The sequence below is a fragment of the Neptuniibacter marinus genome (assembly GCF_001597725.1).
Taxonomy (GTDB): Bacteria; Pseudomonadota; Gammaproteobacteria; order Pseudomonadales; family Balneatricaceae; genus Neptuniibacter; species Neptuniibacter marinus.
The window spans coordinates 1-57,671 of record NZ_LUTR01000020.1; the positions used below are offsets into that span (position 1 = coordinate 1).

50 protein-coding genes and 2 tRNA genes (1 of these 52 running past the window's edge) are annotated in these 57,671 nt (G+C 44.1%); 22 read left to right on the plus strand and 30 right to left on the minus strand.

The genetic code is table 11. The features are described 5' to 3' along the window. Positions 1-459: 459 nt before the first annotated feature. Positions 460-1,758: a tyrosine--tRNA ligase gene (gene tyrS / locus A3774_RS12560; RefSeq protein WP_067868044.1), complete on the minus strand. Its 1,299-nt coding sequence runs from the start codon at positions 1,756-1,758 to the stop codon at positions 460-462. Positions 1,759-1,965: 207 nt separating this feature from the next. Here tyrS and A3774_RS12565 point away from each other — a divergent pair, with 207 nt between their 5' ends. Beyond that, entirely contained in the window at positions 1,966-3,333 is a 1,368-nt protein-coding gene (locus A3774_RS12565) for an OapA family protein (RefSeq protein ID WP_067868048.1), read from the plus strand. A 5-nt stretch (positions 3,334-3,338) separates the two neighbouring features. Continuing rightward, the gene (locus A3774_RS12570) at positions 3,339-4,445 is read left to right on the plus strand and encodes an anhydro-N-acetylmuramic acid kinase (RefSeq protein ID WP_067868051.1); all 1,107 of its coding nucleotides are present in this window, start codon (positions 3,339-3,341) and stop codon (positions 4,443-4,445) included. A 9-nt stretch (positions 4,446-4,454) separates the two neighbouring features. On the opposite strand, the gene A3774_RS12575 is transcribed toward A3774_RS12570, so the two are convergent. The 6 genes from A3774_RS12575 to A3774_RS12600 form a co-directional block, all read right to left on the minus strand. After that, the gene (locus A3774_RS12575; protein ID WP_067868054.1) at positions 4,455-4,907 is read right to left on the minus strand and encodes a DsrE family protein; all 453 of its coding nucleotides are present in this window, start codon (positions 4,905-4,907) and stop codon (positions 4,455-4,457) included. Positions 4,908-5,001: 94 nt separating this feature from the next. Continuing rightward, positions 5,002-5,358, minus strand: coding sequence for an iron-sulfur cluster insertion protein ErpA (erpA, locus tag A3774_RS12580; RefSeq protein ID WP_067868057.1), 357 nt, complete (start codon positions 5,356-5,358; stop codon positions 5,002-5,004). Positions 5,359-5,520: 162 nt separating this feature from the next. After that, positions 5,521-6,555 carry an N-acetyl-gamma-glutamyl-phosphate reductase gene (argC, locus tag A3774_RS12585; RefSeq protein ID WP_067868060.1) on the minus strand — a complete coding sequence of 345 codons (1,035 nt, stop codon included), beginning with the start codon at positions 6,553-6,555 and terminating at the stop codon, positions 5,521-5,523. Positions 6,556-6,875: 320 nt separating this feature from the next. Further along, positions 6,876-7,304, minus strand: a complete 429-nt coding sequence (locus A3774_RS12590) for an Rrf2 family transcriptional regulator (protein ID WP_067868064.1) — start codon at positions 7,302-7,304, stop codon at positions 6,876-6,878. 155 nt (positions 7,305-7,459) lie between these two features. Next, the gene (gene hmpA, locus A3774_RS12595) at positions 7,460-8,665 is read right to left on the minus strand and encodes an NO-inducible flavohemoprotein (RefSeq protein ID WP_082792436.1); all 1,206 of its coding nucleotides are present in this window, start codon (positions 8,663-8,665) and stop codon (positions 7,460-7,462) included. A gap of 76 nt (positions 8,666-8,741) precedes the next feature. Beyond that, on the minus strand, positions 8,742-9,125 hold the full coding sequence (locus A3774_RS12600; protein ID WP_067868067.1) for a hypothetical protein: 384 nt from the start codon (positions 9,123-9,125) through the stop codon (positions 8,742-8,744). A 572-nt stretch (positions 9,126-9,697) separates the two neighbouring features. On the opposite strand from A3774_RS12600, the gene A3774_RS12610 reads away from it, so the two are divergent. From A3774_RS12610 to A3774_RS12625, 4 genes are read left to right on the plus strand one after another with little or no spacing between them, the layout of a single operon-like run. Continuing rightward, positions 9,698-11,422 carry a chloride channel protein gene (locus tag A3774_RS12610; protein WP_067868073.1) on the plus strand — a complete coding sequence of 575 codons (1,725 nt, stop codon included), beginning with the start codon at positions 9,698-9,700 and terminating at the stop codon, positions 11,420-11,422. 20 nt (positions 11,423-11,442) lie between these two features. Then, positions 11,443-12,072: a thiamine phosphate synthase gene (thiE, locus tag A3774_RS12615; protein ID WP_067868076.1), complete on the plus strand. Its 630-nt coding sequence runs from the start codon at positions 11,443-11,445 to the stop codon at positions 12,070-12,072. Positions 12,073-12,092: 20 nt separating this feature from the next. Next, positions 12,093-13,373 (plus strand): glutamate-1-semialdehyde 2,1-aminomutase, encoded by a 1,281-nt coding sequence (gene hemL, locus A3774_RS12620; RefSeq protein ID WP_067868079.1) that lies wholly within the window; start codon positions 12,093-12,095, stop codon positions 13,371-13,373. Beyond that, positions 13,373-13,972, plus strand: coding sequence for a hypothetical protein (locus A3774_RS12625; RefSeq protein WP_067868082.1), 600 nt, complete (start codon positions 13,373-13,375; stop codon positions 13,970-13,972). Before hemL ends, A3774_RS12625 begins: the two co-directional genes overlap by 1 nt. A gap of 80 nt (positions 13,973-14,052) precedes the next feature. Here the strand turns inward: A3774_RS12625 and A3774_RS12630 are convergent, their stop codons facing one another. Beyond that, the gene (locus A3774_RS12630) at positions 14,053-14,661 is read right to left on the minus strand and encodes a tetratricopeptide repeat protein (RefSeq protein WP_067868085.1); all 609 of its coding nucleotides are present in this window, start codon (positions 14,659-14,661) and stop codon (positions 14,053-14,055) included. Next, on the minus strand, positions 14,649-16,892 hold the full coding sequence (mrcB, locus tag A3774_RS12635; protein ID WP_331709320.1) for a penicillin-binding protein 1B: 2,244 nt from the start codon (positions 16,890-16,892) through the stop codon (positions 14,649-14,651). The genes A3774_RS12630 and mrcB overlap by 13 nt, the downstream gene beginning before the upstream one ends. Before the next feature lie 163 nt (positions 16,893-17,055). Here mrcB and A3774_RS12640 point away from each other — a divergent pair, with 163 nt between their 5' ends. Beyond that, complete coding sequence (locus A3774_RS12640; protein ID WP_067868091.1) at positions 17,056-18,591, plus strand: bifunctional aminoglycoside phosphotransferase/ATP-binding protein; 1,536 nt, start codon at positions 17,056-17,058, stop codon at positions 18,589-18,591. Then, the gene (locus A3774_RS12645) at positions 18,591-18,908 is read left to right on the plus strand and encodes a Rieske (2Fe-2S) protein (protein WP_067868094.1); all 318 of its coding nucleotides are present in this window, start codon (positions 18,591-18,593) and stop codon (positions 18,906-18,908) included. The genes A3774_RS12640 and A3774_RS12645 overlap by 1 nt, the downstream gene beginning before the upstream one ends. Before the next feature lie 8 nt (positions 18,909-18,916). Here A3774_RS12645 and sfsA read toward each other — a convergent pair whose 3' ends face one another. Both sfsA and A3774_RS12655 read right to left on the minus strand, forming a co-directional pair. Continuing rightward, positions 18,917-19,618 (minus strand): DNA/RNA nuclease SfsA, encoded by a 702-nt coding sequence (sfsA, locus tag A3774_RS12650; RefSeq protein WP_067868097.1) that lies wholly within the window; start codon positions 19,616-19,618, stop codon positions 18,917-18,919. Further along, positions 19,615-20,781 carry a pyridoxal phosphate-dependent aminotransferase gene (locus A3774_RS12655; protein WP_067868191.1) on the minus strand — a complete coding sequence of 389 codons (1,167 nt, stop codon included), beginning with the start codon at positions 20,779-20,781 and terminating at the stop codon, positions 19,615-19,617. Before A3774_RS12655 ends, sfsA begins: the two co-directional genes overlap by 4 nt. Positions 20,782-21,059: 278 nt before the next feature. On the opposite strand from A3774_RS12655, the gene dksA reads away from it, so the two are divergent. From dksA to A3774_RS12700, 10 genes are all read left to right on the plus strand, one after another. Then, positions 21,060-21,488: an RNA polymerase-binding protein DksA gene (gene dksA / locus A3774_RS12660; RefSeq protein ID WP_067868099.1), complete on the plus strand. Its 429-nt coding sequence runs from the start codon at positions 21,060-21,062 to the stop codon at positions 21,486-21,488. A gap of 45 nt (positions 21,489-21,533) precedes the next feature. Further along, complete coding sequence (gene gluQRS, locus A3774_RS12665) at positions 21,534-22,418, plus strand: tRNA glutamyl-Q(34) synthetase GluQRS (RefSeq protein ID WP_067868101.1); 885 nt, start codon at positions 21,534-21,536, stop codon at positions 22,416-22,418. 3 nt (positions 22,419-22,421) lie between these two features. Next, positions 22,422-22,592, plus strand: coding sequence for a hypothetical protein (locus tag A3774_RS16665; protein ID WP_156473713.1), 171 nt, complete (start codon positions 22,422-22,424; stop codon positions 22,590-22,592). Further along, positions 22,585-25,518 (plus strand): ATP-binding protein, encoded by a 2,934-nt coding sequence (locus A3774_RS12670; RefSeq protein ID WP_067868103.1) that lies wholly within the window; start codon positions 22,585-22,587, stop codon positions 25,516-25,518. The genes A3774_RS16665 and A3774_RS12670 overlap by 8 nt, the downstream gene beginning before the upstream one ends. Before the next feature lie 22 nt (positions 25,519-25,540). Continuing rightward, the gene (locus tag A3774_RS12675) at positions 25,541-26,926 is read left to right on the plus strand and encodes a sigma-54-dependent transcriptional regulator (protein WP_067868107.1); all 1,386 of its coding nucleotides are present in this window, start codon (positions 25,541-25,543) and stop codon (positions 26,924-26,926) included. Positions 26,927-27,550: 624 nt separating this feature from the next. Beyond that, a complete protein-coding gene (gene pcnB / locus A3774_RS12680) occupies positions 27,551-28,972 on the plus strand; it encodes a polynucleotide adenylyltransferase PcnB (RefSeq protein ID WP_067868110.1) in 1,422 nt (473 codons plus the stop codon). Then, on the plus strand, positions 28,962-29,447 hold the full coding sequence (gene folK, locus A3774_RS12685) for a 2-amino-4-hydroxy-6-hydroxymethyldihydropteridine diphosphokinase (RefSeq protein WP_067868115.1): 486 nt from the start codon (positions 28,962-28,964) through the stop codon (positions 29,445-29,447). The genes pcnB and folK overlap by 11 nt, the downstream gene beginning before the upstream one ends. A 40-nt stretch (positions 29,448-29,487) precedes the next feature. Then, positions 29,488-30,282, plus strand: a complete 795-nt coding sequence (gene panB, locus A3774_RS12690) for a 3-methyl-2-oxobutanoate hydroxymethyltransferase (protein WP_067868117.1) — start codon at positions 29,488-29,490, stop codon at positions 30,280-30,282. Positions 30,283-30,284: 2 nt separating this feature from the next. After that, positions 30,285-31,133, plus strand: coding sequence for a pantoate--beta-alanine ligase (panC, locus tag A3774_RS12695; RefSeq protein ID WP_067868120.1), 849 nt, complete (start codon positions 30,285-30,287; stop codon positions 31,131-31,133). A 390-nt stretch (positions 31,134-31,523) separates the two neighbouring features. Continuing rightward, a complete protein-coding gene (locus A3774_RS12700) occupies positions 31,524-32,705 on the plus strand; it encodes an acetyl-CoA C-acetyltransferase (RefSeq protein ID WP_067868123.1) in 1,182 nt (393 codons plus the stop codon). Between the two features lie 94 nt (positions 32,706-32,799). Here the strand turns inward: A3774_RS12700 and A3774_RS12705 are convergent, their stop codons facing one another. Next, complete coding sequence (locus A3774_RS12705) at positions 32,800-33,636, minus strand: 6-carboxytetrahydropterin synthase (RefSeq protein WP_067868126.1); 837 nt, start codon at positions 33,634-33,636, stop codon at positions 32,800-32,802. A 143-nt stretch (positions 33,637-33,779) separates the two neighbouring features. Between A3774_RS12705 and rsuA the strand changes: the two genes are divergently transcribed. Together rsuA and A3774_RS12715 are read left to right on the plus strand one after the other, a co-directional pair. Then, positions 33,780-34,475, plus strand: coding sequence for a 16S rRNA pseudouridine(516) synthase RsuA (rsuA, locus tag A3774_RS12710; protein WP_067868130.1), 696 nt, complete (start codon positions 33,780-33,782; stop codon positions 34,473-34,475). Further along, complete coding sequence (locus tag A3774_RS12715) at positions 34,472-35,512, plus strand: methyltransferase (RefSeq protein ID WP_067868133.1); 1,041 nt, start codon at positions 34,472-34,474, stop codon at positions 35,510-35,512. The genes rsuA and A3774_RS12715 overlap by 4 nt, the downstream gene beginning before the upstream one ends. A 37-nt stretch (positions 35,513-35,549) precedes the next feature. Here A3774_RS12715 and A3774_RS12720 read toward each other — a convergent pair whose 3' ends face one another. Further along, complete coding sequence (locus A3774_RS12720) at positions 35,550-36,428, minus strand: DMT family transporter (RefSeq protein ID WP_067868136.1); 879 nt, start codon at positions 36,426-36,428, stop codon at positions 35,550-35,552. A 143-nt stretch (positions 36,429-36,571) separates the two neighbouring features. Between A3774_RS12720 and A3774_RS12725 the strand changes: the two genes are divergently transcribed. Beyond that, on the plus strand, positions 36,572-37,972 hold the full coding sequence (locus tag A3774_RS12725; RefSeq protein ID WP_067868139.1) for an aminotransferase-like domain-containing protein: 1,401 nt from the start codon (positions 36,572-36,574) through the stop codon (positions 37,970-37,972). Between the two features lie 259 nt (positions 37,973-38,231). Here the strand turns inward: A3774_RS12725 and pnp are convergent, their stop codons facing one another. The 15 genes from pnp to rlmE form a co-directional block, all read right to left on the minus strand. Continuing rightward, on the minus strand, positions 38,232-40,337 hold the full coding sequence (pnp, locus tag A3774_RS12730) for a polyribonucleotide nucleotidyltransferase (protein ID WP_067868142.1): 2,106 nt from the start codon (positions 40,335-40,337) through the stop codon (positions 38,232-38,234). A gap of 195 nt (positions 40,338-40,532) precedes the next feature. Next, positions 40,533-40,802 (minus strand): 30S ribosomal protein S15, encoded by a 270-nt coding sequence (rpsO, locus tag A3774_RS12735; RefSeq protein WP_067868145.1) that lies wholly within the window; start codon positions 40,800-40,802, stop codon positions 40,533-40,535. Between the two features lie 140 nt (positions 40,803-40,942). Further along, positions 40,943-41,926, minus strand: a complete 984-nt coding sequence (gene truB, locus A3774_RS12740) for a tRNA pseudouridine(55) synthase TruB (protein ID WP_067868148.1) — start codon at positions 41,924-41,926, stop codon at positions 40,943-40,945. A 3-nt stretch (positions 41,927-41,929) separates the two neighbouring features. Then, a complete protein-coding gene (rbfA, locus tag A3774_RS12745; RefSeq protein WP_067868151.1) occupies positions 41,930-42,331 on the minus strand; it encodes a 30S ribosome-binding factor RbfA in 402 nt (133 codons plus the stop codon). 17 nt (positions 42,332-42,348) lie between these two features. After that, positions 42,349-44,913: a translation initiation factor IF-2 gene (infB, locus tag A3774_RS12750; RefSeq protein ID WP_067868154.1), complete on the minus strand. Its 2,565-nt coding sequence runs from the start codon at positions 44,911-44,913 to the stop codon at positions 42,349-42,351. Positions 44,914-44,940: 27 nt separating this feature from the next. Next, positions 44,941-46,431 (minus strand): transcription termination factor NusA, encoded by a 1,491-nt coding sequence (gene nusA, locus A3774_RS12755; RefSeq protein WP_067868157.1) that lies wholly within the window; start codon positions 46,429-46,431, stop codon positions 44,941-44,943. Between the two features lie 33 nt (positions 46,432-46,464). Then, positions 46,465-46,920: a ribosome maturation factor RimP gene (rimP, locus tag A3774_RS12760; protein ID WP_067868160.1), complete on the minus strand. Its 456-nt coding sequence runs from the start codon at positions 46,918-46,920 to the stop codon at positions 46,465-46,467. Positions 46,921-47,109: 189 nt separating this feature from the next. Next, a tRNA-Met gene (locus A3774_RS12765) sits at positions 47,110-47,186 on the minus strand. Between the two features lie 50 nt (positions 47,187-47,236). Next, a tRNA-Leu gene (locus A3774_RS12770) sits at positions 47,237-47,323 on the minus strand. Between the two features lie 19 nt (positions 47,324-47,342). Then, complete coding sequence (gene secG / locus A3774_RS12775; RefSeq protein WP_067868163.1) at positions 47,343-47,723, minus strand: preprotein translocase subunit SecG; 381 nt, start codon at positions 47,721-47,723, stop codon at positions 47,343-47,345. Positions 47,724-47,738: 15 nt separating this feature from the next. Then, the gene (gene tpiA / locus A3774_RS12780) at positions 47,739-48,488 is read right to left on the minus strand and encodes a triose-phosphate isomerase (protein WP_067868165.1); all 750 of its coding nucleotides are present in this window, start codon (positions 48,486-48,488) and stop codon (positions 47,739-47,741) included. A gap of 45 nt (positions 48,489-48,533) precedes the next feature. Continuing rightward, positions 48,534-49,880: a phosphoglucosamine mutase gene (gene glmM, locus A3774_RS12785; protein WP_067868168.1), complete on the minus strand. Its 1,347-nt coding sequence runs from the start codon at positions 49,878-49,880 to the stop codon at positions 48,534-48,536. A gap of 10 nt (positions 49,881-49,890) precedes the next feature. Next, on the minus strand, positions 49,891-50,748 hold the full coding sequence (folP, locus tag A3774_RS12790; RefSeq protein ID WP_067868194.1) for a dihydropteroate synthase: 858 nt from the start codon (positions 50,746-50,748) through the stop codon (positions 49,891-49,893). 89 nt (positions 50,749-50,837) lie between these two features. Continuing rightward, positions 50,838-52,793: an ATP-dependent zinc metalloprotease FtsH gene (ftsH, locus tag A3774_RS12795; protein ID WP_067868196.1), complete on the minus strand. Its 1,956-nt coding sequence runs from the start codon at positions 52,791-52,793 to the stop codon at positions 50,838-50,840. Between the two features lie 103 nt (positions 52,794-52,896). Continuing rightward, the gene (gene rlmE / locus A3774_RS12800) at positions 52,897-53,517 is read right to left on the minus strand and encodes a 23S rRNA (uridine(2552)-2'-O)-methyltransferase RlmE (RefSeq protein ID WP_067868171.1); all 621 of its coding nucleotides are present in this window, start codon (positions 53,515-53,517) and stop codon (positions 52,897-52,899) included. A gap of 125 nt (positions 53,518-53,642) precedes the next feature. On the opposite strand from rlmE, the gene A3774_RS12805 reads away from it, so the two are divergent. After that, a complete protein-coding gene (locus A3774_RS12805) occupies positions 53,643-53,945 on the plus strand; it encodes a YhbY family RNA-binding protein (protein ID WP_067868174.1) in 303 nt (100 codons plus the stop codon). A 56-nt stretch (positions 53,946-54,001) separates the two neighbouring features. Here the strand turns inward: A3774_RS12805 and greA are convergent, their stop codons facing one another. Then, positions 54,002-54,478, minus strand: coding sequence for a transcription elongation factor GreA (gene greA / locus A3774_RS12810; RefSeq protein WP_067868178.1), 477 nt, complete (start codon positions 54,476-54,478; stop codon positions 54,002-54,004). Position 54,479: 1 nt separating this feature from the next. Then, a protein-coding gene (gene carB, locus A3774_RS12815; RefSeq protein ID WP_067868180.1) for a carbamoyl-phosphate synthase large subunit crosses the window boundary here: on the minus strand, positions 54,480-57,671 show its 3' portion. Its footprint extends 18 nt past the window's final position; the window shows 3,192 of its 3,210 coding nt (coding positions 19-3,210); its start codon lies beyond the right edge, outside the window; the stop codon is at positions 54,480-54,482.

The following is a 57,671-nucleotide window of genomic DNA, read 5'->3' on the forward strand; positions in this document are numbered from 1 at the left end:
AAGAGCGTTGCTTGGAACCAACCTAACGCTGCGAAGCGTTTCGTCTCAAGCGAGGCGCATATTCTACTTTGCGCCGCCTTAAAGTCAACCGTTATTTTGTGTTTTTCTGAATTAATTCTCAATCAATTCCAACACAACAATCAACTCTAAAACTTTCAAATCAAAACCAACAAAACCAAAGGTTTTCAAGGAGTTAATTCAACCTTTACTTAGGTCATTCAGCGCTGTTTTGCAGGCCTCCCTTAGCAAGGACGGCGAATTATAGACTCTTCCCAAACAACGTCAACAGGCAAAACTAAAAAACTGTAAAATAAAGGCAAAAAAGTGGGATTAAGCAGAAATCGGGGCGAAATTGATTATTTAGCGATCAAAATAGAGCGCTACTCATCCCCAGACACAAAAAAGCCGCTCTATATTGAGCGGCTTTTCCTTATAATCTTAACAATCAGGGCTTAACGCTTACACCAATTCGAATAGATGATGCTTTTTCTTACCTAACTTCACCAAAAAGTATTTACCAAAAAGCGCCTTTTCAGCAGCAAACATACCTGCAGCATTCATATTATCTTCCATGCCATGAGCTATTCCATTAACAACAACCGCATTTCGCTGCAAAGCATCTTTTACCTGCTTACCTGAAGGCGCCATTCCCGCATCGGCCAAAATAGCCGTTACTGGCTGATCGGAAACTGCTGCCACATCCAAGGCAGATGAAGGAAGACCGTCTTGAGCCAACTGGGCATAATCCTGCTCACTTAAAGTAGATGTATCGCCTGAAAACAGAGCTTCAGTTATACGTTTAGCTGCGACAAGCCCCTCTTCGCTATGAACTAGACGTGTTACTTCTTCAGCTAAGACTCTCTGCCCATCTGGGCGACCCTCGCGCGCTTCGTCCTCTTTTTCTATCTGTTCAATTTGACCGACAGACAAAAAAGTAAAATAGCGGAGGAAACGGTATACATCAGCGTCTGCCGTTTGCAACCAAAATTGGTAAAACGCATAAGGTGATGTTTTAGAAGAATCCAACCAGATCGTACCAGACTCTGTCTTACCAAACTTCGTGCCATCTGATTTGGTAATTAAAGGTAATGTTAAACCAAAAACTTGATTACCGTTCATGCGACGTGTCAATTCAGTACCGCCGGTGATATTACCCCACTGATCCGACCCACCAATCTGCAAGCTACAACCACGGGACTGGTTAAGCTGCTGGAAATCATAGGACTGAAGAATCATATAAGTAAACTCGGTAAACGAGATACCCTCACCTTCACGATCAATACGCTGCTTAACTGATTCTTTTGCAATCATCTGATTGACAGAAAAATGCTTACCTATATCACGCAGAAAGGTAAGGATATCGATGTTTTGCGTCCAATCTAAGTTGTTAACAACCTCAGCACTATTACTACCTGAATCAAAATCGATAAACGCACTCACTTGCGCTCTGATCTTTTCAACCCAGTTCGCCACGGTTGAATCATCATTTAACTTCCGCTCTTGTGCCTTAAAGCTTGGATCACCAATAAGGCCTGTCGCCCCACCCACAAGCGCTAACGGTTTATGTCCATACTCTTGAAAACGCTTGAGCGTTAATAGAGGTACCAAACTACCTATATGCAAGCTATCAGCAGTCGGATCAAAACCACAATAAAGCGTCACACTACCCTCAGATAGATGTTTTTCCAGCTCATCTTCGCTGGTCATCTGCGCAACCAAACCGCGCGCCTTTAGATCTTGTAATAGTGTTTCACTCATTGTTTTTGCTTAACCTTAAAGGTGGATATTAGAAAATAAGGAGGCTATTTTAACGGCAGCGAGCAAGCAAACAAATAGCTATAGACAATTATTTTTACTGGTTTAATTCAGCTAGGCTTAAGTTTTGACCGAAAAAGCCGACATTCTGTAATGAGAATGGCATAATACAGCGTTTATCTAATCAGACACCAACTAAAGGGGACTAGGGTGCCATATCGTTTGAAACAGTTACAAAAACAACTTCCTACGGTTCACCTAGTTGCGGTTAGTGCCTGTGTTTTTATTCTAGGCCTGACATTAATGTTACTTCCTTCGGAAAATGTTGAAGCTACGCGTGGCAGTATTCCGGCAACACCACAAAGCATTGAAACAGTAGCACCTAGTGCAACTCAACTTGCTAATACAAATAACGCCCCAAACGATGCAGAAACAATCGAATCGCCAGTGATGCCCCTCCCCATTGAGGAAAACTGGGTTGATTACACGATTGGCAGTGGTGACAATCTTACTTCGATGTTCAAAAAGGCAGGCTTAACTGCTCGTGACGTATATAACGTCGCCTCTGCAGCAAAAGGCTCTAAATCATTCACTCGCTTATTCCCTGGTCAAACCTTATCTTTTGTTATAAAGGAAGGTGAACTACATAAACTTCGCCACCGGGAATCAGAGCTTAAGCACACACTTGTCACGAAAACACCTACAGGGTTCAATATTGATATTATTGAACGTAAACCCGATATTGAGCACAAATATACTGCCGGTACTATTCAGGACTCTTTATTTCTAGCAGGCGAGGAAGCAGGGCTTTCCGGCAAAAAGATTATGGAGCTTGCCAGCATCTTCGGCTGGGATGTAGATTTTGTACTTGATATCCGAAAAGGTGATAGCTTTAGCTTAATTTACGAAGAGAAGTTTTTAGACGGAAAGAAAATAGGCGAAGGCCCCATTATTGCCGCTCAATTTATAAACAGAGGCAGCAAGTTCACTGCGCTACGCTATACCAATTCAGAAGGCGACAGTAGTTATTTTACGCCAGAAGGCTACAGCATGCGCAAAGCATTTCTTAGAGCCCCCGTCGGCTTTGCTCGCATTAGCTCTAAATTCAGCTTAAACAGAAAACACCCTGTACTTAATCGCATAAGAGCCCACAAAGGTGTTGATTATGCTGCACGCACAGGAACACCTATAAAAGCTGCAGGCGATGGAAAAATAATATTCCGAGGGAAAAAAGGCGGTTTCGGTAATGTTGTTATCGTTCAACATGGCAGCAATATAACCACACTTTATGCACATATGAGTAAATTTAAGGGTGGACAAAAAACAGGAACTCGCATCAAACAAGGACAGGTTATCGGTTTCGTTGGCAAAACTGGATTAGCAAGTGGCCCCCACCTTCACTACGAATTCCGCGTTAATGGTGTCCATAAGAACCCATTAACCGTTAAGCTACCGCAAGCACTCCCAATAGCCGAGAACGAACGCACGACCTTTAAATCAACAGCTAGCGCCTTGCTTGCCCAGCTTGAAACTTATCAGGCAACAACATTGGCAGCCCTTGATATGCAAAAACAGTAACGGTTATGGGTACTCCTGATATCTACATTGGCCTTATGTCAGGAACGAGCCTAGACGGCATTGATGTTGCTGCGGTTAGCTTCAACCCTAAATTGAAACTCATTGCCACTCACTCAGAAGCAATCCCTGAGCGACTTAAACAAAAGATCTTGCAGCTAACCCAACCCGGCGATAATGAAATCGATCTTATGGGCCTAGTTGATATTGAACTGGGCCAGCTATTCGCCAAAGCGACCAACTCACTTATCCACAACCAAGGCTTAGATAAAAAGCAGATCCACGCAATAGGTAGTCACGGTCAAACTATCAGACACCGTCCTGAATTTAGCTACACACTACAGATAGGTGATGCAAATATCATCGCTGAAAATACAGGCATAACCACCGTCAGTGATTTCAGGCGCAGAGATTTAGCCGCTGGCGGCCAAGGTGCTCCCTTAGTTCCAGCTTTTCATGACCAGATTTTCCGAACAACTAATCGCGACCGAATCCTGCTTAACATTGGCGGAATGGCAAATTTAACTTATCTACCAGCAATAGCCACAGAAGATGTACTCGGCTTTGATACAGGCCCTGGCAATGTACTAATGGATGCTTGGATCACACAAGCTAAGGACTGCCCTTACGATAAGGATGGCGCATGGGCGCAGACTGGAAACTGTGATGAAAAATTGCTCAACGACCTGTTACAGCTACCTTATTTTCACGAAAAGCCACCCAAAAGCACAGGACGAGAGCAGTTTCATCTAAGCTGGCTAAGTCGCAAATTGAAACCTTACTCAACAGCAGCCGCAGATGTACAAGCCACTCTCTTAGATCTGACGGCAAGAACAGTAACGGATTCGATCAACAAGTATATTCCCAGCAAAACATTTGAATTATTAGTCTGTGGCGGCGGAAGCAGAAACAAAACCCTTATGAATCGCTTACAAGAATTACTCCCCCACAACAAAGTCTGCACGACGGATGATGCAGGAATCGATGCTGATTGGATGGAAGCGGCAGCTTTTGCTTGGCTTGCCAAGCAATGTATAGAAAGCAGTCCAGGAAATAAGCCCAGCGTAACCGGCGCAAAAGGAGAGCGAATTTTAGGTGCAATCTATCAAACTTAGCTCGACCAACTAAAAATAGATGTATCCTTCGCGACGAAGCCGCTCTTTTTCTGCAGGACCTAATGGCACGGTATCAACAAAATCTGGAAGCTCCGAACGATCCACATTATTCATTCGCATCCAACTTTCGCAAACACGAATATCAATAACATGCTTCTTCTCAAGCCGCTCAGCTAAATCTAGTAACTCTTTATATTGCTCCATATTACGATTTCGGAACGCGTGAGCCTCATCACCATGCAAGACAAAAACAATAGGCTCATATGCATTCAAATTATCGACATCATCCGCAAGCATACTTGCCCGCTGAAAAAGCATCTCAACTTCACTTGGGGAGTTTGTTTTTATTAGCGCTAGATAATGTGGATTCGCAACCTCAGGAGCCACAGGAGATTGCGGCAGAGTATCAGCCGAACAAAAACTAGAGAACAGAAAAACAAAACTCGCAAATAAAAGACGCATACGCGCTCCTTAAAGAGATACTTATCTTTTATATCAGAGCAGAGAAGATATGAATAGGCTATGAATCAATCATCCATAGCCCTAATGATCAGGATCAAATAGAGAAGGAAGAACCGCAACCACAAGTTGTTGTTGCATTTGGGTTATTAATAACGAACTGTGATCCCTGCAAACCCTCTTTAAAATCGACTTCGGAGCCCGCTAAGTATTGAAAACTCATAGGATCGACAACCATGGTAACACCATTACGCTCAATCACCGTGTCATCTTCCGCAGCCTGCTCATCAAAGGTAAAACCGTAAGAAAAACCAGCACAACCACCACCTGTGATAAACACACGTAGTTTCAAGTTATCGTTTTCCTCTTCATCAATTAGAGATTGTACTTTTGCAGCCGCAGCCTCAGTAAACAACATAGGAGACTCTAGGCTTGGATCGACAGTTTCTATCATAGATACTTCTTCTAGGTACTTTTTAGGTACTTTTAGGTACTTAGTATATGAGCACAGGGACTATTTCGGTATTTGATTCAGCACATATACCGATCTTTTAATATACACCCTACCCACAGGTAGAGTGTAATTATCACCTTAACCAACCAATTTAGTCAAGTATTAAGGCATTAAGCCGACAACATTTAGTCCTGAAGCCTCATTAATACCGAACATAATATTCATATTCTGAATCGCCTGACCTGCAGCACCTTTTACTAAGTTATCGATAACCGAAAGCACGACCACAGTATCGTCATTCTGTGGGCGATGAATACTAATACGACACATATTGCCGCCTTTAACACTCCGCGTTTGGGGATGGCTACCCGCAGGCATCACATCAACAAACGGCTCATCGGCGTAACGCTCTTCAAACAAACGCTGTAGATCATGCTCAACCGGATCTTTTAAAACTCCGTAGCACGTAGAGTGAATACCCCGAATCATCGGTGTTAAATGGGGGACAAAGGTCAGATTCACCGGTCTTTCAGCCACCAGCGCCAAGCCTTGCTTAATTTCAGGTAGATGACGGTGCCCATGAACACCATAGGCCATCATACTTTCACTAGCTTCACACATAAGCATGCCGACTTTGGCTCCGCGCCCGCCACCGCTCACACCGGATTTACAATCAGCAATAAGACGACGATGATCAATAAGTTTATTCTCCAGTAGCGGCAGAAAAGCAAGCTGCGTTGCTGTCGGATAACAGCCTGGACAGGCTATTAATTTAGCCTCTTTGATTTGCTCCCGATTCACTTCAGGTAAACCATAAACAGCCAGCTCAGCCATATCTGGAGACGTATGCTCCATACCATACCATTGAGACCAAACATCAAGATCTTTAATACGGAAATCTGCACCTAAATCGATAACTTTGACACCATTATCTATAAGCTCTGCTGCCATCTTCATGGCAACCCCGTGAGGAGTAGCAAAAAACACGACATCACATGCACTTAGCGTTTTAACATCAGGCACTGAAAACTTAAGGTCATAAATACCTCGGAGATTAGGATACATGTCAGCTATGCTAATTCCCTCTTCAGATCGAGAAGTGATTACCTCAACCACAGCTTCGGGATGATTTGCCAACAACCGTAGTAATTCTACGCCTGTATACCCTGTGCCACCGACAATACCTACCTTAATCACAATAACCTCTCATCGAGTTTAAAAAACGATTATATATATTACTACAAAGCTATAATTCAATAACTACTAAATCGATAATTTGAAATAGATTCCCGCAGAAATACTTACATAAACAAAGATTACCGATGAAATACGCACCAAATCAAATGAAGCAACATTATTTTTTATATATGCCAAATTGAATCTAACCAGAATCTAAAAAATTATCTTTACAGAGAATAACTTAAGGGAAAAAGATGGGGAACGAGTATCGTCTAACAAACACAGGAGAGAAAAATTCAACAGCTATACACCTTACAATCAAGGAGCTTTCAGCCCGCTCAGCTCACAAGCAGCAACGGAATCAGCTCATTTTTATTTGCCGTTAAATCCTCCAACGTATATTTCCGCATGGTATCCGTAAAAGCCTTCATTCCTTCAACTAACGCTTTTTTCAACTCGCAACAGGGAAGCAGCTGACAGTCAGTTGACAGGCAGTCCACACCATCTAGGTGGTTTTCCAGCTGCTCTATAACCTCGCCAATATTAATCATCTCTGGAGAAGCCCCTAATCGGATTCCACCATTTTTACCACGAATAGTTTGCACATAACCTAGCTTTGCCAACTGCCCGATCACTTTAACCATATGACTCTGAGATACCTGATAAACAGCGGATACTTCCGCCACACTGCTTAATCGCTTCTCCTCTAGGCTGGCAAGATAAATCAAGGTTCGCAAACCAAAGTCGGTAAAAGCGCTTAATCTCATAGACACTCCTGAAACGATTAATATCTCTAATAAATAAAACGGGATATAGGCAACTATACCCCGTTTAATTGTCACGCAATAGCAGAAGTGCTCATAATATCCATATCAAAAAAACGCAGTAGCTTCTAACGACACTCGACCTGTATCTATGATAATTAATTCAGACTTTCACTTGGCCCGAAAACTTCATAATGAAGTCGATTATCATCGATTTTCTGCGCCTTTAATTGACGATAAATGACTTTCATAAAGGGCAGAGGCCCACAAAAATAATATTCAGCATCAATCGGACAGCAACGCTCAATCCAATCAGACGTAATATAACCCTGACTATCGTAATCAACCCCCTCTTGGGCCCCCGCAACATCCTCATAAAAAGTGAGTGCCGTTAATCCAGGAACGTCCCGTTTCAATTTCGCTATATGCTGCCCAAACGCATGGGTATGACGATTACGGGTTCCATGAAGCCAGACAATGTCGCGCGTATCCTGACTCTTCACCAGCTCATTTAACATACTCAGCATCGGCGTAATACCAACACCACCACTAATCAATACAACAGGCCGGCTATTGTCTTTCAAAAACAGATCACCCCCTGGCATATGAATAGCTAAATGGCTACCTATCTCAAGCTGCGTATGCAGGTAGTTAGACACCCGCCCTTCTGGTATCTCAGCCGTCGGCGCTGGTTCCCGCTTAACAGATATACGATATTCATCAGGGGAGCAGCTGTCAGAAAGACTATATTGACGAATCTCTTCATGCTCCCACTCTGAGTTAACTATCTTAACGCTGAGAAATTGCCCAGCACGATAAGAAGGGAGCGGTTCACCATCTACCGGTTTCAGGTAGATTGAACGAATCTCGTCACTTTCCTCAACTATATTACTCACACTAAATGCCTTAAACCCAATCCAGCCTTCAGCTTCAGCATTTGCATAAAGTTGCTGCTCCCGCCCGATCAAAATCTTCGCTAACTGCTGATAAGCCTCCTCCCAAGCCTTTAATACACTCTCAGTAGCCACTTCTTTACCAAGCACATCTCGAATCGCTTTAAGCAAATTTCGTCCGACGATCTCATATTGAGCAGGGGAAATATCAAGACTAAAATGTTTAGTCGCAATTTTTTCGACCGTCCCGCCTAATGCCCCAAGATTATCAATATTCGCGGCATAGCCTAATATAGCCGCCGCTAAGGTTGATTGCTGACGCCCACTGGCCTGACTGGCCATATTAAAAACATGCTGCAGTTCTGGATTTTCTGCAAATAGCAGCTCATAAAAATGCTTTGTGATAGCTTCACCTGATGCCTGAATAACAGGCACAGTCGATTTTACAATGGTCATTGTTTCAGTTTGCATAATCACCCTTACTGATCTATAAAATTTGAGGTTTTATTTCATTTAGATAGAAATAGAGGAGCACTAAAATTAAATGTTAACCCTCTCTATTTCGACATAGTCTGGCGTAATGAACGCTTTCCAAACACGGAAACAGTTCCCGTTCTTCAAAACGTATATGATCAGTCAGCAGCATCGCAAAGATCCTCAGCTGCTTAACATTATCGGCGTGCATCAGTGTTCGTAATTGTCGATGTTCATCATAAAAACGGGCCAACAATGGCTCATTAACATCCTGAACTAAGCACTCTTCCTCTTCGAAGTGACGATTAAGATCAGCAAGCACGACTGTTTTCACTTCGCACCAATAATCCAGCATCGCTTTAGCCTCTTGATCAGAAAACGCTAACAGCCGTTTTGCATGAACCAATGCCATATGATGCTCTCGACTTAAAGGCTTAAGAATTTCTGATCTTTTCACAACCTAGCTCCACCCCAAAACACAAAAACCATAACATTCATTTGAAATACATGTTATTTGGATGTAATATTCATGTCAAATGAATATTATTAGGAAGTACACTATGGTCATCTGGTCTACAGGGGAAATTTTTGTCTTTTTTGCAGTAATAGGAATGATTGTTTTTAAACTTTGGAGCGTATGGCACGTATCACTTAAGGCAGGAGCGAATAGAGAAGGACGCGTTATTTTTTTAGGCTTAATAACGGGCCTAACACTTTTCGGTATAACAGCAAAAATCTATATTTCCCATGTATTGAGTTAAATCCATAAGGTAGGCACTTCAATAAAAAATACCTCATATTTTTTATCTATCAGTTGAGGCATACAAAAACCTTAGAATAAGCTGCCCTAATTACAGGCGATTTTTACACCTCAACCCCCTCCTTATTTAACATATACATACTATTTTGATGGCTATAATAGTTCCACATCAAAAAAACCACATCACAAGCACTTAGCGTTGATGTACTGTTAACGTATACTAAGATCTAGCCGCCAAGCCAAGGCCTCTCAATTAAGTAATAAATATAATGTTTCGAAACACATTTTCCATGAAGCAGTTTCGCCATCGTCTAGCATACGGTGAAGCGCTCCCACAAATGGTAATATTAGGTATCCTATGCGGCCTCATTTGCGGCTTAGTATTAGGCTCATTCCGAACACTACTTGAAACACCGTTAGAGCACCTATTACCTAATCAAGACAGTGAAAACTTTGAAGGCCTACCCACTTGGCTTCATTTTCTTCTGCCCATTATCGGCAGCCTAGTACTGATCGCTATTCTATCGAGGGTCACACCCCTCAATCGAAAGGTTGGTATTACTCACCTCCTTGAACGCATGGCTTACCATCAGGGCTATCTACCTATAACTAACGCAATAATACAGTTTTTTGTGGCAGCCCTCGCTTTACTATTTGGGCACTCAGTTGGTAAAGAGGGGCCAGCTATACATTTAGGTGCGGCCTGCGGAAGCCAGCTTGGCCAACGCTTGAACTTACCCAATAACACCTTAAGGATTTTAGTGGGTTGCGGTGCAGCCGCGGGGATTTCCGCGACATTTAACACCCCCCTCGCAGGGGTTGTTTTTGCTATGGAGGTGGTACTTCTCGAGTATACGGTAATCGGCTTTATGCCGGTTATGGTCTCCGCAGCGACCGGTGCATTAGTCGTGCAGTTTATGTTTGGCAATGCTTGGGCACTTACCGTACCTACTATGCAGATAGAATCGTTGCAGGAGATACCTTATGTGGCGTTTCTTGGCGGTATCATTGGTTTACTTGCTGTAATTTTTATTGCGCTAATGAAAGCAGCAATGCAATGGTCTAATCATTCTTCGTTTGGTTATAAATCTAGACTTCTGCTGGCAGGCGTACTCACAGGTAGCGTAGCTGTTTTCTATCCTCAAGTTATGGGGATGGGATATGACACTGTAACCTCCGCACTACAGGGGGAGATAGGACTGGGTTTACTCTTTGGTATACTTATAGCTAAGTGTTTATTAACTCCTATCGTCTTGGGACTTGGCATGCCGGCAGGCTTAATCGGCCCCACCTTTTTTATTGGAGCTATAGCCGGTGGTTTATTAGGCATTTTAGGCAGCAGTGCAGTTAATCAAACCGTTGCGCATCCTGGTTTTTATGCCCTTCTAGGCATGGGGAGCATGATGGGAGCCGTCGCTAACGCGCCTATGGCCGCATTAGTCGCTATTTTAGAATTAACCGGCAATCCAAACATTATCTTTCCAGCGATGATATCAATTGTTGTCTCCAACCTTATTGCTAGATATGTATTCAGGATGCCCTCCATTTTTGTCATCAGTATGCATCTCCAAGGAATGGATTATCGCTACCGGCCTCTCACCCAAATGCTGAATTCTTCATCAGCACAAAGCTTGATGAATCGTAATTTTATTAATAGCGATCCAACCATCTCCACTCAAGGCGCGAGTAAAATACTCGAAAGCTCTCCAAGCTGGCTGCTAATAATAGAAGAGAGTAAGTACATACTACTCTCTCCTGGCGATTTACATACGGCAGTACAACAAGCACTATCACCAGAAGAGCAGATTGATTTACTTAGAATTCCTGCCCTCAGACTTGATACGAGTATGATTGACAGCAAAGCAACACTACAGCAAGCACTAGAGCAGATGGCTAGAGATGGGGTCGAAGCTTTATGCATTGTGACAGATCGCAACGAGATTCTTGGCCTTCTTACTCGCGATCAAATTGAAGCGTTTTACCGCGAAAACTAATTTTACCGGCAATATTACATATGCGAACAACCTTATCCGGATTATACGGCATTACAGACTCTGTACTTATGCCTACACTTGATCAAATGTTGATCCAAGTTGAACTTAGTATTTTAGGTGGCGCCCGCCTCATTCAGTATAGAGACAAATCCTCTGACTCTGTAAAAAGACAGAATGAAGCAAGCGCTCTGAATAACCTATGCCAAAGCTATAACGTCGCACTTATCATTAATGATGATATTGAGCTGGCATTAAGCACTGGCGCAGCGGGGGTTCATTTAGGACAAAGTGATGGCGAGCTAAAAGAGGCCAGAGACAAGCTAGGTAATGACGCAATTATAGGTATAACCTGTCACGACTCACTCACTCTTGCAGAAAAAGCAGAACAGCAAGGCGCTGATTATGTAGCCTTCGGCGCTTTTTTTCAGTCCAAGACAAAACCCCACGCAAAACCGGCTCCCTTTGAGCTAATCCACTTAGCCAAAGAAAAACTTAACTTACCAGTAGTGGCGATTGGAGGCATTAGCGTGGATAATGCAAGCAAAATTATCGCTGCCGGTGCGGATATGGTTGCTGTGATTCACGCGCTTTATGCCCAAAACGACATAAAAGCAGCCGCCCAACAATTCCACCAGCAATTTAATAACTGAATTTTAGAGAGTATAGACAGATGTCCCGTTCCGAAGAACTCTTTCAAGCCGCACAAATCCATATCCCTGGCGGAGTAAACTCTCCTGTACGCGCATTTAAAGGCGTCGGCGGCACACCTATTTTCTTCAACCGCGGTAAAGGTGCCTACCTGTTTGACGAAGATGACAATAAATATATAGATTATGTCGGTTCATGGGGCCCTATGATCTTAGGCCACTGCAATACAGCCGTGATCGACGCAGTCAAAAACTCTTTAGATAACGGCCTTGGTTTCGGCGCACCAACACAGATCGAAATCGAGATGGCTGATAAAGTTTGCGACATCATGCCTTCTATGGATATGGTTCGCATGGTCAGCTCCGGAACAGAAGCAACGATGAGTGCGATTAGACTAGCGCGAGGATTCACCAAACGCGATAAAATCGTCAAATTCGAAGGCTGCTACCATGGCCATTCAGATTCGCTATTGGTAAAAGCAGGCTCAGGCATGCTGACCTTAGGCGAACCAAGCTCTCCCGGTGTACCAGCCTCACTAGCCGAGCACACAATCACCCTAACTTATAACGACGTCGACAATGTACGCAAAGCCTTTGCCGACTGCGGTGATCAGATCGCTTGCATTATCGTTGAACCTGTTGCCGGTAACATGAACTGCATCCCTCCTTCTCCTGGATTTTTAGAAGGGTTGCGTGAAGTTTGTGATGAATATGGCACTGTACTTATTTTTGATGAAGTCATGACCGGTTTCCGTGTTGCCTTGGGCGGTGCTCAAGCGGTTTATAGCATCAAACCTGATCTAACGACTTTAGGCAAAGTCATTGGCGGTGGTTTACCGGTCGGTGCCTTTGGTGGCAAAAAAGAGATCATGTCCCATATCGCACCTTTAGGCCCCGTTTACCAAGCGGGTACACTTTCAGGTAACCCGCTCGCCATGGCTGCAGGCCTCACTATGTTGAATGCTATTTCAGAGCCTGGCTTTTACGAACAGTTAAGCGCAAAGGTGGAACTTTTAACCGAAGGATTAGAAGCCGTAGCGATGGCCAATGGTGTTCCATTCACAACGAGTCGCGTAGGTGGGATGTTTGGTCTATTCTTTACCGATCAAAAGCAAGTGACAAGCTTCTCAGAAACAATGCTTTGTGATGCTGATAAGTTCTCTGCATTTTTCCATGGTATGTTGGAACAAGGGATTTACTTAGCTCCATCGGCATTTGAAGCAGGCTTTATTTCAGCGGCTCATACCCAAGAAGATATTGAGGCAACTATTGCTGCCGCAGATAAAGTATTTGCGACGCTCTAATGACTATTTTCTTCTTACTTATTGACCTATTTTTATTTGTAGGCGCCCTGCTTTTGGCACGGCGCAGCTATAATCTTAGTGAACAAAAAGATCAGCGCGCTTGCATGGTTATTAGCCTAGCATCGGTGTTTATTGCTTGTTCTGCTGCTGGTTCACTGCTCATATATCTGCCAGCACAAGAGGTACAGACACTAAAACTGATGCTAGACAATCTTGCTTTTTTCGCCGGCATTCCCTTCATTGCCAGCGCATTTGTCGACCTGGCGTGGAATTTAAAGTGGTCAAAACCTGCGTGGGGACGCTGGCTTCTAGCATTATTCGCCCTATTCGAAGTCACTCGACGGGCTGATTTCGGAGCTCAATATAGTCAAATAATGGCGGTGTTAACAGTAATAGCCCTCGTTGTTAGTCTGTTAAAAACCCCATCTCCATTAGCCCGCATACCCGGTATAACTGCCGCTATTTTTTTTGCTGTGAGCTTATTAGTGTTCAGCCAAGGCTCTCTGATACCTTCTCTACAAAACAGTATCGGTAGTCATTTTTTCTTAGGCATCTCTTTATTTATGCTCTCCGCAACACTGCGCAAAAGTAGAATTTAATAGTAGATAACCTCCGCTATAACAACCATAAAAAAGGGACGCTAATACGTCCCTTTTTATATGAGATCCAGCTTTATGACTTAGTAACTGTACGCTTTATTTTTCGCTTGTTTCGCGCCTGCACTATCACCCACAGCCGATCGAATGTCCGCAATCAATAACCATAACCGACGTAACATAATTACATCCCCTATCGCCATATTCGTGCCTTTAAGCGCTAATTGTTCTGCTTGGGACCACTGCCCTTCAAGCCGTCGAATATCGGCCCACTGATAATAAATCTCTGGATCTCTTGGCGCGATCCGTTGAGCCCGCTCTAGACTACTTTCCGCTGCTTGCATCGAGCCGCTTCGTTTCTGCTGATCTGCACTTTTCAATAAAGCAATCACAGCAGGGTTCTGCGGCCTTGATGTCATTTGAGTCGGTACAGGCACAGATACTTGCTGCTCTGTTCGACTCTCACTAACAACCGCAGGTTTTACAATAACACCTGTTGACCCTGACTCTACTGGCTGAATAACACCGCCTTGCTCAGTTCTATCCTCAACCGGCGGGCGATAGCCTCCTGTTCCACTTACACATCCAGCCAACCCTAATATAGCGAAGCTGACACACCCCGCTTTAACAGCCGTACTCATACGTGATTTTTTTGTCTTAACTGCTGTCTGCAACATTGCTACCTGAACCATCTTTTAAACCAATCCAAAGATTCATTCTTTTGATTATCAGCACACACAGCATACTCTTGCGGAGCTGTACCTTTTATGAACGGTAATTGTCTCACACCTTCACACTGTTCGGCAGACAATAACCCTGTACTTTCTTCAATCCAATGATACTCAATACCTTCAGGTTGTACTGACATAAAAGAATGCGGTTGCTCTTTAACCATTAATTCGGTCCATACTTTTAAAGCACCACCGGAGCCCGTAAAAGGTAACTTACCGTTATTATCTAATCCCAACCACACCACTGCCATGCGATCACCGGCAAAACCAGCAAACCAACTATCACGTTGATCATTACTCGTCCCAGTTTTACCGGCCACATTTAAAGCCGCAGGTAGGCGGTTGTACACAGCCCGTCCGGTCCCTTCCCTCGTTACGGCTTGCAAGGCATATTGGATCAAGTGCATATTCTCTGCTGAAACCACTTGTTTTACATCAAAGGGATAACGTGACAACTCCACGCCTTCTGAATCCGTCACTAAACGTATCGCTCTCATTGGCGCTCTAAAGCCATTAGCTGCAATGGTTTGGTAGACCGTTGCAATTTCAAATGGACTCATTGATTCTGCACCTAACAGCAGCGAAGGGTAAGGTTTCGGTTTGCGACTAATGCCTAAACGCTGCAACATATCGATAACACGGTCTAAACCTATCGCCATCCCTAATTGTGCTGTACTTTGATTGTAGGACTTTGCTAATGCGCGAAAATAAGGGACCTTGCCATGACTCACATGGTCAAAGTTCTGGGGCACCCAACTTTTACCATTGGGCAACGGCACACTAACCGGTTGATCATCAAGTAAGGTTGCAAGCGTATAGCCCTCCTCTAGCCCCGCCAAATAAACCGCAGGCTTAACTAATGACCCGATTGAACGCTGCGCATCAAGCGCCCGATTAAATCCCTGATAGCGAGCATTACGCCCTCCCACCAGCGCGAGTACTTCCCCAGTTTGAGGATCAGTCACAACCATGCCACCTTGAAGCTCTTTAACCGGCTTACCGTAACGTTTCTGCAACGCTGTCACGGTTGTTGCTAATGCAGATTCACTATGTGCTTGTACAGTTGGGTTAAGACTTGTGAAAACTCTCAATCCTTCTGAGTTGAGAACCTCTTCAGGGTATTCTTCTCTCAACTGACGTTTAACCAGATCTAAATATGCAGGGTATGCCCCTTTATGTAAGCTGCGCTGTTTGACTATACCTAATGGACGTTTCTCTGCATCCAAGCGTTCTTTCATGCTAATAACGTCCTGCTCTTGCAAGACCTTTAACACGAGATCCCGACGTGCTTTAGCTCTTTCTGGATGTCGTCTCGGATCATAATAAGAAGGCCCTTTGACAAGACCGGCCAATAGAGCAACTTGATGAAGTTTAAGTTCATCAATAGGCTGCGCAAAATAGTACTGGCTCGCTAATCCAAAGCCATGAACCGCACGAGAACCCGCCTGACCTAAATAGACCTCATTAAGATATGCCTCAAGAATCTCATCTTTGCTGTAGTGCAGATCCAGTAACACAGCCATAGGAAGCTCCATCAACTTCCTTGCCAGCGTACGATCAGAGGTTAGATAGAAATTTTTAATCAACTGCTGGGTTAAGGTACTGCCACCTTGAATAAATCGACCTGCTTTGACATTCACCACCATAGCCCTAGCTATGCCTTTGAGTGAGATACCAAAATGGTTGTAATAATCCCTATCCTCTATTTGAATAAGAGCAGAGAGCAAGGCCTCAGGCGCTTGATCTAACCGAATCAGATCACGATCTTCGTTATCTTTTGGATAAATACCGCCAATAAGAATCGGTTCTAACCGGCTTAGGGAAATGTTTTTACCTCGGTCATCTCTAATCGAATTTAACTGCTTCCCGCTGAAGTTAAGCATCATCCTTCTAGCAGGTTCATCACTATCAGGAAAACTAAAACCTCGCGTATAAACCCGTGCCCGACTGGACGCCCACTCAACCATGCCCGGACGGTCTGCTCGGTTCACAAAACGATAGCCCAGACCTTTTAGTTCCTGTTTTAACGCTGCACGATCCAATACTTGTCCTGCGTACAGTTCTAACGGTCGCGCATAGACTTTTGCCGGTAACGCCCAACGCTTTCCTTCAAATTTATTTTTTACCTGGACGTCCAGATAAATCAATCCAATACCGCCTAGAACAAAGCCTAGCAGCGAAAGTTTTAACAATAAAAACAGTGTCTTTTTTAAGAAACTGCGAGGTTTTTTTGATGCTCTACCTCGACTTGATGATTTTGGTGCTCTCTTTTTTGCCATTCGCTAAGTATAATGCCTGTCCTTGGGGCTAGCGAAAAAGCAGCTAACCCGACCTAATAAATTAATTAGAACCTTTATGACGCTGTTAGATTCTCTACAAAAAGCAGACTTCTATCCTCATCCGGTTGATAAGATCGAGTTGATAGAAACCCATATCTCCTGGCTAATCTTAACGGGTAAGTATGCCTATAAGATTAAAAAGCCAGTAAACTTTGGTTTTCTGGATTTTACCACGCTCCTTAAGCGACAGCACTTTTGTGAAGAAGAACTACGTCTTAACCAGCGCCTAGCACCTGACATCTATCAACGGGTCATCGCTATTGGCGGCACTGAAGAGCAGCCGATCTTTGATATTGAAGACAACGACTCAGCTATCGAATACGCAGTACAGATGCATCAATTCGATACAGAACAACGCCTTGACCTACTTTTAGCAAACCAACGCTTTGAAGCCAGCTGGATTGACACACTGGCTGAACAAGTTGCCGAATTCCATAGTGTAGTCCCTATTGTTGCTCAAGACAGTCCCTGGGGGGAGCCCGATACTATTTGGGACGTTGTAGCAGACAACTTCACACATATACTCGACACTTTAGAGCACACAACAAACTTAGATGATTGCGATAAAGTTCAACAGCTATCAATGTACATTGCTCAGCGTTTTCGCAAATTAACGCCTCTCATGCAACAGCGAAAACTTGAAGGTCATGTACGAGAGTGTCATGGCGATCTTCACCTTTCCAACATCACGCTTTATAACAACGAGCTGCGTCTATTTGACTGCATAGAGTTTAATTTACAGTTCCGTTGGATAGATACAATCAGTGATATTGCTTTTCTACTGATGGACTTAGAAGCAAATGGAGAATTCCGCTGGGCTAACCGTTGCCTCAATAGATATTTAGAGATTAGTGGTGACTACCAAGCCCTACCGCTTTTGAATTTCTACAAAGCCTACCGTTCAATGGTGCGCGCTAAGGTTTCCGTATTAGGTGATATGCATGATATGAACAGCCTGCGGCGATACCTCCGCCTCACCGATTATTATGTACATAAACCTAAACCCACCCTGTTTTTAATGCATGGTGTATCAGGTAGCGGAAAAAGTCATTTAAGTCAGCAGCTTGTTGATACTACAGACACTATTAGGATTCGATCCGATGTTGAGCGTAAACGTCTCTTTAGGGAACTGAGTCTAAAAGGCGAAAAACTTGAGCTTTATAGCCCTAAGATGAACGCTCATACTTTCAATTTACTGTTTGATACAAGCTCCAATCTACTGCATAACGGCTATTCCGTTATTGTTGATGCCACCTTTATTCGCCAGCGCACCCGACAGAGCTATATTGATCTCGCTAAAAAACGCGGCATCCCGATCAGAATCATTAGCTGTCAATGCGAACAAAAACTAATAGAAGCTCGCCTAAAACGCCGAGAAAGTGAAGGAAGTGATGCCTCAGACGCTGACATTTCGGTAATGCAAGAGCAAAAACAGCATGAGCAGCCATTAACACCTGAAGAAGAGAAGATCACCGTTATCGTTGAAACCGATGATGATGATGCAATCAACCGATTATTAGAGCAACTTAGAATCCAGGAAGTTATTTTTTAATGATCAAATTATGCTCCTATTCAGATATTCCCGAAGGGGATGCTAAAGGATTTGAGATCCAAGGCAAAAAGCTAGTCGCTTTAAATTATCGAAATGAGATCTACATATACGAAAACAGCTGCCCCCACCGCAGCATTCCACTGGAATGGCAGCCCGATCAGTTTTTAGATTATGAAAAAACCTTTATTCAATGTGCAACGCACGGGGCCTTATTTAAAATCGATACAGGCGAATGTATCGCAGGGCCTTGCGTGGAAGATCAACTTAATAAAATTGCATTTATCCGCCAAGGCGATGACATACTGATTGATCTTTAAAAGGATATTTAAAGCACGACCGGTAATTCACGTACAAGACTAATCTGTGTTTCACTGATATCAGCACCATAGGCAATCACCTCAACTCCCGCCGCTTTAGCTTCTCGGAGCAAACGCCCATATTCAGGGTCTATATGATCTGCAGGTCTGACACGCTCAATACCTGTATGGGGCACACAAAATAACATAACTGCACGGTCCCCCTGCCCGACCATCGCCATCAGCTCACGTAGATGTTTCGCACCCCGCACCGTAACAGCATCAGGAAAACTACCTAGATTATCCTCTTCGAGCAGCGTGACATTCTTAACTTCAACCCAGACTCGTCCTTTTTCCTGATCTTCTAGCAATAGATCGATACGACTATTTTCCCCATACTTAACCTCTTGTCGTATGGACTCATAGCCTTGCAAGGTTTTAATCGTACCGTTCTCTATCGCCTCCTTAACCAGTTTATTGGCCCGTCCAGTGTTGATGCAGGCAAGGTATCGACCTTCAACCTCAACAAGCTCCCAACCAAGGGGATACTTTCGCTTTTCATTTTGGCTATCAAGCACCCAAACCTGACTACCTTCATCCGCGCAATTTTTCATTGAACCTGTGTTAGGGCAGTGAGCGGTAACCTCAGCCCCATTATCAAGGACTATATCTGCAAGAAACCGCTTATAACGTTTAACTAGTCGGCCTTGAATTAAATTATCTAGCTTCATAAACCTTTAATCCTTTTCTCTAAACGTTCAAGTGCCAACTCTATTCGGTCCAAGCCCGTAGTGTACGAAAAACGTATATATTCATTACAGCGATGGCGGCCAAAATCTAATCCAGGGGTGGCAGCAATATGATTCTCTTCTAATAACGACCAACAGTAATCAAAGGTATTATCGGTTAGATGTTGCGCCCCCGCATAAACATAAAAGGCTCCTTCTGGCATAACAGGTATAGAAAAACCTAATTCCCTCAACCCTTTAACAAGCAGATTTCGACGTAACCTAAACTGATCTTTACGTTCTTCAAAAAGAGCAATAGTGTCAGGTTCAAATGCAGCTAATGCCGCATATTGGGAGATCGTATGAGGAGAGATCATTAAGTTTTGTGCGAGTTTTTCTAATTCTGGCGCTACCTCAGCAGGAGCTACCAGCCAACCTAACCGCCAGCCGGTCATACCAAAATATTTAGAAAAACTATTAATAACAAAAGCATCGGGATCAATTGCTAATACCGAAGGCGTATCCGCCTCGTAGGTCAAACCGTGATAAAGCTCATCCACTACAAGCGAACCATGTTGCCGCTTAACCTCGGCAGCAATAGCAACTAGCTCGTCATAAGGTACAACAGCCCCCGTTGGGTTCGCAGGAGAGGCGAGTAACACACCTGCGGTTTCTGTTCGCCAATACTGTTTAACTAATTCGGCATTCAGTTGGAAATTCTGTTCCGCATCTACAGGTACAAGCTGAGACTTAGCTTCTAAGAAGCGTAAAAATTGACGATTACAGGGATAACCTGGATCAGCCATCATAAAACTATCGCCCGCATCGGTAAGCAATGAAAAAATCATTAACAATGCGCTAGACGCACCCGTTGTAACAATAATTCGCTCCGCTGACATATCTAGATTATATTTATGCTGATACCACTGACTGATCGCTTCACGTAACTCAGGAATACCCGCCGCAGGTGTATATTGGGTAAAGCCTTTATCGATCGCTGCTTTTGCGGCTTCAGCTATCGCAGGAGCGGCAGCGAAATCAGGTTCGCCGGCCTCCATATGCACTACATCAAATCCAGCCGCATCTAATTGCTTAGCTCTCTTTAAGAGGTCCATTACTTTAAAGGTTTCGATCTCAGCAACACGCTTAGAAGGCTGAAAACTCATATTGATTCCTGATTCCACAACAAATAAGTTAAGTATACCTAGATTCAACACAGTAATAATCAAAACAACGCCGCAAGCCTCTACTTTCAAGGGCTAAAGCAAAAATCAAGCCTGATTTATTACTCTTAGGTGTCTATTGAACAAATTTAGGGCTAGCACAACGGCAGCGCATCTGGTAATTTGCCTGCCTTTCATGCTAAATGCATTTCTTGCATTAATAACACGGGCAAGTGAAGTCATCCTAATGATGGCTTACGCAAAAGAGTGAGGCAGCGCTTATGCCAAACAAGAGCGAATCTTTCACACATTTTGATCCTTACCAGATTACTGAAGGTGAGGAGTACATGAATGAAAAGCACAAAGAGCACTTCCGCAATATTCTTGGGGCTTGGAAACAAGAACTCATGGAAGAGGTGGACAGCACTATTCACCATTTACGGGAAGAGCCATCCAACTTTGCAGACCCAAGTGACCGAGCCAGTCAGGAAGAGGAATTTAGCCTCGAACTTCGAACTCGTGACCGTGAACGCAAGTTGATTAAAAAAATCAATGAATCATTGGATCTTATCGATGAGGATGAATATGGGTACTGCGATGCTTGTGGCATTGAAATAGGTGTCCGCCGTCTTGAAGCTCGTCCAACAGCGTCACTTTGCATCGATTGCAAAACGTTGGCTGAGATTAAAGAAAAACAACTCGGTCGCTAGTCCGATATAGAGCCAGCCCAAGGCTGGCTCTTTAGGATAAACCTTGTGACCTATATCGGTCGATTTGCCCCATCCCCAACAGGGCCTCTTCATTTTGGCTCGCTAATCGCCGCGTTTGCCAGCTTCCTTGACGCTCGAGCTAACGACGGCAAATGGCTACTTCGCATTGAAGATCTTGACCCACCCCGCGAACAAACGGGTGCAAAAGAGCAATTCCCAAAAATTCTCGATGCTTTTGGCCTCTATTGGGATGAAGAAATAAGCTTTCAAAGTCAGCGCCACAACTACTACCAAGATGTTCTAGATACCCTATTATCAGAACACTATGCCTACCGCTGCGATTGTTCACGAAAAGAGATTTTAGCGCGCAGTAACAGCACAGTTTATGACCGTCACTGCTTGTTAAATCCCCCTAACAGCGACGCACAATGTGCCATTCGTATTAAATGTAAAAACATCTCGATCAGTTTCAATGACCAAATCCAAGGCCCATACCTTAGCTCCCTAAGTCAGAGCGGTGATTTCGTTGTTTATCGGCGTGATAATCTATACGCTTATCTACTCGCAGTCGTTGTTGATGACTATCTACAAGGAGTGACTCACGTGGTTAGAGGCTCAGATCTACTCAATGAAACTCCGCGACAGATCCACCTACAACAACTACTCGATTATCCAACACCAGCCTATGCCCATATCCCTGTCGCGAGTAACACACAGGGCCAAAAGCTCAGTAAACAAACATTTGCACCCGCGCTGAAGTTAGATAATCTCGTTCCCTCCCTATTCAACGTGCTTGTATTTCTAGACCAACAACCACCGAGCGAATTACTCGATGCAAGTAGAGATGAAATTATTCGTTGGGGAATTGAAAACTGGGATCTAGAAAAGATTAGCCAAACGCTAGCCAAACCGGTCGATAGGAGCGAATAATTTATGTATTTTCATCGCTTACTTATCCTGTTAGTAATTATGCTTTATTTAGTGGTTCCTCTTGTTATTGATAGCTGGCAAAGCATGGATACACCTTGGTTTTTACCTTATATCATTTGGCTGGCGGTTATTGCCATCGCCTTCCTAATTGATAGGAAACGCTCCGATGTTTAGTTTGCCCTCCCTAATATTAATTGGCGTTGCCTACCTATTATTCCTCTTTGGGACCGCTTACCTAACTGAACGAGGAGCTCTACCCAAACAGATCGTCCGCCACCCTTTAACCCATGTGCTTTCTATTGGTGTTTATGCCAGTGTTTGGACCTTCTATGGTGCCTTCAGCCTAGCCAAGGAATCTGGCTATAACTTTTTTGGATCCTATTTTGGCCCAGTACTCACATTCCTATTAGCCCCAGCATTACTTATCCCGATCTTACGCATAACCCGTACTTATCAACTAAGCTCCCTACCCGACCTATTTGCTTTTAGGTTTAGAAGCGGGGCAATAGGTACTTTAACTGCACTCATATCCGTATTCGCCACGCTGCCCATGCTATCGATTCAGATACAGGCAGTTTCCGATACGCTTTATATACTGAACGATCAATTTAGCGCGAATCAGATCAGTATAGGGTTCTGTTTTATTATTGCGCTATTTTCGATTCTATTTGGGGCGAGACACGCTTCATTAAGAACCAATCACCACGGTTTGATGGTCGCGATGGCAGTGGAATCCGTCATTAAGCTAAGTGCGTTATTGGTCATAGCAGGCTTCGCCATTTTTGGCATATTAGGCGGTATAGGTGGTACCGAGAGTTTCATCACAAACCACCCTGAGGTACTAGAACAACTAAAAACCCCCGTTAACAGCGAATCTTGGCGTACGCTTATATTAGCCTTTTTCACCGCCACGATTGTAATGCCCCACACTTTTCACATGCTGTTTACCGAAAACGCCTCGGATGAAACACTCTACAAAGCCACTTGGGCCATGCCCCTTTTCCTACTTTTACTCGCTTGTTCAGTTCCCCCTATCATTTGGGCCGGACAATCCTTAAACGTCGGTGGTGATCCACAATTTATTATCCTAAATATAGGACTACTATTAGATTCTTCATGGTTAACCGTTTTAGCTTTTATCGGTGGGCTATCAGCAGCCAGTGGTATTATGATCGTTGCCACGGTAGCACTTGCCTCCATGCTACAAAACCATGTGATCTTACCCCTTATACCAAAACCTAAAACATCTCGTTTTTACGCACGTCTACTTTGGCTTAGACGTATACTAATCATGGCGATGATATTAGGTAGTTATCTGTTCTACCGTTTAATAGGTAACCACTTCGACCTCCATCAAATGGGAATTGTCGCTATAGTTGCCTTTCTGCAATTTCTACCGGGGTTACTTGTTACCCTTTTTTGGCAACACGCTAATCGCTGGGGATTACTACTAGGCTTGCTATCAGGTATGGGAATCTGGCTATTCAGCATGCTTATCCCCGTATTGAGTGCATCACCTACAGAAACACTACCCTTCAATATTAACGATAGTAATTGGGATCATATTGCGATCCTTTCACTGTTGGTGAACACAGCGGTTATGAGTATTGTTTCGCTTTTTACTCATCAATCGACGGAGGAATCCCAAGCCGCTCAAGCGTGTTTAATGAATGCACTCCAAAAAACAAACACAACCAACTTACGAGCCTCCCGTATCAGCGATTTTACGGAGATGCTAGCCTCTAGGCTGGGGCGAAAAGCAGCGGAAAGAGAAGTTCAGCAAGCCTTAGAGAGTATGAATATCCACCCAGACAGTATTCGTCCGGTTGATCTACTTCGACTACGGGCCATGCTAGAAAACAACCTTTCTGGATTATTAGGCCCAGTAGAAGCCGCCGCTTTACTCGAACCTATTGACCGTCCAGCTGACCCCATGGGAATCGGTTTCAAAGCCAGTAATGTGCACTTAATTGAAAACCAATTAGAAGACTATCAATTACAACTAACCGGCCTTGCCGCTGAACTTGACGAAATGCGACGCTACCACCGTCTAACCCTACAAAAACTACCTATAGGCGTATGCACTTTAGATACAGAAGGTCAGGTACTGTTTTGGAATCATGAGATGGAGCGTTTAACGCATATACGCAACGAAGAGGTGATCGGCAGCGCTCTAAGTAGTAACAGCAACCCTTGGAGCCAAGTACTAGAACAGTTCGTAGATGCGCCCATTGCCCACCAGCTAGGGCAAAAGCTTATTATTGACGGACACACGCACTGGTTTAGCCTACATAAGTCGATTCTTAAAGAACGCAGAGATATTGGCATGGTTATCCTATTGGAAAATGATACAGATACAAAAACCATGCAGGACAAACTGGCACACAATGAGCGTTTAGCCTCCATTGGTCGCTTTGCAGCAGGGGTTGCTCACGAAATAGGTAATCCAGTGACTGGCATCGCCTGTTTAGCACAAAACCTTAAACTTGAAACAGAAAACCCTTACATCCTTGAAACCGGCGATCAAATCGTTGATCAAACCAAACGTATTAGTCGGATAGTACAATCATTAGTCCGATTTGCTCATGCCGGAAGACCGGAAGCTGATCGTGAACAATTGCCCGTCTCTCTCGCTCAATGCGCAGAAGAAGCAATACATCTCCTATCATTAGATAGCCACGGCAAACATTTAAAATATATTAATCATATCCCGAATAATTTAAGGGTCATGGGTGATCCACAACAGATGCATCAGGTGTTTGTGAACTTATTACAAAACGCCAGCGATGCCTCAAAAAACCAAGACACTATATGGCTCGAAGCAGAAGAAACAAACGAAGTTGTAATTTTGCGTGTAACCGATGAAGGCAGCGGTATAACAGCAGAATCTCAAGACCGGCTCTTTGAACCCTTCTTTACAACAAAAGATCCAGGTCAAGGTACCGGCTTAGGACTATCATTAGTCTATAACATAATCGAAGAGCATTATGGTAGTATTGAGATACTAAGCCCGGCCAACAAAAAACAGAAGAAAGGCACTCAAGTGGCAATAACGCTCCCGCGTCTGAGATGGACAGAAGATCCTGACCGCGCGAGATAGTGGGATGTAAGGTAGAGAGCCTATGAGCCGTATTCTGATTGTAGAAGATGAAACAATTATTCGAGCTGCGTTACGCAGGTTACTCGAAAAGAACGATTTTAATGTTGATGATGCCGCATCAGTTGATGAAGCAACCAGTCGTTTCAAATTAGACGATTTCAATCTAATCATCAGCGACCTGCGCCTGCCAGGCGCTCCCGGCACAGACCTTATCTCTTTAGCTAAATCCGTTCCCGTACTCATTATGACCAGCTACGCTAGCCTTCGCTCAGCAGTTGATGCGATGAAACTCGGCGCAGTAGATTACATTGCAAAGCCATTTGATCATGATGAAATGCTGCACTCTGTAAGAAAAATAATTGAAAACAATATAGCTAACGAATCTCAAGCCCCTTTAGTAGAAAGCGATAATGGTTCTACAGATCAAACTCAGATTTTTGGTTCTTGCCCACCTATGCAAGAACTTGCAAAACGCATCACAAAAGTGGCTCGCACCAATGCAACGGTCCTTATTCAAGGGGAATCGGGAACAGGTAAAGAGCTAGCCGCTCGCTCTATTCATGAACAAAGCACACGTGCCCATATACCAATGGTATCGGTTAACTGTGCCGCTATACCTGAAAGCTTAATAGAATCAGAACTTTTTGGTCATGAAAAAGGCGCGTTTACCGGTGCAAATACAGGTCGCAGTGGACTTTTAGAAGCGGCTGATGGCGGCACATTATTCCTAGATGAGATTGGAGAACTCCCCCTCGAAGCTCAAGCAAGGCTCCTGCGCTTTTTACAAGAGGGTGAAATTCGCCGCGTCGGCTCAGTCCACTCAAAGAAAGTAGATGTGCGACTTATAGCAGCAACTCATCGAAATTTAAAAGAGCTCGCCAAGCAAAATAATTTCCGCGAAGATCTCTATTACCGGCTTTATGTAATGGAGTTACGTATCCCACCGTTAAGAGAACGCGGTTCAGATATCCTTGAAATTGCAGATAAAATGCTTACCAATGCTTGCCAACGAATGAACTCAGCTGAGTCACATTTTTCTCATGAAGCAAGACAAGCTATGCGCACCTATCGTTGGCCAGGTAATGTCCGAGAACTAGAAAATGCAATTGAACGTGCTGTAATTCTTGCAGAAGGCACTGTAATTAGTTTAGAAGACTTAGGTCTGGACATACCTAAAACCTCTTTGGATGAGCTAGAAACTCAGTTTGCAGCAAGAACACAACCCGACCTTTCCTTAAGTACTAAAGAACAATCCAACTTATCCCTTGATGATTACTTCCAACGTTTTGTTATAGAAAACCAAGATAAATTGAGTGAAACAGAACTAGCAAAAAAACTAGGGGTGAGTCGAAAGTGTTTATGGGAACGCCGCCAAAAATTAGGCATTCCTCGTAAAGCACGAAAATAAACAAATACATTATAATTCAATTAGATAAAGGTATAACACCTCACCCGCAACGGTAACAAAGCAGGTGTTACCTTACTACCCACGCAGCATAACTTAGCGTAACAACTAGTAACAAAATAAGTACCAAAGTAGATGACGCAATAACAACAAAATAATAACACCATGTTTTAAAAGGACTTTTAAAAGCTGGCATATGTCATGCACTCTATTAGTTCGAAAACAAAAAGAAGCACGCTTTAAAATCTAGACCACCAATAAAAATAAAAACTGGAATTAGAATTTAAAAGCATCCGCCTCGAATAAAAATAATAATGAGGTTTAGTAAAGCTGATCGTAGCGAAGTTGTAACGATCTAGAAGGCTCTTAGAAAAAATAACAACAAGCTAAGAAACATATATAGCAGTTGTTACCTGAGATGCGGTCAGCTATTCCATCCCCCTCTTTCCGAATAATAATTGAAACCAGCTAGCACTCCCATTACACCCTCTATCAATGGTATGATTGCGCACCCGATTTTTTATAAGGGAACGGCTAAAAGGATCATTACCACTTAAAATCCTTCTAAGACACCTAGCCTACAAACCCTCATACTAGATATTAAATTTGTATTAAATAGGCACTAAATTGCTTAAAACCATTAGCAAAGCGCTGGGTAAAGTATTCCGCGGCAACCCACAAACAAAAAATGATGATGGCTCAATGCCGACTTCTGCAATAATAACCGAAGCTAAAAAGCACCGGATAACAGAAGAAGAGCATAAAATTCCCCGTCGACTTTTAGATGACAACGCTCTTAAAGTAGCCTATCGCCTGCAGGATGCAGGCTATGACGGTTTACTAGTCGGGGGCTGTATTCGTGATTTATTACTGAATAAAAAACCTAAAGACTTCGACGTTACAACTAACGCTCACCCAGAAGAAGCGGCTGAGCTATTCCGCCGCGGTCGCCTGATTGGCCGTCGTTTTAAACTTGTTCATGTCCGTTTTGGTCGTGACTTAATAGAAGTTGCAACCTTTAGAGCGAGCCATGATAGCCAGCCAGAAGATGGCTCCGGTGAACAATGCGATAGCGGAATGATCCTGCGTGATAATGTTTATGGCACTATAGAAGATGATGCCCTACGCAGAGATTTTACAGTTAACGCGTTATATTACTGTCCGAAAGACCATTGCGTATACGATTTCACCAACGGCTTCGAAGATTTACAAAAAGGCGTGCTGCGCATGATCGGCGATCCAGAAGATCGCTATAAAGAAGACCCTGTTCGCATGCTAAGGGCTGCTCGCTTTGCTGCTAAACTTGATTTCACGATTGATCCCGCATCGGAAAGCCCTATTCGACCTTTAGCGCCCATGCTAAAGCATATAGCTCCGGCTCGTTTATTTGATGAGACATTAAAGTTATTTCAGTCTGGGCATGCACTTAAATCCTACCAGCAACTTCGACGTCTTGAGCTATTTGAACCTCTTTTCTCTCAAGTCCAAGTCTTACTGGACGATCCTCAATTAGATGTCCCTATGGAAAGGCTTATTGAGAATGCATTAAAAAATACAGACCGACGCTTAGCACAAAGAAAAAGTGTAACCCCTGCTTTTCTGTTCGCAGCAATCCTCTGGTATCCCACACAGAAACGTATGCAAAAGTTAATGCGTGAGAAAAAAATGCCTCCACTGCCCGCTTTGCATGAAGCAGCAAATCAGGTCATTGCGGAACAGGTGCGTTCTACAGCCATTCCTCGCCGCTTTTCGACTCCAATCCGAGAGATCTGGGAGATGCAGTTGCGCTTGCCTCGCCGTCAAGGTCATCGCGCTCATCGTCTAATGGAAATGCCAAGATTCAGAGCCGCTTACGACCTACTTCTCCTGCGGGAAAATAGCGGGGAACAACTTGATGGGTTAAGTCAATGGTGGACAGATTTCCAAAATGTGAATAGCGAAGCACAAGCCGAAATGCTGAATGGCTTAGATAAAATAGATAAGCCTCGCCGTACACGCCGAAAAAAAACATATAAACCAAAAAACGAACGCTCAGGCAATGAAAGCTAAGTTCCGTTGTTTTATTGGTTTAGGTAGTAATTTAGACGATCCAATACAGCAAGTATCAAGTGCGTTAAACGAGCTAGCATTACTAGACAAGTGCGAACTAATTAACGCATCGTCTTTATACGCCTCAGCACCCGTCGGCCCACAAGACCAGCCAGACTTTATTAATGCAGTAGCAGAGATAGAAACAGAGCTCTCCCCTGAAGCTTTACTAGATCAGCTACAGCTTTTAGAGCAAAAGCACCAACGCATCAGGGAAAAACATTGGGGCCCAAGAACACTCGATCTTGATATCTTGCTCTACGGTCATCAGATCATAGAAACCGAGCGCCTTATTATTCCCCATCCCTATATGTATGAACGTAGCTTTGTTCTATACCCCTTAGCGGAAATTAATCCGAACCTTTCTATGCCAAAAGGCTTACCTTTATCTGAACTATTAACAGCATGTCCTATGGGCAGCCTGCTAAAGATATAGGTATAATCGCGCCAACGCGTAATATTAGGAAGCTAATTCCATGAGCAAAATAACTCTGCACACGTTGTCATCAATGAAAAAAGCAGGCGAGAAGTTCGCAGTTCTAACTGCCTACGATGCTTGTTTCTCTCACCTGATCAGTTCTGCTGGTACCGAAGTTATTCTGGTAGGCGACTCTTTAGGTATGGTACTTCAGGGAAACGACAGCACACTCCCTGTGACCGTTGAAGAGATGGCTTATCACACCCAGTCGGTTGCCCGAGGCAATCAGGGTAGTTTAATCATGGCTGACCTCCCGTTTATGAGCTATTCAACACCTGAACAGGCGATGGACAGTTCCGCGGCACTTATGCAAGCCGGTGCAAACATGGTGAAGCTAGAAGGTGGCGCATGGCTTTCTGATACAGTATCTATGCTGGCAGAACGCGGTATTCCCGTCTGCGCTCATTTAGGCCTAACACCACAAACCGTAAACAAGCTCGGCGGCTATCGCGTTCAAGGGCGCGATACAGAAAGCGCCAAGCAGATGCTGAATGATGCCGTCTTATTACAAGATGCTGGCGCAAGCATTATCTTATTAGAGTGCGTACCTTCACTTTTAGCAGAAGAGATCACTTTAGCGCTCGATATTCCTGTTATTGGTATCGGTGCTGGGTCAGATACCGATGCACAGGTATTGGTTATGCACGATATGCTAGGCCTCACACCCGGCCGAAGCCCTAAGTTTGTTAAAAACTTTATGCAAAATGCCGACAGTATTGAAGCTGCTATATCCCTCTATATTAAAGAGGTTAAAGATGGCACTTTCCCCGCACAGGAACACGGATTCGAATAAGCATGCAAACTATACACTCGATTGCCGAATTACGAGCTGCTCTCAAACAGGAGCGTTTGCAAGGTCGGCGCATAGGTTTTGTTCCTACTATGGGCAACCTACATGAAGGTCATCTACAACTAATAGACCAAGCAAAGTCCACTAGCGATATTGTTGTCTCCTCTATTTTCGTTAATCCGCTACAATTTGGCGCAGGTGAAGATTTAGACAGCTATCCTAGGACACTTAAGCAGGATCAGGAAAAGCTATCCTCCCGAGGTTGTGATTACCTATTTGCGCCTACAGATGCAGAGGTCTATCCCCACGGTCGAGAAGCCCAGACACAAGTTGAAGTGCCCGTTATCTCAGACATGTACTGTGGTACAACACGCCCAGGGCATTTCCGTGGAGTCGCTACCGTTGTTTGTAAGCTTTTCGGTATGGTACAACCTGATGTTGCTATCTTTGGCGAAAAAGATTTTCAGCAATTGATGGTCATTCGTCGAATGACCGAAGATCTTAGTCTGCCTGTTGAGATCCAAGGTGCCCCCATTGCTCGTAATGATAAGGGACTCGCTTTAAGTTCCCGTAACGGCTATCTAACACCATCAGAACTTGAGACTGCCCCTCTACTTAACCAAACACTGCAAACAGCTAAGACAGCGATTGTGAGTGGCAATAAAGCCTTTAACGAAATAGAAGAGCAATCTCAAGCTACTCTAGAAGCTGCTGGTTTTAAAAGAGATTATTATAAGATCTGCCGCCGAAGTGATTTACAACCAGCAACCGACACAGATCATCAAATTATTATTTTAGCTGCAGCTTATATAGGGGCAGCTCGTCTTATTGATAACCTTCAAATCGATCTATAAATCACATCCCGAGCGAGGAAGCCTCGCTCGGGACCTGCTGAATTAGCTTAGTTTTCATATTTCTTAACTCTACCCTCCTCGCTTTTATTTTGCAGCGCAAAATATCTAATCATCAACGTAAGTCTTATAAGCCCCCTACTTTCGTGGCTTGACAAGCAGGGCTCTGGTCGCGCAGACTGCAAGAACGATGAGTTCCTGCAATGCAATAAAAACTATATGAATAATATTGCTGCACAGAAAAACGGTTTTTAAACCAGTCATGCAAGATGGAATGACATATAAAGGTTTTTGTATAAATGCCGCTTTTCACCTGAAACAATCAAGTCATCTATATGGCTTATGATCATCGTGAATGAATTTTGTACATAGCTAAGCTAAGAGGCATTTCGAATGCGTGACGTTGTAATTGTTGCTGCGGGCCGTACCGCAGTTGGTACGTTTGGTGGTTCCCTTTCTAAAATCGCTGCATCTGATCTAGGTGCGACAGTAATCAAAGGCTTAATCGAGAAGGTTAACTTAAACCCTAATCAAGTAGACGAAGTTATTTTAGGTCAAGTTTTAACAGCAGGTTGCGGTCAAAATCCAGCACGCCAAGCAACTCTAAATGCGGGGCTACCTAACTCAGTATCCGCGCTAACGATCAATAAAGTATGCGGCTCAGGTCTAAAAGCCATTCAAATGGCAACACAAGCGATTCGCTGTGGTGATGCAGACATTATCATTGCGGGCGGTCAAGAAAACATGAGTGCGTCACCACACGTTGTACCTAATTCACGTAATGGTGCACGCATGGGCGACTGGAAAATGGTCGACTCCATGATTAAGGATGGCCTATGGGATGCTTTCAACGATTACCATATGGGTATCACGACTGAAAACATCGTAGATAAATATGGCTTTACTCGCGAAGAGCAAGATGCCTTCGCATCAGCATCTCAAAACAAAGCAGAAGCTGCAGTAACAGCTGGTCGTTTTAAGGATGAGATCATCCCTGTAACGATCCCACAACGTAAAGGCGACCCTATCGTATTTGATACGGATGAACAACCACGTTTTGGCTGCACACCCGAAGCACTGGCTAAACTACGCCCTGCCTTCAAAAAAGATGGCTCGGTAACTGCTGGTAACTCATCAACTATCAATGACGGCGCTGCGGCCGTGATCGTTTGTTCTGCTGAGAAAGCAGTTGAATTGGGCCTTCCAGTTCTTGTGACAATCAAAGCTTACGCTTCTGCAGGGATTGATCCAGCCATCATGGGTACAGGCCCTATCTGCGCAACTCAAAAAGCACTAGAAAAGGCAGGATGGAATGTTGATGACCTTGATCTAATCGAGGCTAACGAAGCCTTTGCTGCTCAAGCAATGTCAGTCAACAAAGACCTAGGCTGGGATACTGACAAGGTTAACGTTAACGGCGGCGCCATTGCTCTTGGCCACCCAATTGGTGCTTCAGGCTGTCGCATCTTTGTAAGTCTTCTACATGAGATGGCTCGACGCGATGCTAAGAAAGGCCTAGCGACACTCTGTATTGGTGGCGGTATGGGTACAGCATTAGCCGTTGAACGTAGCTAATAGCGATAAGAGGGGTTAATTAACGCCCCTCCCTTACATAAAAAAACCGCAGTTCTCTGCGGTTTTTTATTTAATTCACACTGATAGGCAATAGCTACGCCTCTGCGATTGCTCCCTTACCAACCCCTTCATACGCTTTAACCATCACCCGGTCATTGGGGTAACTTAACTTGATCTGCTTCGCCAAATGGGAGGCAATCAATTCCACCGTAGAATCCGTATCGATTATGTAACAAACCCGAGCAGGCAAACTAATTTCAAACCGGCCCTGCGGGGCTTGGTAAGCATAGTTATGCTCATCATCACTCTGGGATGTTACATGGGACTCTGAGCCTATGTATATATCCTTAAACCGCTCCGCCCATTCCGCTTCTAAAGATCTATCCCGCTGTCCATTGATGAACAACTCAATTTTAGAACGATGGCCATGAGCGATGCGCTGACAATTACCATCATGCTTCTGCAAGCCATGACTGTAATGATAAAAAGCCCCATCAATTTTTTCCGGTACAAAGCGAATGGTTAAACCCTTAACTTCGCCGGGAAACAACTCAAGCAATTTTCCCTGACACCAATCAGCCAGTGTAGCTTCGTTAATCTCAGCCATATCCACTAAACAGATAGCCGCTTCAGGCGAGCAACAAGAAAAGCGTTCGCCATTAGGATAAGCCCACTCAACCGCTGTATAACCGGCATCAACCCTATACGCCAACTCTGGCAACCCCGTTGGCACAACCAACGCATGATCAATCCAAAGATCAAACCACTTTTTAACTTCTTTTTTAACAATACCAAAATCACAAATCATCCCTTGATCATTCAAGCTGCCATCAAGCTCCAGCTGGACAAGCCACGACTCTCCCAATAACCCTCTTTGAGGGTGCAAATAGGAAAAATCTACATTGGTAAGGTTATCTACAAACAATTTCACAAGCGGGCTCCACGGTTAAGGCGCGTATATTAGCCTAAAATGCGCAGCTAAAAAACGCCGCAGGCTGTAGGGGATAAGCTCCTTCAGATATAATAGCTGCTTTATTCCATACTTCACTCACCGAGTTACTAAAAAGTACTTACATGCGCCTAGATAAATACCTTTCCCAGTCTTCTGGTTTTTCTCGTAAAGAGGTTCGCCGTTTTCTTAAAATAGGCGAAGTCACACTCAATGGCGAAGAGGTATCCAATCCAGCCTTACACATAGATGAGATTGAAGATGAGGTCTACCTCAGTGGCTATCCACTAGAAGCCCCAGGGGAAAAATACCTGATGTTGAATAAACCTATAGGCTGCGTCTGCTCCAATGATGACGGAACACACCCTAGTGTTTTAAGTTTTATCGATCTACCTAGAGCTAACGAGCTTACGATATGCGGCCGATTAGATGTAGACACCACGGGGCTTGTGCTTATTACAACCGATGGCCAATGGGCACATAGAATCACCTCACCAAAACATAAAACCGGCAAGCTCTATCAAGTCATCACTGCTGACCCTATCCCTGAAGATGCGATAGAAAAGTTTGCGAAAGGGCTGACTCTTATCAATGACAAAGTTCGCACTAAACCAGCAGAATTAACCATTGTTAGTAGCCACGAAGCCGAAGTCATTTTAACTGAGGGGCGCTATCATCAAGTTAAGCGCATGTTTGCTGCTATTGGTAACAAAGTAGAAGAGCTACATAGAGCTAAAATAGGCCAAATTGAACTTGATGAAGAACTAGAGCTTGGTGAATATCGCTTTTTAACTGACGAAGAGATCAACAGCATCCGATGAGTGATTCAGCTTTTCCTCTACTCGCTCCCTATATTAAGAGCGCAAAAACAAAAAGTCTGTGGCTAGCGGATGAAAATTTACTTGCCGCCAACCTTCAGCCTAACGATGCTGTCACCTGCATTACTAATCGTTTAGACCTTCAAGCTCAATTACAACGACAAGGGTGGACAACATTTTTCTCCGACTATGACCTCTCCATTATTGAAGATAATAGCTTGGAGCGTGTCATTTATAGAGTATCTAAAGAGAAACTAGTTGCCCACCATCTGATTAATGAAGCCTATCGCTGCCTAAAAGTTGGTGGCGAACTAATTCTTGCCGGTAATAAAAACGAAGGCATAAAAACCTATTTCACAAAAGCTAAAAAGCTTTTTGGTATGGGGGAAAGCAGTAAAAAAGACAAAGACACATGGCTCGCCCAACTCATAAAAACCAACGAACACAGCGACGACATCCTAGATGATAAAAACTATCACCAACTGCGCACAGGTTGTACCGATGATAAATTTGAGTACCAGAGCAAACCGGGGATCTTTGGCTGGGATAAAATAGATAAAGGCAGCGCTTACCTAATAGAACATTTAGATAGCTTTTTGATGACCCTACCTGAACCTCCTAAAAGTGCGCTAGATCTCGGCTGCGGTTATGGTTACTTATCCCTCAATCTTACACACTTAGACATCCCCGTAACGGCCACAGACAACAACGCTGCAGCTATTATTGCTTGTGAATGTAACTTTGCCCGCTACCCCATCAATGCGAAGGTCATCGCCGCTAACTGTGCACAAGGCATTAGTGAAAAGTTTGATCTAATTGTCTGCAATCCGCCCTTCCATGCAGGCTTTGCTGTAGATGGCGACTTGACCGATCGCTTCCTTAAAGCTGCCCATGATCACCTCAATGAACAAGGGATTGCTTGTTTTGTTACAAACATGCATATCCCATTAGAACGCAAAGCCCTCAAATACTTCCATCAAGCTGAATGTATTATGTCTAATGGTAACTTCAAGCTGATCCGTCTAACTCACAAGATGTAAGCTATCCACAGGCTAGCAAACACTAGCCTGTTTTAATCTATACCCTACGCTTAACCGTCAGATAGACACCCGCTACAGTAACGCCTATACCGCATAGCGCATAAATATTCAGTGTTTCATCAAAAAGAAGCCAAGCTTCCAGTGCAGTCAATGGCGGCACTAAATAAAAGTAACTAACAACCTTACTCGCTTCCCCCTCACGGATCATGACAAGAAACAGTAAAATAGCTGTCACAGATAAAGCTAACACCATCCATAAAACAGCACCTAATAAGGGCCAACTCCAAGTCACTTCACCCGAATCAAACTGCCAAGCCAGCAATGCCATCACAATAGCTGTCACTAAATATTGATAGAAAGCGCCAACCATCAAGTCTACACCGCCGCCAAAACGTTTCTGATAGAGCGTACCAATAGAGATCGCCAACAAAGCAACAATCGCCGCGGTCCATGCATCCCAACCGGCAGCATCAGAATTTTGAGCACCGTTCTGACTCACCACGAGCAATACACCCAAAAAGCCAAGCACCAGACCTAACCACTGAGCTTTGTGTAAGCGCTCACTTATCCACAACCAACCGATTAACGCAGTCAATAGAGGCTGAACCCCCATAATTAATGAAGTAATACCCGCCGGTAGCGCCCAATCAATAGCAACAAAAACGCCACCTAAATAACAGGCATGTACCAACAACCCAACCACCATCTGGTGACCCGCTTGCTTAGGAGAACACCATTGAGGCTTGCGCCAAAACATAAGAGCAGCAAAGACGATCAAGGTGAGAAACATACGCAAAAATAAAACACTAAACGGCTCCATATAAGGCACAGCATACTTAGCACCAATAAAACCTGTGCTCCAAATACCGACAAAAGCCCAAGGTACTAATGTTAATTTTTGCTGCCGACTCAGCATTAGCTTAATCCCCACATATCTATTACAAAAAAGCACACTGTAGAGGCTAGAGTCCAAGCAGAAAAGGGACACAAAACATCGAACTTTTGGGGTACAGAGAAGCTATATATGAATTTATCAATAAATTAAAGTAAGCTGTACCCATGAAAAAATATGAACACTTAGTGCAGAAACTTCAATTACGTATAGAACAAGGTGATCTTCCACCAGGCTCCCGCCTACCCTCAATAAGAGCACTCAGCCAGCAATATCAACTAAGTAAAAACACCATCATTCGAGCACTAACTGAGCTGGAAAATCTAAAACAACTCCAAGTAAAAGATAGACAGGGCTTTTTTGTTTCGGCACAACTAAAAAACAGCCCTCCCCTGAAACCAAGAAAAGTCACTATGGGTGCAACCGCCTTTAGTGTATTAGGCTCAGCCAACCAACCTGGAAACCTAGCCCTTGGTTCTGCTTATCCTGATTCACGCTGGCCAACAGTTAGCTGGTATTATCAACAACTTGCTAAAACCGCTCGTCGATGGGCACTAGAGAGCAGCCGACGCAGAAGTCATTACAGCACACCCCCCGGTGACCCAAGGCTCCGAAAAACTCTAGCTGGCCACCTTAACTCCACTTCTATCGCCTGCAATAGTGAAGATATTGTCATCACCCAAGGGGGACAGGAAGCGGTCTCACTCTGCCTACGTGCTGTTGCCGAAGTAGGGGATACCATTGCCGTCGAGTCTCCTTGCTACTACGGGACACTGCAATGCATAGAGGCGTTAGGCTTAAAGGTGATTGAACTTCCCTCCGACCCAATACTAGGAACTAACTTAGATGCTTTAGAAAGTGCACTAGAACGCTGGCCGATTAAAGCCGTGCTCACTAATCCAAGTTTTAATAATCCACTCGGTTTCAACTTAGATCTATCGACCAGAAAACGGCTTATAGGTCTAGCTAATCGCTGGGATATAGCCTTAATTGAAGATGATGTTTTTGCAGAACTCAGCTATAACCAGCAACGCCCAACCCCATTAAAAGCTTTAGATACGGAGCAAAGAGTGCTCCACTGCGGCTCTTTTTCAAAAACCATGGATGTAGACATACGACTCGGCTGGGTGCTTCCTGGACGCTATTATGACAAAATTAATTACTATAAATTTGTCACAAATATCGCGTGTCCGGCCATTACACAGCAAGCTGTTAGCGAACTACTCATTGGCCGTCGTTACCGTCGCCACCTAGCGCAAGTGAGCCGAATCTATAGTGAACGTGTTGATATGCTAACAGAAGATGTAAGGCGCTTTTGGCCCAAAGAAACCATGTTTATAAAACCGCAAGGGGGTATTTTACAGTGGTTTAATCTACCTGAGCGAGTCGCCAGTGATCAGTTATTTCAACAAGCGTTAACCGCAGGAATCGGTATATCCCCAGGCAATCTTTTTTGTGCAGATAACCGCTTCAATCACCATATCCGACTCTGCTATGCCCATTACACGCAAAGTAATGAACAGATCACAGCAATCGCAACATTAGGCGAAATGATGGATAGATTTTAAGCGTTTTCCACCGCTGATAAGAATATAACCAATTCTCGGCACCCTTTACTATTAGTGGCTCCCAGCGATCAGCACTCAGACTACTAACGAAGTTATCCACAGATTTATGGGATAAGTTATCAACCCCTAAAACCTATAATAAACAAACTGCTTTGACTTATCCTCTGTTTGTAAAAAAACAGCACAAAAAAACCGCCATTGTTACCAAAGGCGGTTTTTTAATCCATCTTAGCCGAAGCTAAGTGTTATGCAGCAATGCTTAGCTTACTTCATTGTCAGCAATTAGATCTTTCATAGATAGTTTAATACGGCCGCGCTGGTCTACGTCCAGAACTTTAACCTTAACCATCTGATCCATCTGGATGTAATCAGTTACTTTCTCAACACGTTTGTTATCGATCTGAGAAATATGAACTAGACCATCTTTGCCTGGTAAGATATTAACGAAAGCACCGAAGTCTTCAATACGAACAACTTTACCTTCGTAAACTTTGCCGATCTCAGCTTCTGCAGTGATCTCTAGGATCTTATCAGTAGCGGCTTTTGCTGCTGCTTTATCAGCGGCATAAACACGGACCGTACCGTCATCTTCGATATCAATAGATGCGCCAGTCTCTTCAGTCAGTGCACGGATAGTTGCACCACCTTTACCGATAACATCACGGATCTTCTCAGGGTTGATCTTAAGCTGAGTCAACGCTGGTGCATTATCTGGAAGCTCTGGACGAGCGTAACCGATAACTTTAGCCATCTCTTTAAGGATATGAACACGTGCTTCATATGCCTGTTCAAGCGCTATATCCATGATCTCTTCAGTGATACCTGTAATTTTGATATCCATCTGAAGTGCAGTAATACCGGTTTCAGTACCTGCCACTTTAAAGTCCATGTCACCTAAATGATCTTCATCACCTAGAATATCAGTTAGGACAGCAAAGCCGTTCTCTTCTTTAACAAGACCCATTGCGATACCCGCAACTGGTGCCTTAAGAGGAACACCCGCATCCATCATAGATAGAGATGCACCACATACCGATGCCATAGAGCTTGAACCGTTTGATTCAGTGATCTCAGATACGATACGGATTGTGTATGGGAACTCTTCTTGTGTTGGTAGAACCGCAGCAACACCACGACGGGCTAGACGACCATGACCGATTTCACGACGACCAGCACCCATCATACGACCACATTCACCTACAGAGTATGGAGGGAAATTGTAGTGCAACATGAACGGGTCTTTACGTTCGCCTTCGATAGCATCAATGATCTGCTGATCACGCGCAGTACCTAATGTACAAGTAGCGATCGCCTGCGTTTCACCACGTGTAAACAGTGCAGAACCGTGAGTACCTTGTAGCACATCCACTTGCACATCAATACCACGAACTGTTTTATTATCACGGCCATCGATACGTGGTTCACCACTTACGATACGACCACGTACAATCTCTTTCTCTAGTGAACTGACGATACCAGACACGTCGCTAGCAGAAGGCAGGCCTTCTTCTTCACCACAAAGCGCTTCCACTGCTTTAGCACGCAGTTCAGCCAATGCGTTTTGACGCTGTAATTTGTCAGCAACTTGGTAAGCTGCAGCAATACCTTCAGCGACTTCAGCACGAACTTTAGCAATAAGATCTTCATCTTTTGCTTTAGGCGTCCAAACCCAAGCTTCTTTACCTGCTTCTGCCGCTAACGCGTTCACTGCAGTAATAATAACTTGCATCTCTTGGTGCGCGAAAAGAACAGCACCTAGCATTTCATCTTCAGATAGTTCTTGTGCTTCAGACTCAACCATCAATACCGCATCAGCAGTACCAGCAACAACCATGTCTAGCTCAGACGTTGCTAACTGCTCGTAGCTTGGGTTAAGAATATAGCCATCCTGTTCAGTGAAACCTACACGTGCAGCACCGATTGGACCTTGGAATGGAATACCAGAGATTGCAAGCGCAGCGGATGTACCGATCATTGCAGCGATATCCGGATCATTCTTTTTATCCGCAGACATAACCGTACAAACAACCTGTACTTCGTTCATGTAGCCTTTCGGAAACAATGGACGAATTGGACGGTCGATTAGACGCGATGTCAGAGTCTCTTTCTCAGATGGGCGCGCTTCACGCTTAAAGAAGCCACCTGGGATACGACCAACAGAGTAATATTTCTCTTGGTAATGAACCGATAGCGGGAAGAAACCTTGACCTGGTTTTTCCTCTTTTGCACCAACAACCGTACAAAGTACTTCGTTACCGCCCATTTTGACCAGAACAGCACCTGTCGCCTGGCGCGCAACGCGACCAGTTTCGATAGTTACTTCCTGACCACCAAACTGAAATGTTTTAGTAGTTACTTGAAACACAATAATTTCCTTAAAATTGGATGAGGCCGCAACGAGTTAACATCCATACCTAAGTAGTGCCAGTACTTCAATAAACTCTTCATGTTCACAACAAAAATTTATTGAAGTACAGGCGGGATGAAATTGTTAACTATTTTACTGCCTCAGATAAAATCAGGGCCATACATTGTATGGCCCTGAGGAATTCACACTAACTTAGCGACGTAGACCAAGACGTTTGATCAAGTCTAGGTAACGATCTGCATCTTTACCTTTTAAGTAATCCAGCAATTTACGACGCTGGTTTACCATGCGGATTAGACCACGACGTGAGTGATGGTCATGTTTGTTCACTTTGAAGTGACCCTGTAAACCTTCGATGTTAGCAGTTAGCAAAGCTACCTGAACTTCTGGGGAACCAGTATCGCCTTCAGCGCGAGCGAAATCTGCAACGATTGCCGCTTTATTTTCAGCAGTTAATGCCATTTTCATTCTCCTAAAAAAATATGCACACGACTATTATTAGTCGCTGGATTTGAAAGAAACGATGCACCGAGCATATTTTCAGTACAACGCCACATTATTTAGGCCTCTTTAGACACCTAAAAAATTCTATTTAATCAGTACTATTGATCGTTTGCAGTGCAGATAAGCCGCTTAGGCTTAAAGGCCCCTTCTTCATTCACTTCTGCAACACCTAAAAATCGTTCGGGGGTTGCGTCACTTACCGCTGCAAACAATCTAACCAAGCAGCCTACTTCATATTCCTGTGCGTCATTAAATGACACATTATGTCCATGAAGAACAAGTTTCGCCTGCGTTTGATCTAGCTGAACAGCTGGTAAATCAGCCACTGCTGCCCACGCTGGCAATAATAGCTTATCTAGCTCAAATTGTATGCCCTTTAGGGCCTCTTCATCGGCATTTTCCGGTACATTTTGACGCAGCTCATCCAATGTCATCATCTGGTCCGCTGTAAATGCGCCGACATCTTTTCGATGCAGCATTTTCACATGGGCTCCACAGCCTATAAGGTGGCCTAGATCTTCGACAATTGAACGGATGTAAGTCCCTTTTGAGCAGTAAACCTCAAGATCAATTTCATCACCGCGAAAAGCCGTCATTTTTATCTCGTGGATAATGACTTTTCGTGGTTTAACCTCTACCTTGATCCCTTGACGTGCCAATTTATATAAAGGCTGACCTTGATGCTTTAGCGCAGAAAACATGGACGGCACTTGTTCAATCTCGCCGCTAAAATTCTCAACGAGAAACTGTTCAATCTGTGCTTCGGTTAGATTTTCTGGTACTGGCTTTTCTTCAACAACCACACCATCAGCGTCACTAGAGTCCGTTCTAACACCTAGCTTTGCGGTGGTTATGTAGCGTTTATCAGAATCTAACAGATGCTGTGAAAACTTTGTCGCTTCACCTAAGCAGATAGGCAACATGCCGGTTGCCAAAGGATCTAGAGCGCCTGTATGTCCGCCTTTAGCTGCACCATAAAGACGACGCACTTGTTGAAGAGCAAAATTAGAAGAGATACCTGGCGGTTTATTTAACAGAAATACACCATCGACCGCCCGGCCTCGGTTTCTACGACGACCCACGCATTACTCTCCGTCGGTGTCGTTATTTGAATTCTGATTTTCTTGGCGCACTGCGGCCTCAATCAGATGATGCAGGTGACGACCACGCTCGATAGTTTCATCGAAATGGAAACGCAACTGCGGCATCACTCGTAACTTAACTTGTTTAGCCAGCGCCCCTCTTAGGAAACCGGCTGCATTATTAAGCACTTTTAGTGAATCAACTATTGCTTCATCTTCATCTTTACCATTAAGCGGTAAAACAGTGATGTAAACATCAGCGTAGCCAAGATCTTTACTCACTTTGGCATAGCTTACTGTCACCATACCAAGACGAGGATCTTTAATTTCTAACTGGATAAGCTGGGCCAGCTCACGTTGGAGCTGGTCCGCAATCCTTGATGTACGACTATAATCGCGTGCCATAAAGGTTATCTATTACCTTAAAGTGTACGTTGAACTTCGACTGTGTCGAAGACCTCAATCTGGTCTCCTACTTTAACGTCGTTATAGTTCTTAACGCCGATACCACATTCCATACCCTGACGAACTTCGTTTACGTTATCTTTAAAGCGACGTAGAGATTCTAATTCGCCCTCATAGATAACCACGTTGTCACGCAGTACACGGATACGCTTGTTACGGAAAACTGTACCTTCAGTAACCATACAACCAGCCACAAGACCAATCTTAGGTGCTTTAAATACATCACGTACTTCAGCAATACCAACGATCTCTTCACGGTATTCAGGAGAAAGAAGACCACCCATCGCCTGCTTAACGTCATCGATAATATCGTAGATTACGCTGTAGTAACGAAGTTCGATGCCTTCACGTTCCATTACCTGACGAGCCTGCTGATCAGCACGGACGTTGAAACCAACCATCAATGCAGATGCTGTAACCGCAAGGTTAGCATCAGTCTCAGCAATACCACCAACACCGCCAGAAACAATATTCACTTTTACTTCATCGGTAGATAGATCTTCCAATGCGTGAGTTAGTGCTTCCAATGAACCACGTACGTCTGTTTTAAGGACAATATTGAAGGTTTTAACATCACCGGCTTGCATGTTAGCAAACAAGTTTTCTAGTTTAGATTTCTGCTGACGGGCCAATTTCACATCACGGTATTTACCTTGACGGAACAAAGCAATTTCTCGTGCTTTTTTCTCGCTACTAACAACAGTGAATTCATCACCGGCATTAGGCGTACCATCTAGGCCTTGAATCTCAACCGGGATAGCAGGACCTGCACCCTGAATAGGCTTACCATTTTCATCCAGCATCGCACGAATACGACCATAATGTAGACCGGCAAGAACGATATCACCTTTTTCCAAGGTTCCGTTTTGAATCAGTACAGTTGCAACAGGGCCACGGCCTTTATCAAGACGAGATTCAACAACTACACCTTGTGCTGGTGCCTTAGGCACTGCAGTTAGCTCAAGAATTTCAGATTGCAGCAATACTGCATCTAATAATTCATCAATGCCTTGGCCTGTTTTAGCCGATACACTTACAAACTGATTTTCACCACCCCACTCTTCAGGGATAACATCTAGTGCTGCAAGTTCATTTTTAACACGATCAGGATCAGCTTGCTCTTTATCAATCTTGTTGACCGCAACAACGAGAGGTACACCCGCAGCTTTAGCATGCTGTACCGCTTCTTCAGTCTGAGGCATTACACCATCATCAGCGGCAACAACAAGTATAACGATATCAGTTACAGAAGCACCGCGCGCACGCATCGCTGTAAAAGCAGCATGCCCAGGTGTATCCAAGAAAGTAACCATGCCATTATCTGTTTCTACGTGATAAGCACCAATGTGCTGCGTAATACCACCGGACTCACCGGAAGCTACGCGTGATGAACGTATATAGTCCAACAATGATGTTTTACCATGGTCAACATGACCCATAACAGTAACAACCGGTGCGCGACTTTCCTGCTCACCCTGCATTGCTTGAATACTTTCCATCAACGCTTCTTCAACCGCATTCTCTTGAAGTGCGATTGGCGTATGACCCATCTCTTCTACAACAAGCATGCCTGTTTCTTGATCAATCACTTGGTTAATAGTCGCCATAGCGCCCATACCAAACATAACCTTGATCACTTCTGCTGCTTTAACGTTCATTTTCTTCGCTAATTCTGCAACAGTAATACTTTCAGGAATAGTTACATCAATTACTTGCTGGGTTGTTGGCTCTTTAAAGCCATGTTCGTTTGGCTTATTAGAAAGAGGACGACCATTTTTGCCGCGATTACGGCTAATCTTGCCACCACGACGGTTATCATTACGATTATCACCGCGGTTATTTTTACCTTTACCTCGACGATTATTATCTTTTGACGCTGGATCTTTTTTCTTAGCTTGTTCTTGCGCTTTAAAACGTGCTTCAGATTCCGCTTCAGCCTTACGGCGACGAGCTTCTTCTTCCTCTTCACGTTTCAAACGAGCCGCTTCTTCAGCTTCTTTCTGCTTGCGCTGAACATCAACTTCTTCTTGCTCTCGGCTCTGTTCTTGCTTAGCTTCACGTTTTTTAGCTGCTTCTGCTTCAGCCGCTTCGCGAGCAGCTTGTTCTTTCGCTTCCTGCTGCTTACGCTCTTCTTCTAAACGCAACTCTTCAGCTTTCTGAGCTTCTAATGCCGCTTCGTCAACTGTTTCAGTTGGTTCATCACCACCTTCAACTTCTGAACGTTTAACATAGGTACGCTTTTTACGCACTTCTACATTAACGGTTTTCTTCTTACCCGATGAACCTGACACTTTAAGCTGAGATGTAGTTTTACGCTTTAAAGTAATTTTCTTTGGTTCACCATCTGCTGCATCTTCACCGTGACTACGCTTAAGATGATTCAGCAATGTTTGGCGCTCTGATTCAGAGACTTCAGCGCCATCATTCTTACCAGATATACCTGCTTCCTTCATTTGCTCGAGCAAACGATCAACGGAAACACCAACCATTTCGGCGAGTTGTTTTACTGTTACTTCGGCCATTATCAAGGGGCTCCTCTTCCGTTAACCTTACTCTTCTTCTGCAAACCATGGAGCACGAGCAGTCATGATTAACGATGCGGCTCGTTCTTCGTCCAGGTCTTCTATATCTATCAAATCATCAATAGATTGTTCCGCCAAATCTTCCATCGTAATGATGCCTTGAGCAGCAAGAATGAAAGCCAAATGCTTATCCATCCCCTCCATCTCAAGGAGATCTGCAGCGGGTTCTGCTTTATCCAGTTGCTCTTCATTGGCTATCGCCAAGTTAAGCAGCGCGTCTTTAGCTCGTTTGCGCAGCTCATTGACGATATCTTCATCGAATCCATCAATTTCAAGCATCTCATCAACTGGAACATAAGCAACTTCTTCCAGTGTAGTGAACCCTTCGCCAACTAATACTTCTGCAACGTCTTCGTCCACATCAAGATGATCAACAAACTGACCGATAACTGAACCAACTTCAGTTTGATGCTTATTCTGTGCATCTTCTTCAGTCATCACGTTAAGTTCCCAGCCTGTCAGCTCGGAGGCTAAACGCACATTTTGTCCATTACGACCGATCGCCATTGCAAGATTTTCACTAGCAACCGCAACATCCATCGAGTGAGTTTCCTCATCTAAAACGATCGATGCAACTTCAGCCGGTGCCATTGCATTAATAACAAGCTGTGCTGGGTTGTCATCCCACAATACAATATCAACACGCTCACCGTTCAACTCATTTGATACAGCCTGTACACGAGAACCTCGCATACCTACACAAGCACCAACGGGGTCGATACGACCATCATTCGTTTTTACCGCGATTTTCGCGCGGGAACCTAAATCACGGGACGCAGCTCGAATCTCGATAACCTCTTCCGAAATTTCAGGTACTTCTATACGGAACAGCTCGATCAGCATTTCATTACAAGCACGGCTCATAATTAGCTGAGGTCCGCGACCTTCAGAACGAACTTCAAGCAGAACAGCACGAACACGATCGCCCATACGGAACGTTTCACGCTGAATCAATTGGTCACGAGGCAGCAACGCTTCAGCGTTGTTACCTAAGTCCACTATAATATTATCGCGTGTAACTTTTTTGACACTGCCCGAGATTAATTCACCTTGGCGATCACGATAGAGTTCAACCACTTTTGCTCTTTCAGCTTCACGTACTTTCTGTACGATAACTTGTTTAGCTGTCTGTGCCGCAATACGACCAAACTTAACCGATTCAACCTGTTCTTCGTGGATATCATCTGGCTGCAGCGCTGTATCAATCTCTTCAGCTTCCTGCATTGTTAACTCTGTACCTAGTGCAGGTACAACCTCGTTGGTTACCACTAACCAACGACGGAATGTTTCGTAATCGCCTGTTGCGCGATCAATTACTACGCGAATATCAGCTTCTTCGTCATAACGTTTTTTTGTCGCCGTTGCCAATGCAACTTCGATAGCTTCGAAAATAACTTCTTTCGGAACTTCTTTTTCGTTAGAAACTGCTTCTGCTACCAACAGAATCTCTTTATTCATGCCTCTGCCTCACCCAAGACCCCAATTCTATATTTAGAACTGAGGGATAATGTTTGCCCGATCGATATACTCAATCGGCAGCATATATTCTTCATCATCAACAACGACAAGTATGTCATCGCCTTCAATACCATTTAAAATACCTTTGAACTTACGACGCCCTTCATATGCTATGCGCAAGCGCAATTGGATATGAGAACCGGCATAGGCCGCAAATTGTTCTAAAGTAAATAACGGACGATCCACACCAGGAGACGATACCTCTAAGGTATAATTCCCTGCTATCGGATCTTCAACATCCATAATTCCACTGATCTGATGACTTACCTTTGCGCAATCATCTACGCTAATGCCATTTTCAGAATCAATGTACACCCTTAAGGTGCTGTGTTTTCCCTGTGAGAGAAACTCAATACCCCAGAGTTCAACCCCCAATGCAATTACTGACGGTTCAATTAACTCTTGCAACAGTTTCATTTTCGCTGACACGAATAACCCACCTGTACTAGCACTTAAACGCCTATTTCTTATATTTCAATAAGTTAGCTAAAGCATTTACAAATTTCACAAACAAAAAATGGGTCTAATGACCCATTCCCGACCTACAGTATAGATATTCATATACTGTAATTCACTGACGAAAAAGCCCCTAAAAAGGGGCCTTACGTTAAATAAGGTTGGTAGCGGGGGCTGGATTTGAACCAACGACCTTCGGGTTATGAGCCCGACGAGCTACCAAGCTGCTCCACCCCGCATCAAAACTGGTGCAAATTGTATATGTACCAGCGACCTTAATCAAGATTAATGGTGCCCAAGGCCGGACTTGAACCGGCACGGCCTGACGGCCACTACCCCCTCAAGATAGCGTGTCTACCAATTCCACCACTTGGGCATCAAACCTTTACTACCCTTTAGTCAGCTTTTGGAATATCTGACTCAACAGGCGCGACAACCTTTCCTTCCTCTTCCAAAGCAGGAAGCTGAGGCTCAACAGGTAACGCAGGGGCTTGACTCTCAACAGCAGTAGCTGCTGGGATTCCCGCGTCACCAATAGATTCTGCCTTCTCTTTAGCATAAACAGCTAAGATGAAGCTCGTTACAAAAATACCGGCAGCGACAATGCCTGTCATGCGGGACAGAAAGTTACCACTCCCTGTACTACCGAAAACAGTCTGGGAAGCACCTGCACCGAAAGAGGCACCTGCTTCAGCGCCTTTGCCCTGTTGCAGCAAAATCAGACCAATTACAGCCGCTGCTAACAACACATGAATAATCAGAACTACTGTTTCCATTGTTTAACCGTCTATTTATGCATCTGCCGCGTGGCAGATGGCAATAAAATCATTTGCTTTAAGAGAGGCTCCACCTACTAGCCCTCCATCAACGTCATCGTTTGCGAACAACTCTGCAGCATTTCTCGCATTGACACTACCACCGTATAGTATACGAGTAGCTAATGCAGTTTTTGCATCATACTCTGCGATCATTGCGCGAATTGCAGCATGTACATCTTGCGCTTGTTCAGATGTCGCGGTTTTACCTGTACCTATTGCCCATACAGGCTCATAGGCAATAACAGCATCCGCAAACTTATCAATTCCAGCAGCATCAATTACTGCCTTTAACTGACGTCCAACAACATCAAGTGTCTTACCTTGCTCTCGTTCTTCAAGAGTTTCACCTACACAAAGAATAGGTTTTAACCCTGCAGCCACTGTTGCGATAAACTTATCAGCAACCACTAAATCAGTTTCTGCATAAAGACTGCGACGTTCTGAATGTCCTAGGATTACATACTCACATCCTAAATCTCTCAACATCGGCAGTGAAATCTCGCCCGTGAATGCCCCGTCTGGGTTTTCGCTTACATTCTGTGCACCCACAGCAATGAACGAACCTGACATCGACTTCACTTGGGATAGGTATATCGCAGGCGGACACACTAGCACATCAACGGCTGAAGCTTGAATACCAGAAACTAACTCATTCATTAATTCATTAATGAAGTCAGTTCGACCATTCATCTTCCAATTTCCGGCAACTAAAGCTCTGCGCATTAATACCCCCTATTTCAAGAGGCGCAAATATTAACTGGCTTACACTTAAGTTTCAAGCTCCATCAAGGCTTTTTCAACATCGGTTGCAAGCTGCTGACAAAGATTAGCCACTTCATCGGCATCTTCGCCCTCAACCATAACTCGAACCAAAGGCTCCGTCCCAGAAGGCCGCAATAAAACACGCCCCCGTTTGCCGAGCTGTTTCTCTGTATTGACAACAGCCTGTTGAATACTGTCAATCTCATTAATATTCACTTTCTGAGCTACACGCACGTTAATCATCACTTGCGGCATTTTAGTCATACCATGACGCAGCTCAGCCAGAGTATTACCGGTTTCAACAATTGCTTTTAATACTTGTAGCGCAGCAACCGTTCCATCTCCAGTCGTTGTCAGGTGACGGCACACAATATGTCCAGAGCTTTCCCCACCTAAAATCCAGTCATTCAGGTACAACTGCTCCATGACATAACGATCGCCTACACTTGCTCTGATAAATGGAATATTCTCACGCGCGAACGCCTGCTCGAGCCCAAAATTACTCATCAATGTCCCGACAACGCCACCAGTGAATACACCTTCGCGACGCATCTGGGCAGCGATAATAAATAACAGTTCATCGCCATCAACCTCCTGCCCATTCTGATCCACCATGATGACGCGATCACCATCGCCATCCAATGCTATGCCTAAATCTGCTTTTTCAGCTAATACAACGGTACGCAAACGTTCCGTTTCTGTAGCACCGCAGTTTTCATTTATATTCAAGCCATCGGGAGAGGATGCGATCTCAATAACCTTTGCACCTAATTCAGTAAATACTGAAGGGGCCACATGATAAGTTGCGCCATTTGCACAGTCTAAAATGATTTTCAATCCTTTTAGCGAGATACCTCCCGCTGTAGCTTTACAAAATTCAATATAGCGTCCAGCGGCATCAACAATCCTTTTCGCTTTACCCAACTCAGACGAATCCACTGTCGTCATCGCTATATCCATTTGCGCTTCTATCGCTTGCTCAACATCATCGGGTAGCTTTGTCCCTTCAGAGGAGAAGAATTTAATGCCGTTATCATAAAAAGGATTATGAGACGCACTAATCACAATCCCCGCATCCGCACGAAAGGTTCTAGCTAAGTAAGCGACGGCCGGTGTCGGCATTGGGCCTGTTAGCAGCACATCCACACCCGCCGCAGACAAACCTGCCTCTAAAGCAGATTCAAACATATAACCGGAAATACGCGTATCTTTACCGATCAAAATTTTACTATAACCCTCTCGAGCAAAGACCTTACCTGCCGCCCAACCCAACTTCAGAACAAAGTCTGGCGTCACTGGAAACTGCCCAACCCTACCGCGAATACCGTCAGTCCCAAAATAGCGCTTTGTCATCTTCTTCCCTCTATTTAATAACCGCTTCAGCCATAACGGCGCGGGTCATTTTTACTGCATCCGCAGTTTCTTTAACATCATGCACTCGAACAATGGCGGCACCTTGCATCACCGACATAACTACAGTCGCCAAACCACCGGCCAAACGTTGATCTACTTCTCGATTTAACACTGCACCCAGCATTGATTTGCGCGAAGTACCGATCAACAAAGGCAACCCAAATGCATGCAATTGAGATATATTATTCATCAGCCTTAGATTATGCTCCACGGTTTTACCAAAACCAAAACCTGGATCAAGAATAAGACGTTCTTTAGCTATACCTGAAGCTTCACAGGCCAAAACACGCTTGGCAAAGAAATCGCTGACATCATCCAAAACATCATCATACTCTGGACGATCCTGCATAGTTGCAGGACTTCCCAACATATGCATTAAGCAAACAGGCAGCCCTGTAATAGAGGCCGCCTCTAACGCACCCTCTCGACCTAAAGCACGAACATCGTTAAGCAGCCCTACACCTAATTTGGCCGCCTCTGTAATGAGCTCAGGAGCGCTAGTATCAATGGAGATAACCACATCAAACTCCTGAGCTATCTTCTCGATGACCGGTAATACACGCTCCTTTTCCTCCTGAAGCGATACAGGTACAGCACCAGGCCTTGTTGATTCACCACCAATATCTAAAATAGTGGCACCATCACCAATCATTTTCTCAGCTTGAATTAGAATTTTATCTAACTGAGCTGAGCCGCCGTTATGTAACATACCACCATCGGAAAACGAATCAGGTGTGACATTAAGAATACCCATCACATGCGTGTATGATAAATCTAAGGTACGCGTGCCAAACTGAAATTCACGCATAGTATCTGCCTTATTCTGATTGTTTAACATATTAAAAAAGGCCAGCTTCGTTACAAAGCTAGCCTTTTATCTTTCAATCCACCTGATAATTAGTGGATATTTTTATCTGAAGAATCAGGCACATCTGGATCAACGCCCTCATCACCTTCATTCATATCCACTTCATCGTTGGACGTGTTAGTCGATTCATCGACCGATGCAGAAGGCGTATCATCTTCACTATCATCACCCCAACCTTCAGGCGAAGAAACAGGCTTACGTTCCATCAACTCATCGATCTGACTGCTATCAATAGTCTCATACTTCATAAGTGCAGCACACATAGACTCAAGAATATCTCGATTATCTACGAGGATAGTTTCAGCACGCTTGTAGCATTCATCGATAATTTTACGGGTTTCCATATCGATTTTACGTTGAGTTTCCTCAGCAAGCGGTTTAGCGCCTTGACCATAGCCACGGTTAAACGGATCAGATTCCTCCTCATCATATAGCAGAGGCCCCATCTCATCAGTTAAACCCCACTTCGCAACCATACTCCGAGCAAAAGAGGTCGCTCTCTGTATATCGTTAGATGCGCCTGTAGTCACACCATCTTTACCTAAAGTCATCTCTTCAGCGATTCGACCACCGTATAACGAACAGATGTTGGACAGAATCGACTGGCGGCTATGACTATAGCGATCTTCCAAAGGGAGAAACATGGTCACACCTAACGCGCGACCACGAGGAATAATGGAAACTTTATATACAGGGTCATGCTCAGGCATTAAACGACCAACAATCGCGTGCCCTGCTTCATGATACGCTGTATTCAAGCGTTCCTTCTCGGACATCACCATCGACTTACGCTCAGCGCCCATCATGATTTTGTCTTTTGCTTTTTCAAACTGTTCCATTCTAACGGTACGTTTACCACTTCGTGCGGCAAAAAGAGCAGCTTCGTTGACCAAATTAGCCAAATCAGCACCAGAGAAACCAGGCGTACCACGCGCAATCAACTCCGGCTTTACATCATCTCCTAAAGGCACTTTTCTCATATGCACTTTAAGAATTTTCTCTCTACCACGTATATCTGGAAGGCCAACATGTACCTGTCTATCAAAACGCCCTGGACGTAGTAATGCTGGATCCAACACATCAGGTCGGTTAGTTGCCGCGATAACAATAATGCCCTCATTACCTTCAAAGCCATCCATTTCAACCAACAACTGGTTTAATGTTTGCTCTCGCTCATCATTACCACCACCCATGCCGACACCACGATGACGGCCTACCGCATCGATCTCATCGATAAAGATAATACAAGGCGCGTTCTTTTTAGCTTGTTCAAACATATCACGAACACGGGATGCACCTACACCTACAAACATCTCAACAAAATCAGAACCTGAGATGGTAAAGAAAGGTACTTTCGCTTCACCGGCAATTGCTTTCGCCAATAACGTCTTACCTGTACCAGGACTACCCGACATCAATACGCCGCGAGGGATATGCCCACCAAGGCGCTGAAATTTACCAGGATCACGAAGAAAATCCACCAATTCTCGGACATCTTCTTTCGCTTCTTCAACACCCGCCACATCATCAAATGTAGTCTGAATCTGATCTTCCCCCATCATGCGTGCTTTGGATTTACCAAAGGACATTGGGCCGCCTTTGCCTCCTCCACCTTGCATCTGGCGCATGAAGAACATAAATACAGCGATAATGACTAATATAGGAAAAGAGGCAACTAGCAGTTGAGTCCAAATACTCTGCTGTTCAGGCTGCTTACCTTCAATAATTACATTATTCGCAAACAGGTCATCAACAAGTTTAGGATCCTGCAACGCAGGACGCGTTGTTTCAAAAGTCTCACCATTACGACGGTGGCCTTGGATTGTATAACCGTCAATAATGACTTTATCTACACTGCCATCTTTTACTTCTGAAACAAATTCAGAATAGCTAAGGCGTTTAGATTCTGCACTTTCATTAAAGTTATTAAATACTGTCAGCAATACCGCTGCGATCACTAGCCACAAAACCAGATTTTTCGCCATATCATTCAATGGAATACCCTCAATTTGCTGATTAAGCTTGGCGCTCTACTTGGAGACGCTAAACACTATACTATGCGGCCACACTTGACCACTAAAACACAGCCTACCCTTTAAAACCTTTACCTAACAAATACACTTCTCGTGACCGAGCACGAGAAGAATCAGGTTTACGGGTGACCACTTTATTAAAACTTGTACGCATATCTTGCAAATACTGATCAAAACCTTCGCCTTGAAATACTTTAGCGACAAAATTTCCGCCGGGCTTAAGTACCTCTCGCGCCATATCTAAGGCTAACTCCACCAAATACATAGCCGCAGGCTGATCAACTGCTGACATACCACTCATATTGGGGGCCATATCTGAAATTACAAGGTCTGCAGGTTCATCTCCTAGGGCAGAGAGTATCTGTCGCAAAACAGCTTCCTCTGTAAAATCACCCTGAACAAACTCAACCCCCGACATTCCATCCATAGGCAATATATCAGATGCAACCACTCGCCCCCGATCACCAACACGCTCTGCCGCCACTTGAGACCAACCACCTGGGGCTGCACCTAAATCCACGACAGTCATACCGGGTTTGAATAATTTGTCTTTTGTATCAAGCTCAATAAGCTTGAAACTCGCACGGGAGCGATAACCATGCTCTTTCGCTTGTTTCACATAGTGATCATCAAAATGCTCTTTTAGCCAACGTTCACTGCTTGCTGATTTCGCCACTAACCACTTGCTCTCTGATTTAAGCGTTGTACGCTACTAAGCTGCGAACAACTGTTGTAAAATTGTTATATTATCTTTTCTGAGCTCTAAGCTCATCAAAACACTTTAAGGCAGCGTATTTTAATATGAGCTTGAATCCTGAGCAAAAGAAGCATTATCGCACTCTTGGTCACAAACTAAACCCTGTTGTTACTGTAGCAGGTAAAGGATTAACTGAAGCAGTTCAACTTGAGGTCGATCGCGCTCTAGAAGATCACGAATTAATTAAAGTAAAGTTTGCTGTTGGTGATCGAGATACAAAGAAACTCATTATACGCGAACTTTGCTCAATCGTTGAAGCAGAACTAATACAAGAAATTGGACATATAGCGCTCATCTACAGAAAAGCGTTAGAACCTAATCCTAAACTATCTAATCTTCTTCGTTAAGAATTATCTATATACAAAAAAGGGGCGCCAACTGGCACCCCTTTTTATTTATTGCTTTAGATGTGAGCAACTTCGTCAATTTCAAATTCATTCGCACCACCTGGCGTCTGAATATTAACGACATCACCCTCTTCCTTACCAACTAAACCTCGTGCTATCGGGGAATTTACAGATATTTTACCCGCCTTGATATCAGCTTCATCATCCCCAACAATCTGATAAGTTTTAGACTCTTCAGTATCGAGATTAATGATCGTCACTGTTGTACCAAAAATAACCTTTCCGCTCGGCGGTATTGTGGCAATATCGATGACTTGGCAGTTTGATAATTTAGATTCTAATTCCTGAATCCGCCCCTCAATAAAACCCTGTTGTTCACGCGCAGCGTGATATTCAGCATTTTCTTTTAGATCTCCGTGCTCCCGCGCTTCTGCAATATCAGCAATAACACGTGGGCGATCAACTGTTTTTAGCTGCTCAAGCTCAGCACGAAGCGCTTTCTCGCCAGCGGCCGTCATCGGTACTCTAATCATATTAGGCTCCTATGTCTTGGACACGACGAACTTCTTTCTCTTCGCCATATTGCAATGCCATGGTAATCGCTTCAGCACCCGCCAAGGTCGTTGTATAAGGAACTTTATGCTGAAGTGCACTACGACGAATATCAGCAGAGTCTTCAATTGCCTTACGACCTTCTGTCGTATTTATAATATAAGCAATTTCGTCATTTTTGATCATATCCACTATATTTGGACGACCTTCCATGACTTTATTGACAATTTTCGCCTCTAAACCATGTTTTTCTATTAATGCGGCAGTACCTCGTGTAGCTACAAGCGAAAAGCCAAGCTCAACAAGGTCTTTGGCAACCTGCATAGATGCTTCTTTATCGACTTCACGTACAGAGATAAATGCCTGACCCGCTTGCGGCATAGTTTCACCGGCACCAATCTGAGCCTTCATGAAAGCCTCACCAAAGGTACCACCTACACCCATCACTTCACCCGTAGACTTCATCTCTGGAGACAAAATGGGGTCAACGCCCTGGAATTTATTGAAGGGAAAAACAGCTTCCTTGACATTAAATAGTTTAGGCACGATCTCTTCAGTAAAACCAAGCTCTTTCAGCGATTTACCGGTCATCACTTGTGCGCCAATTTTAGCTAACGATACACCAATACATTTAGACACAAATGGCACAGTCCGCGATGCACGAGGGTTAACCTCAATCACATAAATTTCGCCATCTTGGTAAGCTAACTGCGCATTCATCAAGCCAACAACACCCAGTTCTAATGCCATCTTGCGCATCATCTCACGCATCTCATCCTGCACATCAGCCGGAAGACTGTATGGAGGGAAAGAACATGCAGAATCCCCTGAGTGAACACCCGCTTGCTCTATATGCTGCATGATAGCGCCAATAACGACAGTTTCACCATCACATACAGCATCAATATCAATTTCGATAGCCGCATTAAGGAAATGATCCAATAGTACAGGCGCGTCATTAGAAACCTGAACCGCAGTTGTCATATAACGGCGCAGCTCTTCCTCTTTGTATACTATTTCCATTGCACGACCACCTAAAACATAAGATGGACGAACAACCAGAGGATAACCTAGTTTACCCGCTTCGATAATGGCTTCTTCTAAAGAGCGAACTGTCGCGTTTTCAGGCTGTTTAAGCCCCAAACGCTTAAGCATCTGTTGGAACTGTTCACGGTCTTCTGCACGGTCAATCGCTTCTGGTGACGTACCAATAACTGGCACACCAGCCTGCTCAAGAGCAACAGCGAGTTTCAATGGTGTTTGACCGCCATACTGAACAATTACACCTTTAGGTTTCTCAACGTGCACAATTTCCAAAACATCCTCAAGTGTGATTGGCTCAAAGAACAGGCGATCAGATGTATCATAATCCGTTGAAACAGTCTCAGGGTTACAATTAACCATAATTGTTTCAAAGCCATCATCACGAGCAGCAAGCGCAGCGTGAACACAGCAGTAATCGAACTCGATACCTTGACCTATACGGTTAGGGCCGCCACCGATAACCATGATTTTCTCACGATCTGTCGGGTTAGCTTCGCACTCTTCCTCATATGAGGAATACATATAGGCAGTATCGGATGCAAACTCAGCAGCACAAGTATCTACACGTTTATAAACAGGACGCACATCTAGATTATGACGATGTTTACGGAACTGCTTTTCTGATACGCCAAGCAGCTTAGCCAAACGCTCATCAGAGAAACCTTTACGCTTCAGTTTAAAGACCGCATCTTTATCTAGATCAGTCATCGCGATTTCAGATACACGTAGCTCATCTTTGATAATATCTTCGACTTGAACTAGGAACCACGGATCAATACCGCTAATTTCATACAATTCTTCGACGGTCATCCCTGAGCGGAAAGCATCGCCTAGATACCAAATACGCTCAGCGCCGGGCTCTTTCATCTCACGCACAATTGCAGCGCGAGCATCATCGCCTTCAATATCAATAATAGAGTCGAAACCAGTCGCACCAACCTCTAAGCCACGCAACGCTTTCTGCAGTGATTCCTGCAGTGTACGGCCAATCGCCATAACTTCACCTACCGACTTCATTTGAGTCGTTAGGCGATCATTAGCTTGTGGGAATTTTTCAAAGGTAAAACGCGGTATCTTAGTAACAACATAATCAATCGAAGGTTCGAAAGATGCAGGTGTACGACCACCGGTAATATCATTCTGTAGTTCATCCAATGTGTAACCAATAGCCAGCTTCGCGGCCACTTTTGCAATTGGGAAGCCGGTTGCTTTAGACGCTAAAGCTGATGAACGAGAAACACGCGGATTCATCTCTATAACGACCATACGGCCATCAACTGGGTTTACCCCGAACTGAACGTTAGAACCACCCGTCTCAACACCAATTTCACGCAATACCGCCAAAGAAGCGTTACGCATGATTTGGTATTCTTTATCCGTCAATGTTTGTGCTGGCGCAACGGTGATAGAGTCACCTGTATGTACACCCATTGCATCGAAGTTTTCAATTGCACAAACAATAATGCAGTTGTCGTTTTTATCACGAACAACTTCCATCTCATATTCTTTCCAACCAATCAGAGACTCATCGATCAATAGCTCTGTTGTTGGAGATAGATCTAAGCCTCGCTCACAGATTTCAATAAACTCTTCTTTATTATAAGCGATACCGCCACCGGTACCCCCCATCGTAAAAGAAGGTCGAATAATACATGGAAAACCAAGCTGGGCCTGAACCTGAAGCGCTTCTTCCATGCTATGAGCAATAGCTGCACGAGGACACTCAAGACCTATAGCTTTCATCGCTTTATCAAAGCGGTTGCGGTCTTCAGCTTTATCGATAGTATCTGCATTAGCGCCGATCATCTCAACGCCATATTTTTCCAATACCCCTTCACGCTCAAGATCAAGCGCACAGTTCAGAGCCGTCTGCCCACCCATTGTAGGCAACAGTGCTTCAGGGCGTTCTTTCGCTATGATTTTTTCAACTGTTTTCCAATTGATAGGCTCGATATAAGTAGAATCAGCCATCGCAGGGTCAGTCATAATAGTAGCGGGATTAGAGTTAACAAGAATAACTCGATAACCCTCTTCACGTAGCGCTTTACACGCTTGCGCGCCAGAATAATCAAATTCACATGCTTGCCCAATTACAATCGGACCTGCACCAAGAATCAAAATACTTTTTAT

What these genes read in the sequence shown, in the direction of transcription:
- A3774_RS12630 (WP_067868085.1), bottom strand. Translation starts at nt 14,661, where the DNA reads ATGGTTCAGGTAGCAATGTTGCAGACAGCAGTTAAGACAAAAAAATCA.
- A3774_RS12570 (WP_067868051.1), top strand. Translation starts at nt 3,339, where the DNA reads ATGGGTACTCCTGATATCTACATTGGCCTTATGTCAGGAACGAGCCTA.
- rbfA (WP_067868151.1), bottom strand. Translation starts at nt 42,331, where the DNA reads ATGGCACGCGATTATAGTCGTACATCAAGGATTGCGGACCAGCTCCAA.
- A3774_RS12625 (WP_067868082.1), top strand. Translation starts at nt 13,373, where the DNA reads ATGACTATTTTCTTCTTACTTATTGACCTATTTTTATTTGTAGGCGCC.
- A3774_RS12655 (WP_067868191.1), bottom strand. Translation starts at nt 20,781, where the DNA reads ATGAGTTTTCAGCCTTCTAAGCGTGTTGCTGAGATCGAAACCTTTAAA.
- thiE (WP_067868076.1), top strand. Translation starts at nt 11,443, where the DNA reads ATGCGAACAACCTTATCCGGATTATACGGCATTACAGACTCTGTACTT.
- glmM (WP_067868168.1), bottom strand. Translation starts at nt 49,880, where the DNA reads ATGACAAAGCGCTATTTTGGGACTGACGGTATTCGCGGTAGGGTTGGG.
- A3774_RS12590 (WP_067868064.1), bottom strand. Translation starts at nt 7,304, where the DNA reads ATGAGATTAAGCGCTTTTACCGACTTTGGTTTGCGAACCTTGATTTAT.
- A3774_RS16665 (WP_156473713.1), top strand. Translation starts at nt 22,422, where the DNA reads ATGTATTTTCATCGCTTACTTATCCTGTTAGTAATTATGCTTTATTTA.
- hmpA (WP_082792436.1), bottom strand. Translation starts at nt 8,665, where the DNA reads ATGCAAACTGAAACAATGACCATTGTAAAATCGACTGTGCCTGTTATT.
- tyrS (WP_067868044.1), bottom strand. Translation starts at nt 1,758, where the DNA reads ATGAGTGAAACACTATTACAAGATCTAAAGGCGCGCGGTTTGGTTGCG.
- tpiA (WP_067868165.1), bottom strand. Translation starts at nt 48,488, where the DNA reads ATGCGCAGAGCTTTAGTTGCCGGAAATTGGAAGATGAATGGTCGAACT.
- A3774_RS12675 (WP_067868107.1), top strand. Translation starts at nt 25,541, where the DNA reads ATGAGCCGTATTCTGATTGTAGAAGATGAAACAATTATTCGAGCTGCG.
- greA (WP_067868178.1), bottom strand. Translation starts at nt 54,478, where the DNA reads ATGATTAGAGTACCGATGACGGCCGCTGGCGAGAAAGCGCTTCGTGCT.
- rsuA (WP_067868130.1), top strand. Translation starts at nt 33,780, where the DNA reads ATGCGCCTAGATAAATACCTTTCCCAGTCTTCTGGTTTTTCTCGTAAA.
- panC (WP_067868120.1), top strand. Translation starts at nt 30,285, where the DNA reads ATGCAAACTATACACTCGATTGCCGAATTACGAGCTGCTCTCAAACAG.
- A3774_RS12715 (WP_067868133.1), top strand. Translation starts at nt 34,472, where the DNA reads ATGAGTGATTCAGCTTTTCCTCTACTCGCTCCCTATATTAAGAGCGCA.
- A3774_RS12640 (WP_067868091.1), top strand. Translation starts at nt 17,056, where the DNA reads ATGACGCTGTTAGATTCTCTACAAAAAGCAGACTTCTATCCTCATCCG.
- ftsH (WP_067868196.1), bottom strand. Translation starts at nt 52,793, where the DNA reads ATGGCGAAAAATCTGGTTTTGTGGCTAGTGATCGCAGCGGTATTGCTG.
- A3774_RS12725 (WP_067868139.1), top strand. Translation starts at nt 36,572, where the DNA reads ATGAAAAAATATGAACACTTAGTGCAGAAACTTCAATTACGTATAGAA.
- A3774_RS12805 (WP_067868174.1), top strand. Translation starts at nt 53,643, where the DNA reads ATGAGCTTGAATCCTGAGCAAAAGAAGCATTATCGCACTCTTGGTCAC.
- A3774_RS12670 (WP_067868103.1), top strand. Translation starts at nt 22,585, where the DNA reads ATGTTTAGTTTGCCCTCCCTAATATTAATTGGCGTTGCCTACCTATTA.
- folK (WP_067868115.1), top strand. Translation starts at nt 28,962, where the DNA reads ATGAAAGCTAAGTTCCGTTGTTTTATTGGTTTAGGTAGTAATTTAGAC.
- A3774_RS12720 (WP_067868136.1), bottom strand. Translation starts at nt 36,428, where the DNA reads ATGCTGAGTCGGCAGCAAAAATTAACATTAGTACCTTGGGCTTTTGTC.
- A3774_RS12575 (WP_067868054.1), bottom strand. Translation starts at nt 4,907, where the DNA reads ATGCGTCTTTTATTTGCGAGTTTTGTTTTTCTGTTCTCTAGTTTTTGT.
- A3774_RS12700 (WP_067868123.1), top strand. Translation starts at nt 31,524, where the DNA reads ATGCGTGACGTTGTAATTGTTGCTGCGGGCCGTACCGCAGTTGGTACG.
- secG (WP_067868163.1), bottom strand. Translation starts at nt 47,723, where the DNA reads ATGGAAACAGTAGTTCTGATTATTCATGTGTTGTTAGCAGCGGCTGTA.
- sfsA (WP_067868097.1), bottom strand. Translation starts at nt 19,618, where the DNA reads ATGAAGCTAGATAATTTAATTCAAGGCCGACTAGTTAAACGTTATAAG.
- A3774_RS12645 (WP_067868094.1), top strand. Translation starts at nt 18,591, where the DNA reads ATGATCAAATTATGCTCCTATTCAGATATTCCCGAAGGGGATGCTAAA.
- dksA (WP_067868099.1), top strand. Translation starts at nt 21,060, where the DNA reads ATGCCAAACAAGAGCGAATCTTTCACACATTTTGATCCTTACCAGATT.
- rpsO (WP_067868145.1), bottom strand. Translation starts at nt 40,802, where the DNA reads ATGGCATTAACTGCTGAAAATAAAGCGGCAATCGTTGCAGATTTCGCT.
- panB (WP_067868117.1), top strand. Translation starts at nt 29,488, where the DNA reads ATGAGCAAAATAACTCTGCACACGTTGTCATCAATGAAAAAAGCAGGC.
- hemL (WP_067868079.1), top strand. Translation starts at nt 12,093, where the DNA reads ATGTCCCGTTCCGAAGAACTCTTTCAAGCCGCACAAATCCATATCCCT.
- infB (WP_067868154.1), bottom strand. Translation starts at nt 44,913, where the DNA reads ATGGCCGAAGTAACAGTAAAACAACTCGCCGAAATGGTTGGTGTTTCC.
- A3774_RS12610 (WP_067868073.1), top strand. Translation starts at nt 9,698, where the DNA reads ATGTTTCGAAACACATTTTCCATGAAGCAGTTTCGCCATCGTCTAGCA.
- folP (WP_067868194.1), bottom strand. Translation starts at nt 50,748, where the DNA reads ATGCGTGAATTTCAGTTTGGCACGCGTACCTTAGATTTATCATACACG.
- erpA (WP_067868057.1), bottom strand. Translation starts at nt 5,358, where the DNA reads ATGATAGAAACTGTCGATCCAAGCCTAGAGTCTCCTATGTTGTTTACT.
- nusA (WP_067868157.1), bottom strand. Translation starts at nt 46,431, where the DNA reads ATGAATAAAGAGATTCTGTTGGTAGCAGAAGCAGTTTCTAACGAAAAA.